We start from the raw sequence: 54,048 nt of genomic DNA, 5'->3' as shown, positions 1-54,048 counted from the left end.
AGGGCAGGCGTCCGCTGCTGACGATGCAGTCCGCCCAGGGGATGTTCCGGGTCTGGCTTCGGGTGGGACGGGTGCTGCGCTGCGTCTGCGGGTGCAGGAGGCGGCCCGAAACGGCGAATTCCGCACTTTCCGGGAGATAGGGGGCTGTGTAGCCTATCCCGAGGATCCTTCGGCCGCGCATGGGGGGCATGATGCTCTGCAGGCGGTCGTTGAGAAGCAGCGCCGTGCGCTGGCCCTGTCGGCTTTCATAGAAAGTGGCGGCATCATCGGAACGGATGCGGGCCAGGGACGTCAGCATGCAGCTACCTCATCAGCAGGACACTCCAAGGGGAACAGTCATGCCACTCGATATCAAGCCGATTCCGGTTCTCTCCGATAATTATGCCTGGCTGCTGACCGCGACGGAGGGTCAGCGCGCCGTTGTGGACCCCGGTGAAGCGGGGCCGATCATGGACGAAATCGGGGAAGGGCGGCTCGACATGATCCTGCTGACCCATCATCACGCCGATCATACAGCGGGGACTGACGCACTTAGGGAGCGCTATGGCGCGAAGGTGTATGGACCGCGGCAGAAAAGGGAATGGCTGCCCCGGCTGGACCATGACGTCGAGGACGGGGACAGCTTTTCGCTGGGCAGCGCGCAGATCCGGGTTCTGTCCACGCCGGGCCATGCGGTAGGGCATGTGTCGTATGTCGTGCCCGAGGTTCCGGCGCTGTTCTGCGGGGATGTGCTGTTCAGCCTGGGATGCGGGCGGCTGCTGGAAGGGACGGCGCAGGAGCTGTTCGACAGTCTGCATCGCTATGACAGTCTGCCGGATCAGACGCTTGTCTGTGCGGGGCATGAATATACCCGCTCCAATCTGGCTTTCGCGCTGCATGTCGATCCGGACAACGCGGCTTTGAGGGCGCGGGCCGGGGAAGTCGAGCAACTGCTGGAAGCGGGGCGGCCGACGCTCCCGGTCAGCTTGGGTGTGGAGCGTAGGACCAATCCTTTCCTGCTGGCGCCGGATGTCGCGACGTTTGCGCGGCTGCGCAGGGAAAAGGATACGTTCTGAAGGCACAAAAAAAGCCCCGCTCGAAAGAGACGGGGCTTTTTTGTGAAGGATCGTTGGGCCGTTACCAGCCGAAGATGATCTTCTTGAGCAGTTCGGCGCCGAGGCCGACGACGACAACGCCGCCGGCCCAGATCGCCACGAACCAGCCCACACGTTTCATCCAGTTCAGGAAACCCGGTTTCTGTTCGGGCTGTCCGTATTCGATCCGCATGGGCCGGCCTCCCTGTTCTCAGTGATAGTGATGTCCGGCGGACATTTTTCCGCGGAACACGTAGTACGAATAGGCCGTGTAGGAGAGGATCAGCGGTAGCAGGAACATCGTACCGACCAGCAGGAAGGTCTGGCTCTCCGGCGGAGAAGAGGCCTGCCAGATGGTGATGGTCGGGGGCACGATGTAGGGCCACACATTGATGCCAAGGCCGCTGAAGCACAGGAAGAACAGGCCCAGTGTTGCGACGAACGGCAGCAGGTGCGAGCGTGGGTTGCGCAGTCCCATGAACAGGACGCCCGTCAGCACGATGACGGCGACAGGCACCGGAGCGACTAGTGCGAACTGCGGCATGGCGAGCCAGTGCTGCATGTAGGTGGTGTGCAGCATGGGCGTCCAGATGGAGACCAGTGCGATCGTGACCAGCATCAGCCCGGCAAGAGCGAAGGAGATCCTGCGCATCGTGTCGTGCAGTTCACCCTCACAGCGCCACAGGAGCCAGGTTGCGCCGAGAAGAGCGTAACCGATGACCACGGCAAGGCCACAGAACAGGGCGAACGGGGAGAACCAGTCGAAGCTGGACCCGACGAACACGTTGTTCTCGACCTTGATGCCCTGGACGAGCGTTCCGAGGATGACGCCCTGCATGAATGCCGCCACGAAGGAGCCGCCGCAGAAGGCCGTGTCCCAGAAGAACTGGCTCATGGGCGATTCCGACTTGAAGCGGAACTCGAAGGACACGCCGCGCAGGATCAGGGCCAGCAGCATGAACAGGACCGGCAGGTAGAGCGCCGGAAGGATCGTGCCGTAGGCCACGGGGAAGACGCCGTAGAGCGCGGCGCCACCGAAGATCATCCAGGTCTCGTTGCCGTCCCAGACGGGGGCGACGGTGTTGACCATGAGGTTGCGGTGATCGTGGTCCTTTTCCTTGAGGAAGAGGATGCCGATCCCGAGGTCGAAGCCATCGAGGCAGATATAGAGGAAGATGGCGGTTGCTGCGAGCAGCGCCCAGACCACCGGGAGCCAGAAGCCGGCTGTTTCTGTCATGGTTCTTACTCCGCCATGCCAGCGTCGGGCTGGGGCTGATGGGAGACCTGTGTTGTACCCGCAGCGCGCTGGGGCTGATCTTCGGCCGGACCATGCTGATCCGGATGGGGCTCTTCGGCGAAGGTCCGCAGCAGGATGGTGATGCCGCCCGTGAACACGATGAAATAGACGATGACGAAAGCGATCATCGACGTCGCGATGTTCGGCAGGGCGATCGGGGAGACGCTGTCGGACGTCCGCAGCAGGCCATAGACCGTGAAGGGCTGACGGCCGACTTCAGTCGTGATCCAGCCGCAGAGCAGGGCCAGGAAGCCCGCAGGCGACATGAACAGCGCGATGCGATGCAGAAGCGGTGTGTCGTAGAGCTTGCCCTTCCAGCGCAGATACAGCGACCACAGTCCGATCAGCACCATCAGCATGCCGAGCGCGATCATGATGCGGAAGGAGAAGAACAGCAGCGGGGAGTAGGGACGGTCTTCCTTCGGATAGTCCTTCAGGCCCGGAACCTTGCCGTCGAGGCTGTGCGTCAGGATCAGCGAACCCAGATAGGGGATGGCGATCTTGAAATGCGTCGTCTCATTCTTCATGTCCGGAATACCGAACAGAAGCTCGGGCGCGCGGCTTTCGGACTCCCAGTCGCCTTCGAGGGCAGCGATCTTGGCCGGCTGGTATTCCAGCGTGTTCAGGCCCTGCGTATCGCCGGCCAGAACCTGGATCGGGGAGACGATGGCGGCCATCCACATGGCCATGGAGAACATCAGGCGGACCTGTTCAGATGCCTGACGACCTTCACGACGGGCTTTGAGCAGATGCCATCCGGCAACGCCCGCGACAATGAACGCCACGCACAGGAAGGCTGCGAGGCCCATGTGCACGATGCGGTACGGGAAGGAGGGGTTGAAGACGATCTGCCACCAGTCAACCGGCAGGAACCGGCCGGTGGCCTCGTCGATGCGGTAGCCGCGCGGGGTCTGCATCCAGGAATTGGACGACAGGATCCAGCTCATGGAGATCAGCGTGCCGATCGAGACCATGCAGGTGGCGGCAAAGTGCAGGCCTTTGCCGACGCGGTTGAGGCCGAACATCATGACGCCGAGGAAGCCGGCTTCAAGGAAGAACGCCGTCATGACCTCGTAGGCCAGCATCGGACCGAGGATCGGACCGGCTTTCTGTGAGAACGACGACCAGTTGGTTCCGAACTCGTAGGACATGACAAGGCCGGAGACCACGCCCATGCCGAAGACGACGGAGAAAACTTTCAGCCAGTATTTGAAAAGGTCAAGATAGGCGCTGCGACCCGTTTTGAGCCACAGGCCTTCGAGGACTGCGAGATAGGCTGCGAGACCGATCGAGAATGCCGGGAACACGATGTGAAACCCGACTGTAAACGCGAACTGGAAACGCGCCAGGAATAGAGCCGACAAGCCAAACATGTCGATTGCCTTCTGGGTAGATGGCGAAACGCAGAGACCGGCAGGAAGGATGTCGGCTCCCCGGGGGCCTCACGCACGCACAACAGGGTAACGAAGTTGTGATCTCTTCGCGTGTTGCCGTCTTTTGAACCTAATCAACGCATTTTGCCAGAAAAAGTTTGATACGCCGGACATGATTTTGACAAAAATCAATGCGGCATACGGGATTTTTCCGGGCGTTCAGGGGGTTCTGAAACCCTGGCTGACAAGTGCTGAAACCGCCTGTGCATCCGGGAGGATCTGACCATTGACGACGGGCATGGAGAGCGAAAAGGGGCGCTCCTTCATGGCCGGGATGCCGGATGCTTTCTGCAGCAGTTTTTGCAGCGCTGCCTGAAGGTCGGGAGCGAGATGCGACTCTATTTCCGGACGATCGAGGAGACGGGAAGCCAGTTCCTGCCAGTGGGTCATGGTGAGGGTGAGCGTGCCGTTCTGTTCCGGCAGGGCGAGGGCGCCTGTCAGGGTGATCCGGTTGTCCGGAGAAGCCGGGACAGGAGTGGCGGAGGCATCCTGCAGAATGAGGCGTCCGTAGGATGTGGGGTCGAGCAGCGAAAGTCCCTGCGATGACTGCGATGCTGTCAGGGCGATTGCCAGACGTGCGTTGCGCAGGTCGCTGGAGAGGCCGTAGGGCAGGGGAAAGCCGTTGACTGTGGCGGCATGCGCGATGAGGCCGAGGCGCGTGGCGTCCGGGCGGGCAGCGGGAAAACGGATAAGACGTCCGGACAGGGTCTGTGCAGAGAACTGTCTGTCCGGCCATTGGCCCGAGAAGACCAGTTGAAGCCGGGGCGCCGAAAAGACCAGGTTTTCCGGATTGCGGAAGCGGATCTGAAGGCCCGGAGCCAGCACGGTCAGAACATTCTCATTCACGACAAGGCGGGTGGCCTGATGTCCTGTCAGGGAGAGTGGAAGCCCTGCATGGAGCAGGGAGAGCCATGATCCGCCCAGACGGATTTTCTCACCGGCCCATCCCGCATCATAAGGCGACGCGGCCGAGGCGGGGTGTGTGCCGTTCAGGCGGTTGAGTTCCACCCAGGCCCCGAAGGGCCAGCCGCCCCTGTGCAGTGGAGTCGTCTCAACCCTCCAGCCATTTTCGCGCGCGGCGGTCAGGGCGGTTCGGGCTGTGGCGTCCAGCCTGTGGACTGTCCGGAGCCAGTAGACTGTATCCAGCGCCGCGGATATTGCAAGGACGGCAATCAATACCACAGCAGATCGGCCGTAACGCACAGTAAAGAATGGACGAGCCATTGAGCATGTCTTTTCAGGTGTGGCTGCGGGATTGGTCAAGTCCCATCTGTTTTATCCCCAGCCATTGAAAGAAGCTCCAAAACGTTGGAAAGCGCTCACGAACGTGTGATCTTAAGTGGAGCTTCTGGAATTATGAAATGCCGAAAATGGCAGAAAACCAAGGGATGTAGAGATTCTGTCAGAGGTGGGACGTCAGGAACACGTCGGGTCTGGAATAGTCCTGAAAGATTTCAGTTTTTTGCAGTCCGGTCATGCGTTTTCCGGGTCCACAGAGTTATCCACAGGATCGCGGGGAAGGGTATGGGTTGTGCACAGTTCATCCCACGCGCTCTCCAGAGCCTGTGTGAAGGCCTTGCGCTCCTGCTGTGGCGGCAGAGGCTGGCCGATGACGACGTGTAGGGTTCCCGGACGCTTGAGCCAGGCATTGCGGTCCCAGAACAGGCCTGAATCGGTGGCGACGGGCACGATGGGAACGTCTGTCTGTCGTGCCAGGGCGACGATGCCGGGCTGGATCGGATGGCGCTCTCCGGGAAGGGTACGGGTGCCTTCGGGGAAAATGATGATCTGGCGATCGTCGGCATGGGCCGCCTTGGTGTCCCGCATCATGTTGCGCAGGGCTTTCGAGCCGGCCTTCCGGTCGATGGCGATCATGCCGGTCAGGAGCAGCATCGGGCCGACGACGGGAATACGGGTCAGTTCGGATTTGATGATGTAATCGGGCCGGTCAACGAGGGTCATCCAGATGAAGCCGTCGAAGAAGGACTGGTGCTGCGAGGCAATCAGCAGCGGACCGGGGGGCAGGTTCTCGCGCCCCGTAACTTCGATGCGGACCGAGCAGATCCGGGTAAAGCCGGCCAGGACGGCCCGTGCCCAGAGTTTCGCGTAGGACAGGGCCAGATCCTGGTTTTTCATCAGGCGGATCGGAATGGTTCCGAGGCCCATGAACAGGGTGATCCAGAAAAGATAGAGATTGAAAAGGACGCCGCGCAGAATGCTCATCATGGTGTTCTGCACACCAGAAAAGCGGTCCGGGCACAAGGGCTGTCAGGCGCCGTCCAGTCCTTCCCGGCCATCCGGAAGGCCGGTGAGGACGCAGATTTCCGCGCCGAGGAACTTGTTATATTCGCGGAACATCAGAAACAGGGTCCGGCGGGAAAGGGGAGCCTGAAGGGCGAGAGGCACGACCGGATAGGGGACGAGAGCCAGATCCGGAGCCACGCGATGGATTTCGAGAACCGCCCGGCGGATATGATAGCCGGCCGTGACGACCAGAAGGCGGTGGAGGTGATTATCACGGGCCCACTGGGCGGTTTCGTGGGCGTTGCCGATCGTGCTGGTAGCACGGCGGCCGAGCGTGATGCGCTCGGCCAGGGGGGAGGACAGGGATTCCTGCTGGAGATGCAGGATGTGCTGTAGCGTGACATGGGGGCCGACCCCCGAGATCAGGAGCAGATGCCCGTATCCGCCCCGCAGAAGTGTGATGGCCGTATCGACGCGTTGTTCTCCGCCGGTCAGGGCGACGATGCCGTCGCAGACGGGGGCTGTGACGGAAGCCTTGCTCGCGTCCTGAATGAACCATGCGAATCCCGCCAGCCAGAGCCCGCCCAGAGCCAGACATGTCAGGAACAGTCGCTTCATGGCAGCCGCCGGAGCCAGACGAGCACGACGGTCTGCGCGGTGAGCCAGCCCAGGCAGGCGGCAATCAGAGGGAGGGCGCCGAGTTCTTCGAGAAGGAGGCGGGGCAGGACATGCAGGGTGTTCCACCAGCTGGCCAGCATGGTCTGCCATGTAGTGGCAGGCAGTGCGGTTGGCCCTGCATCATGTGAGAAGGGCGCCAGTTTTCGCGCGAGCATGGTGATGACCGGGCTCAGGAAGAACAGTCCGGCGAGGCCCCCGGCCAGGCTCAGAAGGGCGGCCCTGCCCGCAATGCGACTGGAGATCGTCACATCTCCGGCACCGAGGAAATGGACGATCTCGACAGCCTTGCGCTGGGCCATCACGGAGCGGCGGACGGTCATGCCGACTGATAGGACCGCGATGGCGGCGATAAGGCTGACCGCAAGCCAGGCGCAGGCGACGAGGCTGCTTCCCAGCCCGTTGAGCCGTTCTCCCCAGCGGCGGTCCTCTTCCACGACGGCTTCTGGCAGGGCCTCATGCACGACCTTGCCTAGATCAGGTGTTCCGGTATGGGCGACGATCAGAACGACGGGCAGGGAAAGGCCGGGGAGATGCCCGCTGTCCGAGACCTGTCCGAGCCAGGGGGCGAGAAGGGTCTGTACCTGCTGCGGGGAAAGTTCCCGGACAGTGGTGACATCGGGCGTTTTGTTGAGGGTCTGGATGAGGGCGCGGGTGCGGTCTTCAAGCTGGGGTGTGTCGGACGGGATCTCGATCGTGGTGGCGTTGCGTGCGGCGCCGGCCCAGCCTTCAGCCAGGGTTTGAACGCCTGTCAGCCCGGCGAGCGAGAGCCCGGCCAGCAGGGTCATGAGTGCGACCAGAAGCGGCAGGCTGCCGGAGCGCAGGCCGGGGGAGACAGGCGCGCTCATGCTTTGTCGCTCCGGCGTGCGGCAATTCCGTCCTGAGGATCGGCCCCCGCGAGTATGCCGTCCTGAAGGACGATGGACGCGGCCGGAGCTTCGCGGACCAGCGCTTCATTATGGGTGGCGACGATGACGGTCGTGCCCATTTCCACCAGTTCCTGAAACGTGGCCAGCAGGCGACGGGCCTGCGCGTCCTCGAGGGCGTTGGTGGGTTCGTCGGCCAGCAGGACTTCCGGACGGCCGATCAGGGCGCGGGCGATGGCAGCGCGCTGCTGTTCGCCGCCGGAAAGGGTTCCGGGGCGCTTGTCAGCGAGATGCGCGACGTCCAGCCATTCCAGAACGGCGAAGGCTTCACGTCTGGTGTCGCGTTCGGAGGCGCCGCGCAGTCTCAGCGGGAGAGCCACGTTGTCGAACACAGTCCATTCCCCGATCAGGCGATAGTCCTGGGGAACAAACCCGATCCTCCGCCGCAGGTTCCGTAGCGTGGCCCGGCTGGCCTGACTGACGGATACGCCGAGGAGGTCCATCTGACCGGCCGAGGGACGTGTTTCGAGCGTCAGGAGGCGCAGCAGACTCGATTTTCCGGCTCCGGACGGTCCGAGCAGCCAGCGGAACTCCCCCTGCGGGACGGTGAGCGTCAGATTCCGCAGAACGGGCTGTCCCACGCCGGGGGGCATCATCGAGACATTCAGGAGGCGCATCATGAGGTTTTCATTGAAAAGGCGGGCAATCTATTAACCATTTAATAACGATCATTTCGTCATAACAGGCAAGCACACGGCTCAGGCTAGGCCGGATCGGAGCCGGCTGTCGAAGGGATTGATTGAATGCGCATTGAATGCCCCCACTGTCATGCAGTCTTTGAGGTCCCGGAGGCGCTGGCAAAAGGGGTCAAGCGTCTGCGCTGCGCCAACTGTGGAGACAGCTGGGAGCTAGGGGCGCCCGCAGCTTTGAAGCCGGAAGAGGCGCCCGAGGGATCTGTCGCCGCGTCTGAAGTTTTCGAGGTCCCGGAAGAGGAGGCTGCACCTGCCGTTGCGGAGTCGCCGGTTTCCGGAACAGAAGGGACGTTCCGGGCGAGCGGGGCCATGGCCAGCCGCAGCAATGCCCGCCGTTCCGCGGTTCTGCATTCGCGCTCGGCCGGAGAGGTACAGGCGCCCACGGATACGGCTGGTCCGTCGATGATCGGGTCTACCGGAGCCTGGATTGCGGCCTGGGGCGCCAGTCTTGTTCTGGCAGGATCCGGGGTTGCCGCGCTGTGGTATTGCAAGGGCGCGGGCGTTTCAGGGTTTCTGCCTGGGGCCGGGCATTTCTCCTGACCCCGACGCATTTTACATGTTGCGGGCGGCGAGGGCCGAGACCGTGGCTCCGATCGCGGCGATGGCCATGAGCAGGATACCGTCGAAAATCAGGGAGCCCGGCGTGATAAGGTGAGAGCCGATCTGCAGATGGTTTGGAAGAGTCCCGGCGACATGGTTCATGATGTCACGGGCCTGCGGATCGGCCGTGGCGGCGCTCGTGGTGATCGCGTTGACGATATGTGGCAGGATGTACCAGCCCACTCCCAGAATCAGCAGGAGAGGCGCCAGAAGCTCGGCGATCTGCTGGGCCAGATAGAAGGCGAAATAGCAGACCGACCAGATGCCCGTCCGGATCATGGAGGACGTGGTGAGCGATGAATCGCTGCGGCTGCTGCGGCCCAGAAGGCGGTCCGTGATATGGGATGGGGGCTGCATGTCCATAGATATGGCTTCCAGTGGTCCGGCAACGGGAGTTAGTCTTCGCCCCTGAAAACGGACGAATGGTTCACCTCGGACTAGCTGCAAGAGAACGCCAATGCAAACTTTCCCGTGCTGTCATGCCTTTTCCTGAGTTCGAGATGCCTATGGTGACGTCCAACATGCCCCGGGTGGTCCTTGTGGAGCCCGATTGTGACCATGCCAGGCAGATTGCCCAGGTTCTGGTCAAGGAGGGGTTTGCCCTGACCTGCGCCACGAGTGGCGAGGAAGCGCTGGGTACGATCGAGGAGACCATGCCGGATCTGGTGGTCGCCTGTACCGAACTGCCGGGCATGAGTGGTGGCCAGTTGGCGCGGCGGCTGCGGCTGGATGCGCTGACCCGGAACATCCCGATCCTGATGCTGACGGAGGATGCCTCTCCAGGTGTGGAGCGTGAGGGGCTGGAGAGCGGCGCGGATGCCTATATTTCCAAGTCGGCCCATCCGGATCTCATGGTACTGCGGATGCGGGCTCTGCTGCGGGAAGGGCCGGAACTCCTTCAGGTCGATGAGGCATCCCGTCTGCGCCGGGCGCGGATCGTGATCGTCAATTCTCCGCGCGAGGATGAAGATGAGGAAGAAGTTGTCGAGGATGTCCCGGAGACCACTCTGGGAGAACTGCTCTGGCGTGACGGGCATACCGTCACGTCCATCGAGCGGTCCGACGATCTGATTGAGGGCGGCTGGCTTCGGGGGGCGGACAGTCCGGACTGTCTGGTGCTGGAACTGGGCAGCGGGGACGAGGATCTGAAGTTCTGTCGCCTTCTGGATGCGCGTCGGCAGGCGGTGCTGGAAGCGGGCGGGATTCCGTTCCGGACGCTGGGCATTGTGGAGGCGTCGCGTTTCCGAAGGCAGTCTTCCGGTGAGTTTTTTGAGGCCGGAATTGATGATCTCGTGCCAAGCGATATTGCGCTTGAGGCGCTGGCCATGCGGATCCGGACGCTGGCGCAGCGGAGGATGGCGCAGGACGAGTTCCGTCAGCAGGAAATCGAGCGTCAGCAGAATGCCCTGACGCTTGAAGCCGCGCGCGCCAAGGCGGAAATGGCTGAGGCGCTGGCCCAGGCCAATATGGAACTGGCGCGGACGAACGAGCGGCTTCTCCAGGCGCAGTCCAAGCTCGTGCAAACGGCGAAAATGGCGTCGCTGGGTGAGCTGGTGGCGGGCATTGCGCATGAGATCAACAACCCGCTGGCCTTTACGATCGCACATGCGGATACGGTGACGCGAACCCTCAAGCGGTTGCAGGGTGTGAATGCTTCGGACGAAGCGATGTCCCTGACGAAAAAGGGAATGTCGCGGCTGGAGTCCATGAAGCTTGGTTTGCAGCGGATCCAGAACCTTGTTCTGAGCCTGCGGCGGTTTTCACGACTGGATGAAAGCTCGTTCCAGAAGGTTGATGTACCGGCCGCGCTGGAAACCGCGCTCGCTCTTCTGGCACACAAGCTGGGGCCGGGGATCATCGTACAGAAGGATCTTCAGGCGCCGGCCGAACTGGTCTGCCAGCCGGCGTTTCTCAATCAGGTTGTCATGAACATCATTTCCAATGCGGCCGATGCGCTGGTGGACATGTCCATGGACGGAGATATCGTGCGCGGCAGGATCGTCATTGCCTCGCGTCTGGAAAACGGGCGCTACGAAATGAGTGTGAGTGACGACGGACCGGGGTTGCCGCCTGACCTGCGGACGCGGATTTTCGATCCGTTCTTCACAACCAAGCCCGTGGGAACCGGGACGGGTCTGGGGCTGGCCATTGCCTATAGCGTTATGGAGGCGCATGACGGGGTGATTGAGGTAACGGACGCCAATCTGCCGGACGGGCGCGGGATCGGAGCGTGTTTCCGGATGAGTCTGCCCGTTCGCATGACCGAGGAGGGGCCGGTGGCGACTGGTCGTGCAGCATGACTTTCTGGAGTGCCAAAGGGCCGTCGCGCCCGCTGATCCTGCTGGTTGACGATGAGGAGGAGATCCTCGTCGCCCTGACGGATCTGCTGGAAGACCAGTATGAAATCCTGTCCACTACGGACCCGTTGAAGGCGCTCGATCTGCTGCGGGCGCACAGGGATGTCGCGACCATCATTTCCGATCAGCGGATGCCAGGTCTGACTGGGGACCAGTTGCTGATGCAGGCTCGGGCGTTTTCGGATGCCCGCAGCATTCTGCTCACGGGATATGCCGATCTGGAGGCGGTCGTCTCCGCGCTGAACCAGGGGCAGGTGCAGGCCTATGTGCACAAACCCTGGGATTCGGATGCCCTGCGTTCGCTGGTTGGCGAAGTCACGCAGCACTGTCTGGCGCAGCGGGCCCTGAGAACGGAGCAGGCGCTTCTGCGGGGACTGATGGAAGCGCTGCCGATCGGGCTCGTCTTTTCGGACCGGGACGGGCGGTGCATCCGCAGCAATGTGCGGGATGAATCCGAGAGCGGGGCTGAGAACGAGCAGGCCCATTTTCCGGAAAATCTCTGGCCCGAAATCACGGCCATGCGTGAGGATGTGCGCGTTTCGGGACAGGAAGAGCGTCTGGTCGGAGAGGTTCTTACGGAAGGAGAGGGCCGTTCTGTCACGCGCTGGCATGAGCTGACGCGGCTGGTTCTTGCGTGGCCGGAAGGTGCTTCCAGGGCAGATGCCTGGCAGGTCAGCATGGACCGGGATGTGACGTCCCGTGTCGTTATGGAATCACGGCTGCGTCAGGCCGAAAAGCTTCAGTCGCTCGGGACGCTGGCTGGCGGTATTGCGCATGATTTCAATAATCTGCTGGCGGCAATTTCAGGGTCTCTCGAGCTTCTGGAGGATATCGCGGAGTTTGATGAGGCTTCTCTGGCACTGTTGCGCAATGCCGCGGATTCCGCCCAGCGCGGGGCCGTTCTGACGCGGCGGCTGCTTCAGTTCGGACGTCCGCGCGAGGCACGTCTGTCGGCTGTGTCGCTGGGGCAGTTGCTGCCGGGGCTGACGGATCTTCTGCGTCAGAGCCTCAAAAAGCGGGGTGTCCCGGCATCGGCGGCCCCATGCGCGCTGTGTGTGGAAGACGTGCCACCGGATCTGCCGCTGGTCTGGTCGGATGCGGACCAGCTTGAAATGGCGCTCCTGAACTTGTGTGTGAATGCGCGGGATGCCATGGCGGATGGCGGGACGGTGCGGATCAGTGCGCATGTCGTCGAGCAGAAGCGGACGAGTCTTCCCGCGGAGTGCTGTCCTGACCGGGCCGTGGCGCTGGAGGTCGTGGATGAAGGCGAAGGCATGCCGCCGGAGGTGGCGGCAAGGATTTTTGATCCCTTCTTTACGACCAAGGATGTCGGGCGTGGGACCGGGCTGGGTCTGTCCAGCGTGTATGGTTTTCTGAGCCGGAGTTATGGCGAAATCGTTGTTGACAGTGTCGTGGGCAGGGGGACGCGCATGACGCTGCTGCTTCCCGTGGCGCGGGGCAGTCAGGAACGGGTTGCTGTGCCGCAGCTTCAGGGTGCGAAGCTCGAACGGCGCCTGAAGGTTCTGGTGCTGGATGATGAAGCGCCGGTGCGGATGGTGACGGCGGGATTCCTGGCCCAGGATGGCCATGAGGTGACGGCTGTGGCCTCGCTGACGGATGCCCTGAAGCGTGTTGATCTGGCGTCCCCCTTCGAGCTTGCGATCATTGATATGAGGATGCCGGATCATGATGGTCTGGCCTGTGCGGAAGCATTGCTGAAGGCTGTGCCCGGATTGAGGGTGCTGTTTATCAGTGGGCACACAGATGATATGCCGGCCCCTGAAAACGGGCTTCTTCTGCCGAAGCCCTTTACGCAGGAAAGCCTGCAGAGGGCCGTTGCCGAAACCATGCGTTCTGTTGACGGTGGTGCGTCATAAGAAGCCGGTCCTGCGTCGGCTGGCGGCACTGGGCCTGTGAATTGGAGATTGTGACACGTGAGTGATGCCTATCTTGTTCCCCAGGAGGACACGGCTGCTGCGGCTATCGAGGAGATCGAGGCCGAGCTGGGTCTGTTTGATGACTGGATGGAGCGGTATCAGTACATCATCGAGATGGGACGCAAGCTGCCGCCATTTCCGGAAGAGTGGCAGGATGATGCCCATCGGGTTCCGGGCTGTCAGAGCCAGGTCTGGCTTGAAGCGGTCGAACGGGATGGAAAGCTGTTTTTCGCCGGGGCGTCGGATGCCGCGATCGTTCAGGGGCTCGTGGCGCTTCTGCTGAGGGTTTATTCCGGCCGTCCGAAATCGGAAATTCTGGAAACAAGCCCTGTGTTTCTGCATGACATGGGACTGGTCAAGGCGCTTTCGACGAACCGTGGGAACGGGGTCGAGGCCATGGCACAGGCCATTCAGAAGCGCGCGTCACATTAGAAATGAAAAACCCCCGCAGGCTCAAAGCCGGCGGGGGTTTTTCTTGCAGAGATTATAATCTTACTGCGGGTGGCTTGCCGACGGAGTGGCGCTGGTCGCAGCTGTCGTGCCGCTGGCGGTTGTCGGGCACTTCGTGAACTTCCCTTTTGCGTCCCGGCAGGGCTTCGGCTTCTGGGGAGCTTCGCATTTCGTGAACTTGCCCTTGTCGTCGCGACAGGGCTTGGCGTGGGCCATCTGGGTACCGAGCGCCAGAACGGCGAGGGCGGCAACGGAGAGGCGACGGAACGGCATGGGGTATGATCTCCAGAGCGGTGCCGGGTTACGGGGAACGCGTCCCGGCTTTCAGAAAAGAATGCAATACGTTGCGAGCGGCGTGCAAGCTGTCTTGTACCGGCAGACTAGCGGAAACCCTGCTGGTCCACGGGGTGGGTCGTGTCCCAGGTGATATTCCCCCGATACTGTGCCGTGATGGGCTGTCCGTCCTTAAGAGCCGGGTAGTATCTGGCGAGGCTGAAATAGGCGAGCGAAGCGCGTTGCAGGATGGGCGGGCCGTCACTGACGGTGCAGTCATGCGCGGCGCCCATTGGGTCGATCTGACAGAGGACGGTGATGTGACCGCCAATTCCGGCAGTGTCGGCGGCTTCGGGATAATGGGGCGGGGGCGTATGGGCCTTGTCGAGCACCGGCGTCGTCAGGTCGGGCGAGGCATGGAAGGTGTAGGTCTTCTCCCATGTGCCGGGCACGGCCACGCTGTTCTGGTAGGCGGGCAGGAAGGTCGAGTTGTAGGCCATCTGCTCGGCTGCGAGGCCGAAATCCGGTTGTGAGGCGGAAGACTGGCAGGCGGTGGCTATTCCGGCAGCGCTGATGGTGCAGCGGACATGGGCCGTTCCGCTTTTGTGAAACTCAAGTTCGGCCGGCGGGTAAATGAGAGGGCTGTGATGATGGGGATCCAGCATCGCGCCGAGAGGATGGTCTTCGGCCTGTGCGGACAGGCTGCTGCCCGCAAGAAGGAGGGTCAGGGCCAGAAGCGGGCGGATGACGGACAGTCTCATGATGTGTCTCTCATCGGGAAGTAACTTTGTTACTCTATGTAACGATTATATCTTCCGCCAGTCTGCCGGAACGAAAAAAGGGGAGATGCCTGATGGCACCTCCCCTTTTTCATGTCCCCGAGGGGCCTGTCAGATCATTTCTGATCGGGCAGGGCGTAGGCGATGATGTCGTCGCCCATGCGGGTCGGGAACGAGTTGTGTCCGCCTGCATAGGTCACGATGTACTGCTTGCCGTTGATGGCATAGGTGATCGGCGTTGCCTGAGCACCAGCCGGCAGACGGTCCTGCCACAGCACCTTGCCCGTCGTCAGGTTGTACGCACGGATGTAGTAATCCATGGACGCCGTCAGGAAGCCGAGATTGCCAGCCGTGGAGAGCGGGCCACCGAGGCTCGGGACACCGATCTTGATCGGCGGCAGCGGGATCGGCAGGGAGCTGCCATACATCGAGTCACGCAGGGTGCCGTTGCGGTGCTGCCAGACGACCTTGTTGGTCTTCAGGTCAATACCGGCGACATAGCCCCAGGGCGGCGTGCGGCACGGCATCTTGATGCCGAACGGCAGCAGCACCGGATCCAGGAACGGATGCAGGTTGACGGCATACGGGATGCCATAGTTGTGCTGCAGGCCGGTTTCACCACCCGTGCCCTTGGCATTTTCTTCAGGCCAGAGCGGGTTGCCCGGTCCGCGGGGAACAAGCTGAGAGACGAACGGCAGGGAAATCGGGTTGGCGAAAGCCACCTGACGCTGCGGATCGACGGCCAGACCACCCCATTCGAACATTCCCAGATCACCCGGGAAGATGAGCGAGCCCTTGAGCGACGGCGGCGTGAAGGGGCCTTCGTAGCGGAGGGTGTGGAAATAGATGCTGCAGAACATCTGGTCGAAGATCGTGCCGCCCCAGATATCGGAGTCGTTCAGCGGGTTCTTCGGACGCAGGGTCAGCTGCGACATCGGCTGGGTCGGGCTGGTGTGGTCACCCGGAGCAGCACCCTGGGGAACCGGGGTTTCCGGAGCCGGGACGATTTCCTTGCCGGTACGACGGTCGAGGACGAAAATGTCGCCGGTCTTGGTCGGAGCGTAGATGGCCGGAACAAGCGTGCCGTCCTTCTGTGTCACATCCACGAGGCTCGGCTGGGACGGAACGTCCATGTCCCACAGATCGTGATGAACGGTCTGGTAGAACCAGGCGAGCTTGCCCGTATCGGCGTTCAGCGCAACGATACCCGGAGCGAAACGCTCGGAATCCTTCGTGCGGTCACCGCCCCACTGGTCGGGAGTCCCCACGCCCATCGGGATGTACACGAGGTTCAGGTTGGCGTCGTAGGACGACACGATCCAGGAGTTTGGCGAGTTCGGGTGGAAGACAGGGTGGCTCTCATCCGGAAGCTGGTTCGGATCCGGGTTGGACGCATCGAACACCCAGACGCGCTTGCCGGTGTAGACGTCGAATGCCTGCGTGGCGCCCGAAGCCTGCTTGACCGAACCGTTATCGGTGATGGCGCTGTTGGCGATGATCAGCTTGTCTGTGATGACCGGCGGGGACGTCGGCTCGTACTGGCCAGGCGTCGTGTAAGGCTGGTTCGGAACGCGCAGGTCGATCTCGCCATTGTTGCCGAAGCCGGAGCAGGTCTTGCCCGTGTCGGCATCGACTTCAACCAGACGGCCATCATTGACCGGCAGGATGATGCGCTTGGCGCAGTCCGTCGGAGCAGGATTGCCATCGGAATCCATGGCATTGGCCGGCGTTTCGTGGAAGCTGACGCCACGGCAGGTCAGATGCTGGAAGCCAGGGTTGATCTGGAGCTTCGGATCGTAGACCCACTTGACGTTGCCGGTGGCACCATCAACCGCAAACAGCTTCTGATGCAGTGAGCACATATAAAGCGTGTTGTTGAACTCGATCGGCGTCGCTTCGTTCGTCGCTTCGCCCGGGTCGTTGGAGTTCATCATATCCTTGGTGTGGATATGCCATGCGACCTTGAGGTTGCTGACGTTCGTCGCATTGATCTGGTTCAGCGGGGACCAGCGGTCACCGGCCTGCGTACGACCATAAGCGTGCCACTCGCTGGCCGGAACGTTGTCCGGGTCGGCGGGGGAGGCGTTTGCGATCTGCGTCGGCAGTTCGCCGCTGATGTCATGCGGGTCGGTGAAGAGGCTGGCGAACAGGGCCAGAACCGCAACGCCAACGGCGCCGGCGAGCGGCAGGACGGTCGTCCGCGTGCCACCGATCTGGCGCGAGACGAACGGCAGCAGCAGCCAGATGCCGAGGATGATGACGATGTCCGAGCGCGGGATCAGGGCCCAGATGTCGAGACCGACAACGGTGAGTTCCCAGATGACCGTTCCGAAGACGACGACTGCGAACAGATAGAGGGCAGCCGGATTGCGCCGGAATGAGAGGAAAGCCGTGGCGAGAAGTGCCAGGCCAAGGATGACATAATAAAGAGGGCCGCCGATGGCAGCGACCCATGCGCCGCCAACGGTAAGGATCGCGCCGCAAAGCGCGAATACCGCGGCCGTTATCAGGGCCCAGAGCCCTGGCCGGGAAATTGTGCTCATGATGTTCCTGGATCTGTTGTTCTGATGCATCACGGTGACTTCCGGACAAAGCACATGGATGCAGGTCAAGGGTCAAGATGTCAGAAGGTTCATCTTGCTCACGTCACTGTGAGGACTTTCACGTCGTCGTGACTTGAGGAAAGGAAGGACTTATGATTGAGCGTTCAAGAAAATAATGCGCTTGCAGGCCACTTGGGCTTACGATAAGGACACCGCTTCCGCGCACGCGTCCGGGCCACGAGTGGCATGCCCGGCCGTGCAGAGTCTCTGCAGGATGCAGGACCAATCGTTTACGGCGAGGGAGACCGAAATGCCCAAGATGAAGACCAAGTCGTCGGTCAAGAAGCGGTTCAAGATCACCGCGACCGGCAAAGTGATGTGTGGCCCGGGCAACAAGCGCCATGGCCTTATCAACCGTCCGCAGAAGATGAAGCGCACCAACCGTGGTCCCCAGACCATGACGGACATGGATGCGAAGACAATCAAGCAGTGGGCGCCCTACGGGCTCTGAGGAGATAAGGTAAATGGCACGTGTCAAGCGGGGCGTAACGTCGCACGCCCGTCACAAGAAGGTTCTCGAGCTCGCCAAGGGCTATCGCGGCCGTTCGTCCACGAACTACCGTATTGCTCTGGAGCGCGTCGAGAAGGCGCTGCGTTATGCGTATCGTGACCGTCGCAACAAGAAGCGTGATTTCCGCGCCCTGTGGATCCAGCGTATCAACGCTGCCGTCCGCGAGCATGGTCTGACGTACAGCCGCTTCATCAATGGTCTGGACAAGGCTGGCATCGAGATCGACCGTAAGGTCCTCGCCGCCATCGCTTTTGACGATAGCGCCGCTTTCGGTGAAATCGTGAAGAAGGCCCAGGCCGCTCTCGGCTGAGCTTTTCCGGCTTGATCCCCCTGGGGGTCTGGTGACTGGCGGGCCGTCCTGTTATCAGGACGGCCCGTTTTGTTTTGTGCTGCAGGGGATGGGCGGTATGGCTGACGATCTCGATATACTCAGAAATGACACGCTGGCTGCGCTGGCCGGAGCGCAGGATCGCGCCCAGTGGGACGCGATCCGCGTCGGAACGCTGGGCAAGTCCGGTGCGCTGACCGGTCTGCTCAAACAGCTGGGCAGGCTGGAGCCGCAGGAGCGCAAAGAGCGCGGTCAGGCGCTGAACCGACTGCGTGACGAGCTGACGGCAGCTATCGAGGCCCGTGGGCGCGATATCGAGGAAGAGGCGCTTCAGGCCCGTCTGCGCTCCGAGCGCGTGGACGTGACGATGCCGGCGCCTGCGGTTGTCACGGGCACCATCCATCCCATCAGCCGGACCATTGAGGAAATGACGGCCATTTTCGGCGCGATGGGCTTCTCCGTTGCCGAAGGGCCGGATATCGAGAGCCAGTGGCATAATTTCTCGGCCCTCAATACGCCGGAGCATCATCCTGCCCGGACCGAGCACGACACGTTCTATCTGCCACCGAAGAATGAGGGCGGGGAGCCGCGGGTTCTGCGGACGCAGACCTCTGGTGTGCAGATCCGCACCATGCTCGGCTCAAAGCCACCGATCCGGATCATTGCACCGGGTCGTACCTATCGTGCCGATCATGACGCGACCCATTCGCCGATGTTCCATCAATGCGAAGGCCTCGTGGTCGATCGCAATATCACGCTTGGCCATCTCAAGGGCTGCCTGATCGAGTTCCTGCGCGTTTATTTCGACAAGCCGAACCTGCCTGTCCGTTTCCGGGCGTCCTATTTCCCGTTCACCGAGCCTTCCATGGAAGTTGATATCGGCTGGTCGAAGGCGACTGGCGAGATCGGTGGCGGCTCTGACTGGCTGGAAGTTCTGGGATCGGGGATGATCCATCCGCGGGTTCTGGCGAACTGTGGGCTTGATCCGGCCGAATGGCAGGGTTTTGCGTTCGGGATGGGGATTGAGCGTCTGGCGATGCTGAAGAATGGCATTCCTGATCTGCGGTCTTTCTACGAAAGCGATCTGCGCTGGCTGCGTCATTACGGATTTTCGGCGTTCTCGCCTGCCACGCTGACGGAGGGCGTGTGACATGAAGTTCTCTCTTTCCTGGCTGCGCGAACATCTTGATTTTACAGCTTCTGTCGAAGAGATCTGTGCCCGGCTGAATGTCATCGGGCTTGAGGTCGAAGGCGTTGAAAACCCCGCTGACCGTCTGGTGGGTTTCCGGACGGCCAAGATCGTCGAAGCGCATCGTCATCCGGATGCGGACCGGCTTCAGGTCTGCCGCGTTGCTGCGGGCGCCGGCTTTGAAGATGTGCAGGTCGTTTGCGGTGCGCCGAATGCGCGGGCCGGTCTGCATGTGATCTTTGCGACGCCGGGCACGTATGTTCCGGGGCTCGATATCACCATCAAGAAGGGCAAGATCCGCGGGCAGGACAGCGGCGGCATGCTGTGTTCGCTCCGTGAGCTCGGGATCGGTGAGGAAAGCAATGGCATTGCCGAACTTTCCGAAACAGCTCCGATCGGAGAGTCTTATGCCGCTTATGCCGAGCTGGATGATCCGGTCATCGAAATCGCCATCACGCCCAACCGTGGTGACGCACTCAGCATCCGGGGCATTGCGCGGGATCTGGCAGCTGGCGGGATCGGGCATCTGAAGCCCTGGTTGACCGAAGCGATGGAAGGGGATTTTCCGTCGCCGCTGACGTGGAAGACCGAGCATCCGGCCTGCCCGTATATCGTCGGGCGTGTGATCCGGGGTGTGAAGAACGGGCCGAGCCCGGACTGGCTGCAGCGTCGTCTGGAATCGGTCGGGGTCAAGCCGATCTCGGCGCTCGTCGATGTGACGAACTACCTCACTTATGATCTCGGCCGTCCGCTGCATGTCTTTGATGTTGCAAAACTTAAAGGCGATACGCTGACGGTGACGCATGCGGCCCGTGAGACCTTTACGGGGCTTGATGGGCGCGAATATGTGCTTGGCACCGAGGACATGGTCATTGTCGATGAAGCCGGTGTGCAGTCGCTCGCCGGGCTGATTGGTGGTGAGAGCAGCGGCGTGGATGCGAACACGACCGATGTGTTCGTGGAATCCGCCCTCTTCGATCCTGTGCGGATTGCCCTGACGGGCCGTCGTCTGGCCATTCACACCGATGCGCGGCAGCGTTTCGAGCGCGGGATTGATCCGGCGCAGGTTCTCAACGGACTTGAAGCCGCGACGGTCATGATCCGCGATCTGTGTGGCGGTGAAGTCAGCGAGATCACCGAGGCTGGCGCCCTGCCGGACTGGAAACGGACGGCGACGCTGCGGTTCGAGCGTCTGAAGACGCTGGGTGGTGTGGATATCGCGGCTGACGATGCCGTGCGCTCCCTTGAGCATCTGGGCTTTGAGGTGACGGAACGGACGGAAGACGCCGCGACGTTCCTGGTGCCGTCCTGGCGCAATGACATTGCCTCGGGACAGGTTCTGGCACAGGCCCCGACGCTGGATGAAGACGTGGCCATTCGCGCTGCCAGCCACGTTCAGGCGATGGAAGCGGAATGCGATCTGCTTGAGGAAGTGCTGCGGCTTTACGGGCTGGACAATGTTCCGGCGGTTGCGTTGCCGCAGACGACGGTTGTGCCGGCTCCGGCTGTCACGCCGCTTCAGGCGCGTGCGGCTCTGCTGCGTCGTGTCTGTGCGGCACGCGGACTGACCGAGACGGTCGGGTTCTCGTTCGTGGCGCAGGATGATGCGGCTCTGTTCGGCGATGTGCCGGAAACGCAGCATCTGCTGAATCCGATCGCGACTGATCTGGATCAGCTCCGTCCGACGCCACTAATCAATCTGGCGCGGGCCCTGTCACGCAATCTGGCCCGTGGTCTGGGCCTGTCGGGCGAGGGTGCGCTGTTCGAGGTTGGGCCGAGCTTCGATGCGACCGGACAGCATCTGCGTCTGGCGGGTCTGCGGGCTGGTCTGACGGCGCGTGAGCCGGGTGTTGCGGCGCATGAAGCGACGCTCTGGGAGGCGAAAGCGGATCTGACCGCTGCTCTGGTGGCACTGGGAGTGCCGGAAGCGGCGCTGTCGGTCACGGCTGATGCCCCTGGATTCTATCATCCGGGCCGGTCGGGCCAGGTGCGGCAGGGGCCGAAGATGGTTCTGGGGACGTTTGGTGAACTGCATCCGCGTGTAGCGCGGGCGCTGGGACTGAGCGGAACCGTGGTGGCGTTTGAGGTCTATCTGGATCAGGTGCCGCTGCCGAAGGCCAAGCGCAAAGCCGCGCCTGTCCTGTCGCCGTTGCAGCCTGTCCGTCGTGACTTCGCTTTCGTTGCGGGACCGGATGTGGAAATCCAGGCGGTTCTGAAGGCCGCACGGATGGCGGATCGCAATCTGGTGCAGGATGTCCGGCTGTTTGACGTGTTCGAGGGCGGCAGTCTGCCGGAAGGGCATCGTTCGCTCGGCGTGGAAGTGGTCTTGCAGCCACAGAGCGAGAGTCTTACGGATACGCAGCTTGAAGCGGTTTCCAAATCGGTGGAAGCTGCGGTTCTCAAGGCAACAGGGGCTGTGCTGCGTCGATGAACTCTCTTCCAGAATCCGGATCTGACGGACAGTCCTCGGCGGACCCTTCCCAAAAGGCCACGCCCTTGCCCCGTTACGGGCGGGTGATCTGGATTCTGGCGGGTGAGGCCAGTGGGGACGTGATCGGTGCGCGTCTCATGCAGGCACTCCATGCGCAGGACCCGTCGCTGGTGTTTGCCGGTGTCGGGGGCGGGCGTATGGAAGCGCTCGGCCTGCATAGCCTGTTTCCCATGAGCGATCTCGCGGTTATGGGACTGGTCGAGGTCGTGCCCCGTCTGCGCCAGCTCTCTCAGCGTCTGCTCGAAGCCGTGCAGGATATCGAGCTGCGCAAGCCGGATCTGGTCGTGACGATCGATAGCCCCGGCTTTACTCTGCGTCTGCTTCAGAAAATTGAGCGCTCAGGTATCAAGCGCGTGCATTATGTCGCGCCGCAGGTCTGGGCCTGGCGCGAAAACCGGGTCAAGGAGTTTCCGGGGCTCTGGGACAGGCTGCTTTGTCTTCTGCCGTTTGAGCCGGACTGGTTTGCGCAGCGTGGGCTGGAAGGGCGGTTTGTCGGGCATCCGGTGCTTCAGTCCGGTGTGCGGCAGGGGAATGCCCAGCGTTTCCGGCTGCGGCACAATATTCCGGCTCATGCGCCGGTCGTGATCCTGATGCCGGGCAGCCGGCGTTCGGAAGCGCCCCGGCTTTTGCCGGTGTTCCGCAAAATGCTGGATATCCTGCGGGTGCAGTATCCGGATATCTGTCCGGTCATTCCGGTGGCGCCCGTGATTGCGCCGACGATCCGCCAGTTGATCCGCAAATGGCCGATCCAGCCGCATATCGTCACTGACATTCATGACAAGCATGATGCGTTTGCGGCGGCACAGTGCGCACTGACCAAGTCAGGGACGTCCACGCTTGAGCTTGCGATGGGTAATGTGCCGATGGCGGTGACGTATCGCGTCAACCCGGTGACGGCGACGATTGCGCGGCGTCTGATCAAGGTGCCGCATGTGGCGATGGTCAATCTGCTGGCAGGGCGGGAAGTGGTGCCTGAACTGCTTCAGGAAAACTGCACGCCAAAGAAGCTGGCCGAGACGGTTTCGAAGCTGCTGAGCGATCCGCAGATGGTGGAAAAGCAGCGCATGGCATTTGCCGATGTGCTCGATAGGCTCTCGCCGCCTGTGGGGACACCTGCGGATGCTGCGGCGGCCGAGATTATGGATCTTCTGAACGAACCGGTTTCCCGGTCGTCCAGAAGCTGAAATCCTAGCGCAGGAAGCCGACGAGACGTTCGGCTTCCCGGACGATCGGTTCGGAAATGCTGTTGGCGCGTTCGGCGCCGGCGCGCAGGACCGACAGAAGATGCGCCTCGTCCTGAAGCAGGCGCTGTGTTTCGCTGGCAACTGGGGCCAGACGCTCGATCAGAAGGTCAGCGAGGGCGTTCTTGAACGGGCCGAAGCCCTGACCGCTGAAACGGCCGAGGACAGCGGCCGGCGTTTCATCCGACATCGCAGCATAGATCGAGACGAGATTGCGGGCTTCCGGACGCTCGCTCAGGCCTTCCATTTCGCTGGGAAGCGGTTCGGAATCGGTCTTGGCGCGGCGGATTTTCAGGGCAATGTCGTCCGCCGTGTCCGTCAGGACGATCCGGCTCTGCTCGGACGGGTCGGATTTGGACATCTTCTTGCTGCCGTCGCGCAGGCTCATGACGCGGGCTGCGGCAGGGGGAATGAATGCCTCGACCTGCGGGAAGAACTCCACGCCCATGTCGTGATTGAATTTCTGGGCGATATCGTTGGTGAGCTCGATATGCTGACGCTGGTCTTCGCCCACGGGCACGCGGGTCGCGTGGAAAGCAAGAATGTCGGCGGCCATCAGGTTCGGATAGACATACAGGCCAGCCGAGTGGTTCTCGCGGTTCTTGCCAGCCTTGTCCTTGAACTGCGTCATGCGGTTGAGCCAGCCGAGGCGGGAGACGCAGTTGAATATCCAGCCGAGGCGGGCATGAGCGCTGACAGCGGACTGGTTGTACAGGCGCGTGGGCTCGATACCCGCTGCGAGCAGGCAGGCTGTTGAGCCCAGCGTCTGCTCGCGCAGGGTCTGCGGGTCCCAGGGCATGGTGATGGAATGCAGGTCCACCAGACAGAAGACGCAGTCATGATCTGCCTGCAGCGTAACCCAGTTGCGGATCGCTCCGAGATAGTTGCCCAGATGGGGGATGCCGGTTGGCTGGATGCCGGAAAATACGCGCTGCATGAATTCAGTCTTCAGTTTCTGAAAAAATCAGGGAAGGGGGGATGCGTTTCATCGAACGGGCGTCTGCAGGTCCAGCTTCTGGCGTTCCTGCAGAACCTCGGATGCAGACATCGGATGTGTGCGGGCGGCGGCAATGTCCGCAGCAGTGAAGGTTGGAGCACTGCCGGACATTTCCTGACTCGCGACGAAGGTCAGGATACGGGCGATCTCGTCGTCAGGCAGACGCTGGAAAGACGGCATGGCACCGTTGTAGTGGCCACCGCCAGCCGTGATGGAGCCGTCCAGTCCGTAAAGCAGGACATCGACGAGATAGTGATGACCGGCAGGCGTTTGTGCAATCGGGCCGACGCGTCCGAAAATGGGGGCGATTTCAGAGACCTGACCATGGCCGCCGTGATGGCAGATGCTGCACTCATTGGAGTATTCGCGCGGGGCCTGGATACGGTTTTCCCACGCATGGCCGATCACGAAGACAATCACCATGGAAATGGCGAGAAACAGGGGAAGCCGGATAGCGGGGTCAATTCTGATCACACTGTCGTTGTGGCATTTTCAGAGGCGTTTCAGCAAGGCCGGGCTTGGCAAAACGGTCGGAATAGGGCTCATGGCGCTATCGGAAGGAGCAATCATGACCGTCAGGGGACGTCTTGTACTGTATGTGGGGCCCATGTTTGCGGGCAAATCCGCGCATCTGATTGCCGCGGCAAAGCGGCAGACGGATGTTCTGGCGCTCAAGCCCGGGTTTGATACGCGCGATGGTTCGGAGCTGGTGAGTCGGGACGGGTCGCATCTTGCGGCTGTTTCCGCGAATGCCTGGCCCGGGGATGCGGACCGCTACAGTCATATCGTTCTGGATGAGGGGCAGTTCTGGGTGGCGCCGCATTACCATGGCGATATCGTTGAGGATATCCGGGCTGCGCGTGCGCGGGGTGCGGATGTGACGGTCGGGGGGCTGGATACCGATTACCGGCGTGTGCCGTTCGACGTCATGACACGCCTGATGGATGAAGCGGATGAGGTCATTGCCCTGACGGCGCGCTGCCATGTCTGTGGAGCTCCCGCAGCGTGGACTGCGAAGACCCACGAGACCGGGCATCTGCTGGAGACGGGCGATCAGGAACTTTACGAGGCGCGCTGTGATGCGCACTGGACCCTTCCGGACAGACCCTGAGGCCTGATCCGGAAGGGGGCGACTGTTACTGCTGGCCGCCGTTATTGACGCCCAGGAGACGGATCTTGAAGATCAGCGGGCTGTTGGGCGGGATGATGCCCATGGAGCGCTTGCCGTAGCCGAGATTCGGCGGAAGGTAGAGCATCCATTCGTCACCGACATGCATCATGGGCAGCGCTTCAAGCCAGCCCTGCACGAGGCCGTCGAGCGGCATTTCCATATAGGCGCCGCTGCCATGCTGGTCAGAGCTGTCGAAGATGCCGCCATCGGGGAGGCGGCCTTCGTAGATGACCATGATGGTGGAGCCGTGACGGGGGCTTTCACCATCCTTGGGACCCGACTGGAGAACCTTGTAGGACAGGCCGTCCGGCAGGGTCTTGACACCGGGTTCAGCATGGATTTTCGCCATGAACTGCGCGGGTGTCAGGTCGGAATCATCCACCTGCTTGTGGCCACCTGCGCACCCTGTCAGGGCGAGGGCGCCACACAGGGCGAAAGCGGATGTGAGACGGATCAGACTGGTCATGGTCCCCCAGGGAGTCAGTTGAGAAATCAGAGCGTGCCGCCGCGACGGCCAATCTGGCCGCCAAGCCGCAGACGCAGGGCGTTGAGCTTGATGAAGCCCTGGGCATCCTGCTGATTATAGGCGCCTTCGTCGTCCTCGAAAGTCACGACGCGGGTATCATACAGGCTGTGCGGGCTTTCACGACCCACGCAGGTCACATTGCCCTTGTACAGGCGCATGCGGACACGGCCGGTCACGGAATGCTGGCTGGTGTCGATGAGGGCCTGAAGCATCCGGCGCTCGGGCGAGAACCAGAAGCCGTTATAGATGATCTCGGCATAGCGCGGCATGATGCTGTCCTTGAGATGGGCAGCTTCGCGGTCGAGCGTAATGCTTTCGATGGAGCGGTGGGCCGCCAGCAGGATCGTGCCGCCCGGCGTCTCGTAGATGCCGCGGGACTTCATGCCCACGAAGCGGTTTTCCACGATGTCGAGACGGCCAATGCCGTTGTCACGGCCCAGCTCGTTGAGACGGGTCAGCAGGGTTGCCGGTGTCATTTCGACGCCGTTGATGGCAACCGGGTCACCACTGACGAAATCGATGGCGATTTCGGTTGCGACGTCGGGGGCGGCTTCCGGCGAGATGGTGCGCTGGAAGACGATTTCCTCGGCGGCGATCGACGGATCTTCAAGCAGCTTGCCCTCGGAGGAAGAGTGCAGAAGATTCGCGTCCACGGAGAAGGGCGCTTCGCCGCGCTTGTCCTTCGTGACGGGGATCTGGTTCTCTTCGGCGAAGGCGAGAAGCTTCGTGCGGGACGTCAGATCCCACTCGCGCCAGGGGGCGATGACTTTTACGTCCGGCTTGAGGGAGTAATAGCCAAGCTCGAAGCGGACCTGATCGTTGCCCTTGCCGGTTGCACCATGAGCCACTGCATCGGCGCCGACGGCTTCGGCGATCTCGATCTGGCGCTGTGCGATCAGCGGGCGGGCGATGGAGGTGCCCAGCAGGTACTGGCCTTCATAGAGCGTGTTGGCCCGGAACATCGGGAACACGAAATCCTTGACGAAGGTTTCGCGCAGATCCTCGACGAAGATCTCCTTGACGCCGAACATCTCAGCCTTTTTGCGGGCGGGTTCGAGCTCTTCGCCCTGGCCGAGATCGGCGGTGAAGGTGACCACCTCGCAATTATAGGTCTTCTGGAGCCAGCGGAGGATAACCGAAGTGTCCAGGCCGCCAGAATAGGCGAGCACAACTTTCTTGACGTCCTGGTGGGCGCTCATAACTGCGTGGTCCTTGGTGTGTTTCGTTTGAGAAGCGTTTCTAGCATCTCGGGGGGAAGAGGGAAACCGGGCGAATGTCAGGCGTCGGGGGTGGTGGACCGGCGCTGGCGCTCGCGCTCGCTTTCGGTCTTCAGCTGACCGCAGGCCGCAAGGATGTCCTGACCGCGTGGGGTGCGGATGGGAGAGGCGAAGCCGGCGTCCATCACGATGTTGGCGAATTTCGTGAGCTGCTGACGGGTCGAAGGCTGGAAATCCGAGCCCGGCCAGGGATTGAACGGGATCAGGTTCACCTTGGCCGGCAGGTCACGGATCAGACGCACAAGTTCGCGGGCATCGGCTTCGCTGTCATTTACGCCACGGAGCATGATGTACTCGAAAGTGATGCGGCGGGAGTTGGACGCGGCCGGATAGCGGCGGCAGGCGGCAATCAGCTCTTCGATCGGGTATTTGCGGTTGAGCGGTACGATCTGGTCGCGCAGTTCGTTGGTCACGGCGTGCAGGGAGATGGCGAGGTTGATGCCAAGCTCATCGCCGCAACGGTCCATCATCGGGACCACGCCGGACGTCGAGAGCGTGATGCGGCGGCGGGACAGGGCGATGCCTTCGCCGTCCATGATGATCCGCATGGCTTTGGCGACATTTTCGTAATTGTACAGCGGTTCGCCCATGCCCATCAGGACGATGGTGGACAGGTAGCGCGGCATGTCTGCGCTCGGGCTGGGCCACTCGCCGTAGCTGTCGCGGGCTGCCATGAACTGGCCGACGATCTCGGCGGGACCGAGGTTACGGACGAGTTTCTGTGTGCCGGTGTGGCAGAAGGTGCAGGACAGGGTGCAGCCGACCTGTGAGGAAATGCAGACGGCACCGCGGTCTTCCCGACGATCCGGGATGTAGACGGTTTCGGCTTCCTGACCGTCGCGGAAGCGGAAGAGGAACTTGCGCGTCTCGTCCACAGAGGTCTGTTCGGTTGCGGTCGTGGGGCGGCTGACGACGAAATGCTGGGCCAGTTTGGCCTGCATGGGCTTGGCGATGGTCGTCATTGCCGAGAAGTCGGTCGCGCCCTGATGGTAGATCCAGTGCCAGAGCTGCTTGGCGCGGAAGGGCTTTTCGCCGATTTCCGTCATCAGCGCGGCCAGTTCTTCGCGTGACAGGCCCACCAGATCGCGCCGCCCGTCCGAAAGGCGTGCCTCGGGCGGCGCGAACAGGGCGGATTTCGCATGGATGCGCTCGCGCTCGGCAGCGTTCAGGTCGTCAGAGGCGACGGAATTGATTCGGGGGCGGATATCGGGATGGATTACGGCTGTCATGGCGGCGGAGCCATAGCACGGGGAAGACCCGCAGTTCCAAAGGAAAAGCGCGGTCTTCCCCGTAAAACTATTCCGCGGCGGCTTGTGTCGTACCGGTTTTGCGGGCTGCGATCAGGAACTCGCGATTGCCTTCGGGGCCGGTAATGGGGCTGGCCTCGATCCCGAGGACTTCCCAGCCGGGGAGGGCTGCGAACCATTCCCGGATTTCTTCGCAGACACGGTCGTGGACGGCCGGGTCCCGGACGACGCCTTTTGCGCCGACTTCCCCGCGGCCTGCTTCGAACTGGGGCTTGATGAGCGCGATGGCCCAGGCATCCGGCGTCGTGAGTTCAAGAGCAGCAGGCAGGACGGTGCGCAGGCCGATGAAGCTGGCGTCGCAGACCACGATCCCGGCGGGCTCGGGGATCTGCTCGGACGTCAGGGCGCGGGCGTTCGTCTTTTCCAGGACGACGACGCGTTCGTCCGAGCGGATTTTCCATGCCAACTGGCCATGTCCGACATCCACGGCATAGACCTTTTCGGCTCCATGGGTCAGCAGGACGTCCGTGAAGCCGCCTGTCGAGGCGCCGACGTCGATTGCGATGCGGCCTTTCGGGTCCAGCCCGAAATGTTCGATGGCGTGGATCAGCTTGAGGCCGCCACGCGACACCCAGGGGTGATCCTGCCCCTTGAGGGCGAGGGGCGCGTCTTCGTGGAGCTGGTCGCCGGCCTTCGCGATCCGGCGGTCACTCGTATAGACGAGGCCCGCCATGATCAGGGCCTGCGCCCGTGTCCGGCTTTCGACCAGCCCCCGGTCAACGAGGAGCTGGTCGGCGCGGCGTTTGGCCATCAGTCGTTCAGGCGGACTGCTGGGCGACTTCGACGCCGAGGGCGTCCGCCGCAGTGCGGATGATATGCGGTGCGCTCAGGCCCGCATCCTCGTACTGGGCATCCTGCGTGTTGTGATCGATGTAGCGATCCGGCAGGGCCATCGGACGGAACTTCACCTTGTCCAGCAGGCCGGTCTCGGCAAGGTGCTGAACGACGAGGCTGCTGAAGCCGCCAATGGCGCCTTCTTCAATCGTGATGAAGACTTCGTGCTGGCGCGCGAGATCCTCGATGAGTGCCTTGTCGATCGGCTTGGCGAAGCGGGCATCGGCGACCGTGACAGGGACGCCCTGTGCAGCGAGCTGATCAGCGGCGCGCAGGGAGTCGTGCATGCGGGGGCCAAGCGACAGGATGGCGACGCCACCGCGGGCATTCGGTGCCCGGCGTGCTTCGCGCACGATGCGGCCCTTGCCGATTTCCAGAACTTCGCCCTTTTCCGGGAGATCGAGGCCGATACCGTTACCGCGCGGATAGCGGAAAGCGATCGGGCCGGCATCGTATTCGCAGGCCGTGGCTGTGGCGTGGAGCAGTTCGACTTCGTCGGACGGCGCCATGACCACCATGTTCGGCAGGCAGCACAGATAGTTCAGGTCAAAGGCACCGGCATGGGTGGCGCCATCGGCGCCGACCAGACCAGCGCGGTCAATGGCGAAGCGGACCGGCAGGTTCTGCAGGGCGACGTCATGGACGACCTGATCGTAAGCACGCTGCAGGAAGGTCGAATAGATCGCGCAGAACGGGCGCAGACCTTCGGATGCGATACCGGCAGCGAAGGTGACGGCGTGCTGTTCGGCAATGCCGACGTCAAAGAAGCGGTCCGGATAGGCCTTGGCAAAGGCGTTCAGGCCGGTGCCGGACGGCATGGCGGCCGTGATCGTGATCAGCTTGTCGTCGGTCTTGGCGCGACGCATCAGTTCACGGCTGAAGATGGACGTGTAGCTCGGCGGACCGGCCGGTGCCTTCTTCTGCTCGCCCGTAACCACGTTGAACTTGCTGACGGCATGGTACTTGTCACCAGCGGCTTCAGCGGGTTTGTAGCCGCGGCCCTTCTCGGTGATGATGTGCAGCAGGATCGGGCCCTGATCGTCGGCGTCGCGCAGGTTTCGCAGGATCGGCACGAGCTGGCTCATGTCGTGGCCGTTGACCGGGCCGACATAATAGAAACCGAGTTCCTCGAACAGCGTACCGCCCGTGATCATGCCGCGGGCATATTCTTCGGCGCGCTTGGCGGTGCGCTCGATCTTGCCCGGAAGGCGCTTGGCGACCTTGCCGGCGAGATCGCGCAGGCTGAAGAACTGGCGCGAGGACATGAGGCGGGACAGGTAGTCCGACATCGAGCCGACGGGCGGGGCGATCGACATTTCGTTGTCGTTCAGCACCACGATCAGGCGGTTCGCGCCGGGGCCTGCGACAGCGGCGTTGTTCATGGCTTCATAGGCCATGCCAGCCGAAATCGAGCCATCGCCGATCACCGCAATCACGTTGCGCTCGTGATAGCTCGGGTCTTCTTCCGCGCGCAGGTGATGCGCGACAGCCATGCCGAGTCCGGCCGAAATCGACGTGGAGGAATGAGCCGCGCCGAACGGGTCGTATTCGCTTTCCGCGCGGCGGGTAAAGCCAGACAGGCCTTCGGGCTGGCGCAGGGTGCGGATGCGGTCGCGGCGGCCCGTCAGGATCTTGTGCGGATAGGCCTGGTGTCCGACGTCCCAGATGATGCGGTCGTCCGGCGTGTTAAAGACGGCGTGCAGGGCGACGGTCAACTCGACCACGCCGAGAGACGCGCCGAGATGGCCACCCGTGGTGGAGACGGCATCAACGGTTTCAGAGCGCAGTTCATCGGCAAGCTGCTTGAGCTGGTCGACGGACAGGTTCCGCATGTCGGCAGGGAAGCGGACGCGATCCAGCTCCGGATAGCGGCCATAGGTGGGAATCGTGGAGGTCTTCTTGCTCATGGGATCAGTTCCTGCGCTCGACGACATAATCTGCCAGAGCCCTGAGGGCGTCGGCCTGTGCACCGAAAGATGAAAGGGCCTCCCGGGCCCGGTCGCTCAGGCGACGGGCTTCGGCGCGGGCACCGTCAATGCCAAGCAGGGAGACATAGGTTGATTTGCCGCTGGCTTCGTCCTTGCCTGCGGTTTTGCCGAGTTCCTCGGCGGTTGCTGTAGAATCCAGAACGTCGTCCGCAACCTGGAAGGCGGTACCGAGATCGCGGCCATAGGCGACGATGGCGGCGCGGCGGGCGTCGTCCACATCGGCGAGGATGGCACCGGACTCGGCGGCATAGCGGATGAGGGCACCGGTCTTCAGGGCGTGCAGACGACGGACCTGGTCCAGCGGGAGGGCGCGGCCTTCGCCGCGGATGTCGATGACCTGACCGCCGACCATGCCAGCCGATCCGGAAGCCTGTGCTAGCGCAAGGGCCAGATTGGCGCGGACGGTCGCGTTGGGGCTGGTTTCAGGCTCGACGAGAATTTCAAACGCGCGGGTCTGAAGAGCGTCACCGGCCAGAATGGCGATGGCTTCGTCAAACTGCTTGTGCGTGGACGGCCGGCCGCGTCGCAGGTCGTCATCGTCCATGGACGGCAGATCGTCATGCACCAGCGAATAGGCGTGCAGCAGTTCAACCGATGCGGCGACACGCAGGGCGGCCTTGCGGTCTGCGCCGAAGAGTGTTGCCACTTCGACAGCCAGGAAGCCACGCAGCCGCTTGCCGCCGCCGAGGGCCGCATAGCGCATGGCATCGAGGAGAACAGACTCGTCACCTGGCACCATGGGTAGCAGGGTATCGATCGTGTTTTCGATCTCGGAACAGGCGCGGGCGAGCGCGTCCTTCAGGGAAACAGACGTGGTAGGGGCATTCATCGGCCGGACTCTCCGGTATCGGCAAGAGGCTCCGTGCCTGTCGTGCCGTCATCGTTCTGCACGATGGCGCGGACACGCATCTCGGCCTCTCCCAGCTTCGCATCACAGTGCCTGCGCAGGGCAGCACCGCGTTCATAGGCGGAAATAGCGTCCTCGAGCTTCATCTGGCCGCCTTCAAGGCCGCGGACGATCCGCTCCAGTTCGGAGAGGGCATCCTCGAAAGACATGGCATCAATGGGTTCGGGCATGAAAAGCCTCAAGGCACACTTTGGAACAAGGTAGCGAGGGGATTACAGGCAGAAGACAGGTTTTGCCAGCCCCGAGCATGGGAACGCTGGAGTTTCTTCAGGACGGTGACGTTTCTGCACGTCGCCGGATCATGAAGGAAAGAACGCCTGCGGTGTCCGTAAACGCAATGAGCGCATGGCCGGTTTCGCGACAGTAGGACTGGAAATCGGCCACGGATGCGCGGTCCGTCGCCAGGATGCGCAGTTTTGCACCGGGCGGCATGTCGCGAAGGGCGCGGTTGGCCTTGAGAACAGGCATCGGACAGGCCAGGCCACGCAGATCAAGGAGTGTTTCTGTCGGGGAAGCGTTCATGGGGTATTATTATGCGCCTATCCGCCAAGAGGGCCAAGGCGGGTTTTCCTGTGCCAGATGGTGGTTTTCAGGTTTTCGTTGATAAACGGTGTGTTTGTTTCTACATTAATGGCTTAATGCCACAAAAGCGTTCCCCTCGGGGAGCGCTTTTTTTATTTGGGGGACGGCATGTCGGACAGGGAAGGCCTGACAATCAGTCTGGCTGATGGGAATGAGAGACGCGCTTATACGCTTCGGATGCTTGAGGACCGGGTTCTGCGGCTGGAGACGATCGCAGGCGGGCTGTCGGACCGGTACGAGGACCTGCGGACCGAGATGCGGCAGGAAATCTCGTCTCTGCGGGATCAGATGAAGCTGCTGGAAGCGAAGGTTGACGAGGGGAATCGTGTCGTCAACGGCAAGCTGGATCGCCTGATCGGGGGGCGGGCGGTCATTACCGGGATCATCACGCTGGCAACATCCATTCTGGGGACGGGCATGGTGCATTTTGCCCTGTCCCTGAGCACGAAATGAGAGGGCGGCATGAGCGGAATTGATGCGGGCCAGCTCAAGCATCTGGTGGTTGCTCCGGCGCTGGCGGCGCTGGGACTTGATGGGGAGGTCGCGGTCAATCTGGTGACGGGAACGGCTCTGGCGGAGAGCCGGGGGACTTATGTCAGGCAGATCGGTGGGGGGCCGGCCCTGGGACTGTGGCAGATGGAGCCTGCGACGCATGACGACTGCTGGGTCAATTTTCTGTGTTATCCGGTTGGAAAGCGGTTTGAGCGGATTCTGCAGGGGATGCTTTCGCAGGATCTGCCGAGGAGCGCGCAACTGGTTTCAAACCTGAGATATGCGTCCGCGATGGCGCGTATCCGGTATTACCGGGTTTCGGCACCCTTGCCGTCGACGAGTGATCCGGCCGCTCTCAGCCGTTTTCACAAGCAGTATTACAATACGGCTGCGGGTGCGGCGGATCCGCTCAGTAATATTCCGTATTTCCGGCAGGCGGTCATGGTCTGAATATGGGGGAGCGGTGTCGGGGAATGTATGCATCACGCTCCCGACACCGCATGAGTGCTTAAACCGTTTCAATATGACCGAATAGTGGCAAGTGGCGTCGGAAATCGGATCGGGTCAGGTTGGGAATCAGGAAAGGGGCAGGGTCCGGATGGCCAGGTCACCTTTGAATGTCGTGCTGCCGGTATGTGTCAGGGAAAGGCCGCGGTGCAGCGAGACGCTTCCACCCATTGCGATCCAGCGGCGGCAGAACGCGAAATCTTCGGAAAGATAGGTGCGGGTTTCGGGATCGATCAGGCAGTCGAAAAGGGCGTAGGCGTCTGAGGACGGGGCGTCCGGACTGCTGCCTTCGGTTCTGGCGTCAATGCGACTGTAACGCGTTTCCGGATAATGGGCGATCATGTCGCGCACCATCTGGCGCGTCATGAGCATGAAGCCGGTCCCTATATAAGAGACGGTTGCGATCTCGCCGGGTGCGGTTCCGTCATGAAGCGCTGTGCAGTCTCCGACATAACGCAGGCTGGCCGTGGCTGCGGGTTCTCCGGCGGCGATAAAACGGTCTGTATCCCGGTCCCAGTAATGGGATTTCAGGGGGTAAGTCCCGCCGATCAGGGGGCGATCTGCATCCAGAAGGGCGAGAATATCGGTAATGGAAAATCCGATGTCGCTGTCGATGAAGAGAAGATGGGACGCATCGGTCATGGTCACGAACTGCTGCAGCAGCGTGTTCCGTGCCCGTGTGATGAGGGCATCGCTTCCGATGGTCGAGAGCGTCAGTTGCAGGTTATGGACCGGGGCTGCGGCCATGCAGCCGATGAGGGACTGCATATAGCTCAGTGTGACGGTGCCACCGAAGCAGGGTGTGGCAATGAAGACGTGGCGGGGTGTGGCGGGGCAGGAAATCATGACAGACAGCCTGCCCGGAAGTCATGAAAAAAGGATTAAAACTGCGTCTGGAAAGTGATCATGCGCCCATGTGGGCCTGGAGGATCATGTAAAAGACGAAGGCGGCATCCAGGCCGAGAACGATGGGCGTCAGGCGCTGGAACTGGCGCATGGCGATGGCGAGCGCGGTGTAGATCAGCAGGCCGCACGACAGGCTCAGCATGAAATTGCCCGTCACACCTGCGATGAGCAGCATGGTTAGAGGCGGAATGGCTTCTGCGGGCGTTTCGGCGACCCGGCTGAGGCTGCCGAGCATGTTCAGACCCACGAGAATGAGCACGGGGGCGGTGGCGATGGCCGGAATGGCGGTGATGAGCGGCCAGAACACCGAAGACAGTGCGAACAGGACGGCGACGACCAGCGCGCTCAGTCCTGTGCGACCACCGGCTTCAACACCTGCAAGGCTCTCGACATAGGCGGAGACGGTGCAGGTTCCGAGCGACGCTCCGATGATGCTCGCGGCACCGTCGGAGCCGAAGGCACGATGATCGAGAGCGGGTTTCTCGACCGTTCCGTCCAGACCGGCGCGGTGGGCGACGCTCATCATGGTCGCGGTTGCGTCGAAGAAATCACTCAGCAGGAAATACAGGGTGATGGGGACGAGCAGGCCGAGATGGGAGAAATATTCGTGGAAATCGAAGGGCAGGAACAGGTTGGTCGGGTAGTGCGGCCAGTCCAGAAGCTGCGCGGGCAGATGCGTGATCGGGCCGGAAGGTGTCTGGATGAAGAGGCCGGCCATGGTGATGGCCAGAATGGCGATGAGCAGACCTGCCGGGACACGCAGCACCACGAGGATGGCGCTCAGGACGACACCTGCCATGCTGAGTAGAACGGACGGGTTGCTCAGGGATCCAAACGTCAGACCTTCGGATGAGGGGACGGCGATCCCGCCTGTTGTCAGCCCGATCCGGGCAATGAAGGCACCCAGGGCGATCTGGATACCGAGGACGATCGAGGGCGGAAAACCGCGGATGATGCGCTGGCGGATCTGGCTGAGGGAAAGAGCCGTAAAGCACAGGCCGCTGAACAGAACGACCGTGAAGGCCGTGCGCGGGCTGACATGAGCCTGCTGGACGACAACCTGCGCGAACAGGACGTTGCTGCTCATGGCCGGGGCAAGGGCAATCGGGAGCTTGGCCCAGAGTGCCATCAGGAGCGTGCCGGCGACTGCACCGGCGATGGTCGTCATGACCATGTCATGGCGGTCCAGACCCGCCGCCGAGAGAATGGCGGGATTGACGGCCACGATATAGGCCATGGCCCCGAAAACCGTCAGTCCGGCAATGATCTCACGCGGGATCGTTGAACCGCGGGCCGTGATATGGAACCAGCGGTCGAGTCTGGATAGCAGCAAGCGGATGCTCCGGGGGCAGGGAATGGCTGGGCCAAGCTATAGTCAAAAAAGCCGTTCCTGCCATGGGCCGGATCATATCTTTTCATTTCGGGTTCGATTTTTTCTCCCAGGCCTTGCGGACTTCAGCCGGTGACAGGCGGCGGTGCGGGGTTTTTGTAGCTTTTCCAGCAGGCTGGGTTCCACTCCGTGCCTGTGCGGGGTGCGGAACGCTGCTGGGGCCAGCACCTGTGGTTTTGCCGGGAGCAATACCGGCGGCCGGATGCTCGTTGGCTTCCAGAATGGCTTTTTCGCAGGCGGAGCCTTTGCCGACGCCAAGCTGGATCGTTGGGATCAGGGCTGCTGGCGGGAAGACGATCCCTAGGCCCACGGAGGCGGCGACGCGGCCGAGCAGTTCCGCGCCGGGCAGGATCGTCGGGCTTTTCATGGAGCCAAAGATATGAACGGCGCCGGGCAGGGACAGGATCTGAGGTCCGATCGAGCGTGTCGTGACCGCGTAGTCCAACGCGTCCTTGTGGAAATTGACGGTTCCCGTGCCCATCGTCCGGGTGGTGCCGGTCTGCAGGAGCATGGAGTTGGTGTGCACGATTCCGTCTTTCAACGGCAGATCGGCCACGAGGCATTCCAGCTTGGAGCGGTCCGGGATGCCGAGGGCGGAAAGGACAGCAGAACCCAGTTTGAGACCCAGAAGGTCTGGCAGCAGTGCCGTAACATCGCCGCCGCGATCGAGAACGAGGGTCGTGCCGCCGTCGCCGTTTTCGACAAGCGTTGCGACCGAATTGCCGGTTGAGGTCAGGGTCACGTGACCGCCGATGGTGCCCTCGCCCTGGAACATGTCCTTCGACGTCATGATGCGGGACAGTGGCAGGCGTGAGACATCGAGGCGGAAGCGGGTGTGGAACTGTTCGTTTTTCGTCGGCTCCAGCGTGGCATTCGCGGAGATGGTGCCCGTTCCGGTTGCGAAGGTCAGGTGTTTGAGGTCAATGGCGCCGTCGCGAACGTTCAGCTCCGCGTCAATATTGTCCAGCGGCCAGTTTTTGTTGCGGATGTGATCGCCGTGATAGGTCAGATGGACGTTGGCAGCATTGAGTTTGGGGACATTGATCTTCTTGTCAGGCAGGACGCGGGCGCTGGCCGGTTCGGCTTTCTTTGCCTCGCCGGGCTGGGCGCCGATGAAGCCGCCCAGATCCGCCAGATCGACCGAGTGTGAATGAAGTGCGGCTTCCACGAAGATCGGCTTCTGATGTGGGTCGACGTTGATGTCTCCGCCGATATCCGAAGAGCCCATGTGCCCTTCGAATTTCTGGAAACGGATTGCGCGGTCGGAATAGGCTAGATTGCCGGTCACGCTGTAGGCCGGGGTCTGCGGGATGGGGACGCCCGTCAGCGGGTAGAGGAGCGCCATGTCCGGGCCGGCAAAATGCAGTGCCAGATTGGTGCCCTGGAAATGGATCGGATCGTCGACCGTGCCGCGCAGCGTGACATAGGTCGGGCCATTGGCCAGGCGTCCGTCGATCGGATAGGGGTGTTTTGCATCCGTCAGGCCGAGCAGGGCGCCACCGACGATATGGCCTGTGATCGGGGCTTGCGCGTACCGGCCCTTGAGGTCGATGACGAGATGCCCGTCATCACCGTTTTTCGGCTCTTCGGTATGGATGAAGACATGCATGTCCGTCTTGAGCTTCGCCAGAGCCAGGCGGATATCGCCGTCATTGATTTCGATCTTGCCGAGCTTCGGCAGGGTCGTGGTGGACGATGAGGATGTCTGCGACGACGGATCGGAAGAGGATACGAAACTGTAGTTGTTCGTGCCGTTGAGCAGCGAGACGATATCGCCTTTGGGGATGTCGGCGCGGATCAGGGGCAGGGAGAGACCCCCACCCGTCAGATAGCGCCAGACATCGACGGTGACGGTAATGGCCCTGGCGGAGGCGAAATCGTCCTTCTCTTTCTCGAAACCTTCCGGCTGACCGATTTTCAGGTCATCGACGGTGACAGTGGTTTTGAAACCAAGGCCGACATGCAGATGCGCGATGCTGACGGGACGGTGCAGGGCTGCGGTGCCCTTGCGATCGATATAGGGAACGAACCAGTCCCACTGCCAGACCAGGATCAGGATGACGATGGCAGCCACCAGTGTTCCCAGTACCCCCCCGACGGTTTTCAGGATCAGATGTCGCTTTCCCGGGCGGGTGGCGTGGTCGTCTGAAGGAAACGCGGGTTGGGGCGGGGTGCTGCTCAACGGGTTATTCTCCGAAATCCGGGGGCGTGTCAGACAGAATCTGGTCGTCGCAAGTCACTCTAATTACGGACAGAACCGGAAACGGTTTCACAGCGCATGGAAAGATCAGCACGAATGGAGACAGTTGGAGGCGCCGATGAGCAGAAGAACTCTGGTCTGGCGGAACTGCGGCGTGTCAGCCGGGAGGCCCATGAGGCGGTCGATGAGGCTTTTTCCCGTTTCGGGCTTGCGGATCCGCAATCCTATGGGGACTTTCTGACGGCTCATGCGCGCGTGCTTGGGGCTGCGGAGGCGTATCTCAGCCGACATGCGGCGTCACTGCCGGTCTGGCGTCCGCGGGCGGAGCTTCTGAAGGATGATCTGCGTCAGATGGGACTGGCGGTTCCGGCCGTGCAGGCGAACTATTTCCCGGAAAGTGACGGCACGGCGATGGGTGTTCTGTATGTGCTGGAAGGCTCGCGGCTTGGGGGGCGTGTTCTGTCCGCGCGCGTGGCAGAAGGGCTGCCCCGGGCCTATCTGTCGGCGTTTCACCAGAAGGGAGAATGGCCGGTATTTCTGGAGCGGCTCGGGCAGTATCTGGATGAAAGTGATGCGGGGCGCCGGCAGGCCGTGATGGAGGGGGCGGTCGCGACGTTTGCGCTGTTCCGCAAGAGTGCCGAACGTCAGGACTGAGGGGGACGCACCGGCATGAGGCTTCGCGGGATCAGGCCGGGGAAGGTCTGCGCGAGGCGTTCTGCGTCTTCGGGGTCAAGCATCGCAATGGCACAGCCCAGTGCGCTGGCGTCTGGCGCCGGCAGCCGGTCGATCCCCCGCAGGAGATCGGCAAGACCATGGCCTTCCGCCGTCAGCACCATGAATGATGTCATCCGCGTGTAGAGTGCCGAAGTGGCGTCGATCTTGGTCAGGGCATGGTCGGGAATGGAAATCCGGATTTCTTCGCCACTGACAGGCGACAGGACCGTATTTTCCGCGATCATGACATGAAGCGGCACCATCGGCAGAAGTGTGGGAGAACCGGGAAGAGATAGGTAGCGCCCGGGGAGCGGGTGTTCCGTGAAGAGGCAGGCGTTCCAGATATCTCCGTCCGATACTTCGAGAGCCATGACCAGGGGATTGTAGCGGCCGAAGTTCACGTCTCCCGCGCCGACAGGCACAAGGGATCCCGTCTGCATGTCTCTCATCAACTGCTTCGTCTGGCCGAGCATGCAGAAATGGAACTGCGGAGGTGTCCGACGGGATGACGGCGCGGAAAGCTGTGCCGGTGTCAGGCTGAGATCCTGCAGAACGGCCCGGTCTGCATGAGTGACGGTGGCCTTGAGGCGCCAGTATAGATCCGTCAGCGAGGCCTGAACGATGGAAGAGGCAATCCGGCGGCTTTCCGGTAGCCAGCGGCTTGCGCCCGTATATTCGGCGTCGTTGCGATCGAAGTTCTGCCAGGCTTTGTCCGGCGTGGCGCTGGAGTTGCGCCGCAGGAAGCTTTCATGATCGCCGGCGGCGAAATGAAGGACACGGCTGTCGGACCAGGTCGCGTTTCTCTCAAGCGCGGAAAATGGATCGGGCAGCGTGTTGCCGATCTGGCGAGGCTGAACGAGATGGCGGACGATGCGATGATCCGGCAGGCTCAGCAGGCCGTGCCGCGTAAAGATCTCAACCGGGGAGAAGGGAGACGGAACCGTGCGGCCTGACGAGCCAAACAGGCACCAGTTTACCGGGAGCATGGCGGCAGAGGCGGCGGCAGTGAACTCGGCGACGGACCGGGCGGTTTCAAAATGTAGATATTCATCCGCCGCCAGAATCATCATCCAGTCGAATTCGTTCCTGCCCTGCTCCAGGGCCATTTCGTGGAAGCGGGTCTGGCGGTCCAGCCGTTTGGTCAGGGTCGTATCGGAAGAGTGGACGCGGATGTCGTAAAGCGTGGCCGCGTTGGACAGAATCGCGGCTGTTCCGTCGGTCGAATGGTCATCACAGACGATCAGCGTTGAAAAACCGATGGTCGCATGATGCGCGAGCCACCATCCGATCGTGTCGACTTCATTGTGAACGAACAGAATGGCGGCGCTTTTCGACATAAGGCAGGGATCAGTCCATCTTCAGGGCAGCGAGGAAGGCGCTCTGGGGGATTTCGACCTTGCCGAACTGCCGCATGCGCTTCTTGCCTTCCTTCTGTTTGTCCAGAAGCTTGCGCTTGCGGGAGATATCACCACCGTAACACTTGGCGGTCACGTCCTTGGACAGCGCGCCGATCGTTTCACGGGCGATGACCTTGGAGCCGATGGCCGCCTGAATGGCGATCTTGAACAGCTGCTTGGGGATCAGGTCCTTGAGCTTCGCGCAGATCGAGCGGCCGCGCTGTTCGGCGACGGTGCGGTGCGAAATGAAGGACAGCGCATCCACCGGCTCGTGGTTCACGAGGATGGAAATACGGACGAGATCGCTCTCTTCGTAGCCATCCATCTGGTAGTCGAACGAGGCATAGCCGCGGCTGATGGATTTCAGGCGGTCGTAGAAATCGAACACCACTTCATTGAGCGGCAGGCGGTAGACGGCCATGGCACGGTTGCCGACATAGGTCAGATCCACCTGTACGCCACGGCGTTCGGAGCAGAGTGTCAGGACCGGGCCGAGATATTCGTCCTGAACCATGATGGTCGCCTTGATCCAGGGCTCTTCGATGGTTTCGATCTTGCTGAGTTCCGGCATGTCGGCCGGGTTGTGCAGATCTTCGGACGTGCCGTCCGTCATGTGCATCTTGTAGACCACGGACGGGGCGGTCGCGATCAGGTCCAGATTGAACTCGCGGGACAGACGTTCCTGAATGATTTCCAGATGCAGCAGGCCGAGGAAGCCGCAGCGGAAACCGAAGCCCAGGGCCGCCGATGTCTCGGCCTCGAAATGGAACGAGGCGTCGTTCAGGCGTAGCTTGCCCAGGCTGTCGCGCAGCTTTTCGAAGTCGTCGGCATCGATCGGGAAAAGACCACACCAGACCACCGGAATGGAAGGCTTGAAGCCCGGCAGGGCTTTGGGGGCAGGACGCTTGTCGAGCGTGACGGTGTCACCGACATTGCAGTCTGCGACGGTCTTGATGGCGGCGTTGATGTATCCCATCTCGCCCGGGCCGAGGCTTTCGACTGACTGCATTTTGGGCAGGAATACGCCGACCTGATCGACATGATAGGTCGCGCCGGTCTGCATCATGCGGATGCGGTCACCGCGCTTGAGGCGGCCGTCCTTGATGCGGACGAGAATGATGACACCGAGATAGGCATCGTACCAGCTGTCCACCAGCAACGCCTGAAGTGGGGCTTCGGCATCACCCGTGGGGGCAGGAAGACGCTGGACAAGGGCTTCGAGCACGCCTTCGATATTGATGCCGGTCTTGGCGCTGATCTCGACGGCGTCATCGGCCGGGATACCGACCACTTCTTCGATCTGGGCACGGACGCGCTCGGGTTCGGCGGCCGGCAGATCGATCTTGTTCAGGACCGGGACGATCTCGTGATTGGCATCAAGCGCCTGATAGACGTTCGCCAGCGTCTGGGCTTCCACGCCCTGGGAGGCGTCCACGACCAGCAGCGAGCCTTCACAGGCCGCGAGCGAGCGGCTGACTTCATAGGCGAAGTCGACATGGCCCGGTGTGTCCATGAGGTTCAGCGTGTAAACCTTGCCGTCCTTGGCCGGATAGGTCAGGCGGACGGTCTGCGCCTTGATGGTGATCCCGCGCTCCTGCTCGAGCTCCATCGAATCGAGAACCTGGTTTTTCATCTCACGCGCGGTCAGCGCGCCACAGGCCTGGATCAGGCGATCGGCCAGCGTCGATTTGCCGTGATCGATATGAGCGATGATCGAGAAATTGCGGATAAGGGAGAGCGGGGTATCGGTCATGGCTGCTACATAAGGGATTATCGCAGAAATGTCAGTAGATCTGCGCAAAAGCCTGCCTTTGTGAAAAGGCAGGCGGAAGAAGGATCAGCGGTCCGTCAGACGGAACTCGATCCTGCGGTTTCTGGCATAGGCCGCCGGTGTGCTGGCGGCGTCCAGAGGCTGGTAGTCGGCAAAGCCTGTCGCGGCCAGATGGTGCGGGTCAACACCTTCGGCAATGAGCAGCTTGACCACGGTGATGGCACGTTCGGATGACAGCTCCCAGTTGCTGGGAAAGGCGCTGTGGATGGGCTGGCGATCGGCGTGGCCATCCACACGTAGGATCCAGGGCAGATCCGTTGGGATCGTTGAGGCGACCTGTTTGAAAGTATGAGCAAGGGTCGTGATTTCCTTGCGGCCTTCAGGCGTCAGATCGGCACTCCCCTGCGGGAACAGGATTTCCGACTGGAAGACGAAACGGTCTCCGACGACATTCACGCCCTTCTGGTCTTTCAGCAGGTCGCGCAGGCGCCCGAAGAACTCCGAACGGTAGCGCTTGAGCTGATTGACCTTGTCCGCCAGTGCCAGATTGAGCTTGCTGCCAAGATCTGCGATCTGCGCGTCCTTGCCCTGCTCAGCCTTCTTTTCAATATCGAGGGCGTTGCTGATCGCCTGAAGTTGGCGGGTCAGTTCCTCGATCTGGGCCTGAAGGTCAGAGATCTTGTTGTTCTGCTGCTTGCTCGTGTCATCAGCCGAGGCCAGGGCCTGATCCTTCGACTGAAGCTGCCCCGTCAGGGCGGCGATCTGGGTCGAAAGGGTCTGGAGCTGGACCTGATTGTGCTGCTTCTCATCCGACAGCGTGGCGACGGTCGAGGACAGGCTTTTGTTCTTGTCCTCCGTCATCGACAGCATGTGCGACAGCTCGGCCAGCTGTTTCTGAAGGGCGTCGAGTGTGTGCTCGCGCCGTGACAGCGAGACCGAAAGGAACTGCTGCCCTACCACGAAGACGAGCAGAACGAAGGTGACGACCATCAGCAGGGTGGACAGGGCGTCCACATAACCGGGCCAGGCATCGAGGGCGTTGTGTGATCCGCGTCTGCGCCGGGCCATGGATCAGCCCTGCCTGCTGGGAGGGGGCGTCGTATTGCCGGACGCTGCCGCGATCGTGCGGGCCAGAACGCGGAGATCGTTGCGAAGCTCTCCGATCGTCTGGGCGCGCCCTTCGTGCAGTTCCTGGATCAGGCGGCTGAGATGCGTCTCGATCCGCAGGAGCGCCGTGCCCTGAGACCCCGGACCCTCATCACCCATCTGCCGCAGAAGGGCGGTCTGGGTTTCGGCCGTGCGGGTCATAAGCTGCTGGTTGGCGGCGAGCAGATCCGTCATGCCGCGCAGGCGTTCCTGCAGGCTGTCGAGCATATGCAGTTCGCGGACACGGTTTTCTTCGCTGCGGGAGACGGCGTTCTGAAGCGTTTCCAGATTTTCGGCCGTCTGTTCGAGCAGGGCCTGAACATAGGCAGGGACGGGCGCGCCGTCGCTGTCGATGGACGTGCTGCCGCTGACACGCGTGACGCCAGCCAGCCATTCTTCCAGTTCATTGAAGAAACGGGTCTGGGCCTGTCCGGCCGTCAGATCCAGAAAGCCGAGGACGAGGGCGCCGGCCAGACCGAACATCGAGCCTGAGAATGCCGTTGACATGCCAGCCAGCGGTCCGGCAAGGCCCGTTTTGAGCTGGTTGAACATGACGTCCATGTCGCCGCCGCCTGCGGACATGTTGCCGATGACACCGGCAATCGAGCTGACCGTCAGCAAAAGGCCGTAGAACGTGCCCAGCAGTCCCAGAAAGATCAGGAGCTGCGTCATGTAACGGGAGATTTCCCGGCTTTCATCCAGACGCGAGGACAGGCTGTCGAGCATGGCCTGTGTCGTCTGGGTCGAGAGCGTCAGGCGGTCCGTGCGGTTGCGGGCTGCCAGCATGCTGGCCATGGGAGCGAGCAGGCGCGGTGCCTTGGGTGCGGCCAGACCGGCGCGGGGCTGACGCAGGAGCTCAACCCACTGTACTTCCGGCATCAGGCGCTGGACGACATGAAGGTTCCACAGGATCCCCAGCAGGAGCACGCCGAGGATGATGGCGTCGAGTTTGGGGTTCGCGTTGAAAGCATGGAGCAGGGTCGTGCCCATTGTCGCGGCCAGAAGGCCGACCGCGACAAGGAAAACGGCCATTCGCAGCAGGTAGGTCGTAGGACGTGTCACGGCGTGTCTTTCCTGATTTTATTATGGCATGCCGTTTGCGGAAGAGGCGGGGGTGTCGGTGGGATTTGTCTCGATGACAACATCCAGCCGGTCAGCAGGTGCGGTGTCTCCTGTCGCCGGACGCCCCAGCGCGCGGGGGTAGAGGCGGGTCGTGGCGACACCTGTGTGAATGAAGATCGAGCGGACAGCGAGCGCTCGTGCCAGCGCGATGCGGCGCGGCATGGACACGTCATCGCCGGGCAGGGCTGCGTACGCCATCAGCACGACGCGCTGCTCGGGATGGTGGGAAAGCCCGGTTCCGTAGTCCTGAAGCGCCTTGAGGCTGTCTGCGTTCAGCGCTTCGCTTCCGTTCGGGAACAGGACCCGCATTCCGCCCTCAGGGAGCGGCGCCGTGTGGCTGGCCGCGTCGGCAACGGTCGTGACTTCGGCGGGCGGGACGGGAGGATGAATCTGGACGGGGACGAAAGGCGGGGGCAGGACGACCGGCGGCGGCGGAGCAGGGGGAACGCCGGGAATGGTCGTGTGCGTCGGCGTGCTCCGGACGGGCTCTGCCGTGGAGGATGCTCCCGCTGCGGGCGGTGCTGCCACGGGGGCCGGGGCCTTTGCCGCGGGTTTCTGGACGGCGTGTCCTGCCGGATGCGTCGTCGGGGCTGGTTTTTTCGCGGAGGGGGCTGTCTTGGCCTGAGGCAGATCATCCAGATTGCTGGTGACCTGCGCCTGAGCGGCGGACAGCGGAAGGCAGGCCAGAAAGGCCGCCAGAGGAAGGGAGAAGGGGATCGGCCTGTACATGTCAGGCCGATCCTAGACGAGGCCTCACGACTCCCGCAATGGGAAGTGAGGGCAGTTTCGTCAGCTCCGGTTCAGGGCCTCGTGCACAAGGGCGCGCAGGGGGCCGTGAAGGTTGGTGTTTCCGGCAACGACATTGACGTCGTCGGGAAGGTCATGGAGTTCGGTTCCGTCCGGGTCGGTCGCATAACCACCAGCCTCGCGGACCAGAAGCAGGCCGGCTGCGCAATCCCAGGGCTTGATGCCGAATTCCCAGTAACCGTCGTAACGGCCGGCTGCGACCCAGGCGAGATCCAGGGCTGCGGCGCCGAAGCGGCGAATCCCGGCAACCTGAGGCATCAGGGCGCCGAGGACGCGCGCGAACGGCAGACGGCTGCTGCTCGGCACCTTCGCAAACGGAATCCCGGTGGCGAACAGGGCTTCGTGCATGTTGCGGCGACCGGAGACACGAAGGCGGCGTTCGTTGAGGAACGCGCCCACGCCCTTTTCGGCCCAGAACATTTCGTTGGCGGCCGGGTTGTAGACAACCGCGGCTGCCATTTCGATCGTTCCGTCCGGCAGCTTGCGCTGAAGGCCGATGGAAATGGCCCAGTGCGGGATGCCGTGCAGGAAGTTCGTCGTGCCGTCCAGCGGATCGACGATCCAGCGCCAGGTCCAGTTGTCCCCGCCCGAAGCGCCGCTTTCTTCCATCAGGAAGGCGTAGCCGGGACGGGCACGGCTCAGTTCCTCGCGGAGGATGGCCTCTGCGCGCAGGTCGGCCTGGGAGACGAAATCTCCCGGGCCCTTGATGCTGACCTGAAGCTGTTCGACCTCGGCAAAGTCACGGAGCAGGCGGCGCGAGGCCTTCTGCGCCGCGCCCTGCATGACGGCAATGTGCGGGGAAAGACGCATGTTGGATCAGTCCTTCGCGCGTTCGACGTAGGATCCGTCTTCCGTGCGGACAACGATGCGCTCACCGGCTTCGATGAACGGCGGGACCAGCGTCTTCACGCCATTGGACAGCATGGCGGGCTTGTAAGAGGAGCTGGCCGTCTGGCCCTTGACCACCGGGTCGGCTTCCGTGACTTCCAGCGTCACATGCGGGGGCAGTTCCACACCCACCGGGTCGCCTTCGACCAGCTTGACGTTCAGCGGCATGTTGTCCTGCAGGAAGGCGAACTGGTCGCCGAAGATGTCTTTGGCAAGGACGAGTTGCTCGAACGTTTCCGGATCCATCAGGACGACATTGTCACCGTCCATGTAGGAATAGGTGTAGTCCTTGTCTTCCGTCATCAGACGCTCGACGGAATCCGCCGTTCTCCAGCGCTCGTTGGTCTTGTTGCCCGTCTTGAGGTCGCGCATTTCGACCTGGATGAAGGCGCCACCCTTGCCCGGGGTGATGATCTGCTGCTTGAGAACCGTCCAGCGGCGGCCATCGTGCTCGATGACCTGGCCGGCCCGGATAAGGTTGGCTTGCTGTTTCATGCTTGTGTCCTGATGACCCTTGGGGAGGGATTTTCTGTCACGTCTTGTGGGCTTCTAGCGCCGCACGGGGGCTGGAAGCAAGGCCAAGGGGCGCGTGACGGTTTGTGGCTTCAGGAAACTGTGAAGGGCAGGGGGCTTGGGGCATGGCGGCGGACAGGTCATGTCAGAGTGTGTGTCTGTCCTGAAGGTCAGGGCGAAACGCAAGGAGAAGCCGCATGTACGATATGAAGAACCTCTCGCGCATTTCCCATCTTGAAGCCAATGCCTCCAAGGGCATGGATGCCTTCTGGCAGTTCGACCGTGCCGCATTCGAGGAAGGCGAAGTCAGCGCCCTGACCAAGCAGCTTGCCGCTGTGGCTGTCGCACTGACGACGCAGTGTCCTTACTGTATTGAACTTCATGTGAAGGCCGCGCGCGAAGCCGGCGCAACGGATGCTCAGCTTTCCGAGATCGCCCTTGTGGCCGCCGCCATTCGTGCGGGCGGCGCCATCACCCATGCCACTCACATGTTCGACGCCAAATAAGGCTGCTTCAGTTTTATGAGGCGTGTCAGGTGAAGCTGCACGCCTCTCCGTCGGGCGTTGAGACCGTGCCCGGAGACGCGAGGTCCAGATATTCCGGCCCGATCGGCACCTTGCCTCGTCCCCCCGGAATGTCGAGAACATAGGTCGGCCAGGCCAGGCCCGTGACGCGCCCGCGAAGCTGCCTCAGCAGGGCCTGACCTTCCGGGACAGGGACGTGGAAATGTCCCGTTCCGGCGGCGGCGTCCAGATGGTGCAGGTAATAGGGTTTGACCCGCGCCTTGATGAAGGCCCGCAGCAGGGCTTCCAGACTTTCCACCGTATCATTGACCCCGCGCAGCAGAACGGATTGTGACAGGACCGGAATAGCCCGGGCCAGAACGGCGCGGATGGTCTTGGTGGCCTGCGGGGTCAGCTCGCTGGCATGGTTGGCGTGCACGACCAGCCACATGGAGCGGTCCGTTTCCATCGCATCGAGCAGTTCTTCCGTCATGCGGACCGGGTCGGCGACCGGGACGCGGGAATGGATGCGGATGGTCTCGATATGCGGGATGTCGGACAGGGACTGCACGATATGCTTCAGACGGCGCGGGGCCAGCATGAGTGGATCGCCACCTGTCAGGATGATTTCGCGGATATCCGGATGCTGCCGCACCCAGTTGAGCGCGGTTTCAAGCTGCGCATCGCTGAGCAGTCCACCGCCCGGACCGACATGCTCGCGTCTGAAACAGAACCGACAGTAAAGCGGGCAGACCAGCAACGGCTTGAGCAGGGCACGATCTGCATAGCGGTGCACGATGCCGGGGACGGGCGAGAGAGCATCATCGCCGATCGGGTCGGGGTCTTCGTGGGGCAGGGTCACGAGTTCGCGGGCGTCGGGGATGACCTGTCGGGCGATGGGGTCGTCCGGATGTGTGATCAGGTCCCGGAAGGCGGGGGGAATGGCCATCGTGAAGCGCTCGCCCACCGCTTCGAGCGTTGCGCGGTCGGCTTCCGTCGCCAGTCCTGCGTCGATCAGGTCGGACGGTGTACGAAGCGTGTGACGTTTTGCAGAACGTTCCGCGGAATGTTGCGGGGCTGTCTTGACCATATCATCCATGTGATGCCTCTAGCGGTGCGGGTCCCGGTTTTGCAACAGGAGCGAGAGACGTCATGACCGTATTGTCTGCTGATCCGGGCCGGATCGCCGAGCGCCTGCCCCTGCTTGAGCGGCGTACGCAGATGGTCAGATCGGTCCGGACCTTCTTTGAAGAGCGCGGATATCTGGAAGTGGAAACGCCGTTCGCGGTTCCTGTTCCGGGTGAGGAAGTCCATCTGCGCTGTTTCAGGACGGAACTTGAGCGGCCGGATGGCTCGCGTGAGGCGCGTTTTCTGCATACGAGTCCGGAATTCGCGATGAAGCGGATTGTCGCGGCGACGGGGCGGCCGGTGTTCCAGATGGCGCGTGTCTGGCGCAATGGTGAGGCCAGCAATACGCATGCCCCGGAGTTCACGATGCTCGAATGGTATCGTCCGGGCGCGGATCTGTCGTCGCTCATGGATGAAACCGAAGCCTTCCTGCGCGCGCTTCTGCCGCCCGTGGTGCATCGGGGGATGGATGTCATTGATCTGTCACTACCTTTCGAGCGGCTGACGATGCAGGCTGCATTCGCCCGTTATGTGGGGGCGGATCTGCTGGGGACGGCGGGAGATGCCGAAGCCCTCGCCAGGCAGGCGCATGTTGGCCTGCGCAACGGGGAGAGCTGGGAGGACCTGTTTTTCCGGCTTCTTCTGGAGCGTGTCGAGCCCGTGATCGGGCGTGAGCGTCCCACATTCCTGACGCACTGGCCGGCGGAACAGGCGGCACTCGCACGCCGGGACCCGGAAGACGGGCGCGCGGCGCTGCGGTTCGAACTTTATGTGGGTGGGCTGGAGCTGGCGAACGCCTTTGAAGAACTCACCGATCCGGTGGAACAACGCGAGCGTTTTGCAACGGATCGTAAGCGTCGTATGGAACTGTCGCCGGATCAGGACTGGGCAGTGGACGAGGCGTTTCTGGCGGCTTTGCCGGATCTGCCGCCCTGTTCAGGAATTGCGCTCGGGTTTGACCGGCTGGTCATGCTGGCAACCGGGGCGCCGCGGATCAGTGACATTTTGTGGTTGGCCTGATCTTTTCGGAACTTGCAGGAGTTTTAATCCTTCTTTTGCGTCAGAAGGGCTAGAACGTGTCGAAAGAGGAACATGACCGCATTGCCGCGGCACAGTCGGGGAAGATGATGATGAAAAAAGTTGGATTGCTGTCTGTCCTGGCGCTGCTGGGCCTGTCTGCCTGCGAAGTCCCCACCCTTCAGCAGCGCAAGGTTCTGGATTCCATGGTTGGCAAGTCCGAAGTGGACGTGCTGCGTCAGTTCGGTGTTCCGACCCGTAACTACGATGCCCAGGGCCATACGTTCCTCGCCTATATCGATAACGAAACGCAGTATTCTCCCGGCGGTGGCTGGGGTTGGGATGGCTGGGGCGGCGGTATGGGCGGCTGGGGCGGCGGCTGGGGTGGTATGGGCGGCTGGGGTGGCGGCTGGGGCGGCATGGGTGGATGGGGTGGCGGTTTCCCGTCGACCTATTACAACACCAGCTGTCAGACGACATTCGAGCTGGTCAGCGGCAAGGTCGTCGGATGGACCATGCGCGGGGACGGGTGCTGATTCGGCCAACCTGCTCTATGGTCGTTTCTCCCGCTCACAGGATGGTGCGATCAGGCATGGATGTGCGACTCGATGTTTTCTCTTCAGGACGGTTTCCGCGCTGGGGGAAGGGACTGAAACTCGGCGTGGGGCTTTTTCTGGGAGCCTCGCTCTCCGCCTGTGGCGATCCTGACTGGCAGGGCACCGACTGGACGAAGAACTACCAGGACAACTTCGAGACCCAGATCAGCGCCCGCGCAGCCCTCATGCCTGGAAGCACCGACCAGGCCTATCAGCCCAGCCCGGACGGCACGCCCAACAGTCCGGTGGCCTATCATGCGCCGCCGATGCTGTCTTACGAAGACCATCCGCTCAATGAAAACATTGCGGGATCGCTGGAACTCTCCGATTACGTCAAGGCCATTCAGGTTGCGAAACTGGATCCCTGGATCAGCGGTCCGGGTCCCTACACACTCTTTGCCATTCCCAATGTCGCCATGGAGCGCCTGAGCGCCCGTTGGCCGGGTGGACTGCTTGCTCCGGCCAATCGCGGGCAGCTCACTCATATTCTGGGCTACACGATTGCATACGGGAAATGGGATGAGGCGGCTCTGCGCAAGGCCATCCAGCGCAATCATGGTCGCGCCATCGGGCTGAAGACCCTGTGCGGGGATCTGCTGGGTGTACAGCTTTCCCCGCAAACGGGCGAACTGATCCTTGAGAATACGGCGGGTCAGACCAATCGTCTGGGGAGCAGGTCTTTCCCCCAGTCCAACGGCGTTCTCTACTTCACGCAGGATACGCTTCTGCCCGTGCCGGCGCTGAAACTGGCGTCAGCCGGCAGCAAGAACAGCCATCGCTGAAAACCGCTCCGCATCCTTGCCATCGAACTGAAGTGGGATGGCAAGGAAGTCGGCTCCTGCCGTGATGGCGGACGAGGCGTCTTCCGTGTTCCGGATATTCTCGGCGACCCCTGGCAGTTCCATGACGGAACTCCACCATTTCACCAGTTCCAGATCGCCGGGCGGAAACGCGACGTAATCGGCTCCCGATTCGCCAGACTTCATGGCGTCGTCGCGGTTGGTGCACAGACAGCCGACCGGCATGTCGCTTCCAACCGTCTTGCGCAGGCTTACGAGGTCCTCGACGTTGGCCGCGTGAAGTCCGTCACAGATCCCCAGAAGGGATTTCGGCGTGTCGGCCAGCGATCCCGCGACTTCCAGGATCATGGCGACACCATTGGCATGCAGCAGGTCCACGAGCTGTGAAAGCTGCGTTGCCTCCGGCGTCCATCCGGCGGGGATGCGAAGAGCCGTTATTTCGGGCAGCACGAGGAGGTCACGGAGCACCTCGAGGGCAGCGTCCGTCTTAAAACCGGCAGGCAGAACGGGGTAGAGATCACAGGCTGTCATGGGGACGTTCTCGCAGATTGTGGCGGCGGGAGCTAGGCGGGCGGAGAGTCAGGACACGTCCGCGATAATCTTTATATGTTTCCAGGGCGCGGAACTGGGCAGGGCTGGTGCGGCAGATGGCCCAGCCGATCCCGGCGTCCAGCGCCTGCCGGGCGATTGCGGGCGATGCACCGCAGTCCAGAATGGATCGCCCGGCCCGGGATCCCACGACTTCGAGCCACCAAGGGATGCCGAACGCGTTTCCCGCACTTTCGGCGGAGAGGGCAAGAAACGGTTTATCCAGCGACAGAAGCAGCTGATCCATCTCCTCACGGGACGGAACCATAAAAACAGGGTAGTGAACGGGCAGGGATGTCCTTGACCCCATGCCGGGATCGGGTCTTTCCTGATGGTCTTGCCGGAGCGGGTCTGTATTGGGCATTTTAATCGGGCATTTACTGGCAGAATGAGTGCATGAACGGAAAGATCGTGGCGGTAAACGAGACAGGTAATGGGCAGGACGATAAGGCGGTTGAACGTCTTGAGGAAGCGATGATGCGGATTGCTGCTGCGTCCGAGCGTCATCTGCTGGCGAAGGAAGCCTGCGAGCGTGCGCTCCATTCCGCTCCTGATCTTTCGGAATTCGCGGCCAATATCGACGCGCTGTGCGCCCGCATTCAGGGCGTGCTTGACAGGAAGGAGGGCTGACCGATGGGACAGGTATCCATTCGTCTCAATGGTTACGTCTACAATGTCGGGTGTCAGGATGGGGAAGAGGCCCATCTCTATGACATGGCCCGTCATGTGGAAGGCTGGCTCCAGCGGGCGCGGACCCTGGGAGGGGCCGCGAGCGAATCCAAGACGCTCATGATGGCCGCCCTGCTGATGGCCGATGAGATTTTCGAGCTGAAACGCCGGCAGATCTCACCCCAGGCCGAAACGCAGATCCAGCAGGCCGAGCAGCTCCTTCGGCTTGAGGGGGCACGGCAGGACCGTCTGGCACGTCTGGCGGGGCAGGCTGAGCTTCTGGCTGCGGAACTCGAACGCGCATCCTGATTCTACAACGTTTACATTGAACATCGGGCCGGACAGTCTAATATAGGTCGTGGAGCTGCCTGGTGCGTCAGGCAAATCATCCCCCGGGCCGATAAGCATTCCTTAGGGAACTGGCTCTGTCGTGGCCCTGGTCACGTTAACCGGTGCCCACCTGCACTTGCAGGTCTAGGAGGGCTGAAAAGACCAACGGCTTTGGCGGCTCCACAGATTTCCGACCTCGACCTCCTGAAAAAAGACCTGCGCCTGAAAATGGCCCAGCTGCGGCAGGCCGCTTCTCCTGATGACGAGACGGCGTTGCGAAAATTTCTCCTGAAAGAAATTCTGGCACGACCCGCTCACAGGATCGCGGCGGTCTGGCCACTGGCCGGAGAAGTGGATCTCCGCCCCCTCTGCCATGCTCTTTCGGCGTCCGGACGGCAGGTTCTGCTGCCGGAAACCACGCCCAAAGGCTCTCCCCTGATCTTCCGGCGATGGGCGCCTGCCAGCATCATGACGGTCGGCCGCTTTGGAACCTCGCATCCCGAGGGTGAAATCGATATTCCGGATCTGGTTCTCGTGCCGTTTCTGGCCTTCGATGCTTCCGGCTATCGGCTCGGATATGGCGGCGGCTATTACGATCGTACTCTGGCCATGCTGGATGTGCCGGCAATCGGTTTCGGCTTTGCTGGACAGCGGGTCGAGCGTGTTCCCAGAGGTCCTTACGATATTCCGATCCCGGCGATCGTGACTGAGCGCGGGATCATCAGGACCGATCCTTCCAAAATCACTATGAAAGACTGACTGTTGAGACTGCTGTTTCTTGGCGACATTATCGGGCGTAGCGGGCGTGAAGCCATAATCCGGAACCTGGCCGACTGGCGCCAGAAACTCTCGCTGGATCTGGTGGTCGCCAACGGAGAGAACGCGTCACACGGATATGGCCTGTCTCCCGATATTGCCAAGAACCTGCACAATGCCGGTGTCGATGTGATTACGCTGGGCAACCATGCCTGGGACCGGCGGGACATGATCGGCTACATCAATCAGGCCCCTCACATCGTCAGACCCGCCAATTATCCTGCCGGAACGCCGGGGCAGGGAAGTCATATCGTCGAAATCAGTCGTGGGCGCCGGGCGCTGGTCATCAATGTGATGGGCCGCATCTTCATGGATCCGCTGGATGACCCATTTCGCGTCGTTAGCGAAATTCTCTCCCGCCACCGTCTGGGGGTGACGGTCCACGCGATCCTGATCGACGTTCATGCAGAAGCCACCAGCGAGAAAATGGGCTTCGGTGCCTATTTCGACGGAAAAGCCTCTGTCGTGGTGGGAACGCATACCCATGTCCCGACAGCGGATCATCGTATTCTTCCTGCAGGCACGGCCTATCAGACGGATGCGGGCATGTGTGGCGATTACGACAGCGTTATCGGGATGGGAAAGCCTGCCGCATTGCACAAACTGGTCCGGAAGATTCCCGGGGATCGGCCGCAGCCAGCAGAAGGGGAGGCTACGGTTTGTGGGCTGATGGTGGAGACGGATGACGCAACCGGGCTGGCCCGAAAGGTGGCTCCGCTGCGAATGGGGGGGCACCTGGCTCCCAACTGGCCGGACTTCTGAGAAGAGCAGAAAAATTGAGAAAAATCTGCCTTTTTTCGAGTGCGATTCGCAATGAATAACGGGGGTTAGTCTTTTTTGTCGCAGAAAACCGGTGTTTTCCCTGTTGATAAGTGCCTTGTGAATTCTGTTTGACACTCTGCTGAGGTCCCCGTATAAGCCCGTTCACCGACGCGGCGGGGCCCACTTCGAGGGGTTCTGGAGCGGCGGGGATGGTGGTCTTTGAAAATTGAATATGGAATTGGAAGGGATATGTTGGCGGCGTTTTGGTGCTGGTGATCTGGGGTTAAGTTCCTGGGTC

The 54,048-nt window shown here is 61.9% G+C and carries 58 protein-coding genes and 1 other RNA gene (1 of these 59 only partly in view); 23 read left to right on the top strand and 36 right to left on the bottom strand.

All coding sequences use genetic code 11. The features are described from left to right. Positions 1–298, bottom strand: partial view of a methyltransferase gene (locus tag HKD27_RS07475; RefSeq protein WP_194689062.1) — the 5' portion only. 443 nt of this gene lie to the left of the window's left edge; only the first 298 of its 741 coding nucleotides appear in the window; the start codon lies at positions 296–298; the stop codon falls past the left edge of the window. A gap of 40 nt (positions 299–338) precedes the next feature. Between HKD27_RS07475 and gloB the strand changes: the two genes are divergently transcribed. Continuing rightward, positions 339–1,055 carry a hydroxyacylglutathione hydrolase gene (gene gloB, locus HKD27_RS07470; RefSeq protein ID WP_194689061.1) on the top strand — a complete coding sequence of 239 codons (717 nt, stop codon included), beginning with the start codon at positions 339–341 and terminating at the stop codon, positions 1,053–1,055. Positions 1,056–1,116: 61 nt separating this feature from the next. Here the strand turns inward: gloB and HKD27_RS07465 are convergent, their stop codons facing one another. The 8 genes from HKD27_RS07465 to HKD27_RS07430 form a co-directional block, all read right to left on the bottom strand. Continuing rightward, positions 1,117–1,266, bottom strand: coding sequence for a DUF2474 domain-containing protein (locus HKD27_RS07465; RefSeq protein WP_098049509.1), 150 nt, complete (start codon positions 1,264–1,266; stop codon positions 1,117–1,119). Positions 1,267–1,284: 18 nt separating this feature from the next. Next, complete coding sequence (gene cydB, locus HKD27_RS07460; RefSeq protein WP_062494850.1) at positions 1,285–2,310, bottom strand: cytochrome d ubiquinol oxidase subunit II; 1,026 nt, start codon at positions 2,308–2,310, stop codon at positions 1,285–1,287. Between the two features lie 5 nt (positions 2,311–2,315). Then, positions 2,316–3,743 carry a cytochrome ubiquinol oxidase subunit I gene (locus tag HKD27_RS07455; RefSeq protein WP_194689060.1) on the bottom strand — a complete coding sequence of 476 codons (1,428 nt, stop codon included), beginning with the start codon at positions 3,741–3,743 and terminating at the stop codon, positions 2,316–2,318. 219 nt (positions 3,744–3,962) lie between these two features. Then, positions 3,963–5,027 (bottom strand): DUF2125 domain-containing protein, encoded by a 1,065-nt coding sequence (locus tag HKD27_RS07450; protein WP_194689059.1) that lies wholly within the window; start codon positions 5,025–5,027, stop codon positions 3,963–3,965. 249 nt (positions 5,028–5,276) lie between these two features. Continuing rightward, positions 5,277–6,026: a 1-acyl-sn-glycerol-3-phosphate acyltransferase gene (locus tag HKD27_RS07445; RefSeq protein WP_024717215.1), complete on the bottom strand. Its 750-nt coding sequence runs from the start codon at positions 6,024–6,026 to the stop codon at positions 5,277–5,279. A 45-nt stretch (positions 6,027–6,071) separates the two neighbouring features. Further along, positions 6,072–6,665, bottom strand: a complete 594-nt coding sequence (locus HKD27_RS07440; RefSeq protein ID WP_062494845.1) for a YdcF family protein — start codon at positions 6,663–6,665, stop codon at positions 6,072–6,074. Then, positions 6,662–7,570 carry an ABC transporter permease gene (locus HKD27_RS07435; protein ID WP_194689058.1) on the bottom strand — a complete coding sequence of 303 codons (909 nt, stop codon included), beginning with the start codon at positions 7,568–7,570 and terminating at the stop codon, positions 6,662–6,664. Before HKD27_RS07435 ends, HKD27_RS07440 begins: the two co-directional genes overlap by 4 nt. Then, a complete protein-coding gene (locus HKD27_RS07430; RefSeq protein ID WP_194689057.1) occupies positions 7,567–8,268 on the bottom strand; it encodes a cell division ATP-binding protein FtsE in 702 nt (233 codons plus the stop codon). Before HKD27_RS07430 ends, HKD27_RS07435 begins: the two co-directional genes overlap by 4 nt. A 123-nt stretch (positions 8,269–8,391) precedes the next feature. Between HKD27_RS07430 and HKD27_RS07425 the strand changes: the two genes are divergently transcribed. Then, on the top strand, positions 8,392–8,880 hold the full coding sequence (locus HKD27_RS07425) for a zinc-ribbon domain-containing protein (RefSeq protein WP_194689056.1): 489 nt from the start codon (positions 8,392–8,394) through the stop codon (positions 8,878–8,880). 12 nt (positions 8,881–8,892) lie between these two features. On the opposite strand, the gene HKD27_RS07420 is transcribed toward HKD27_RS07425, so the two are convergent. After that, a complete protein-coding gene (locus HKD27_RS07420) occupies positions 8,893–9,303 on the bottom strand; it encodes a hypothetical protein (protein ID WP_011251857.1) in 411 nt (136 codons plus the stop codon). A gap of 158 nt (positions 9,304–9,461) precedes the next feature. On the opposite strand from HKD27_RS07420, the gene HKD27_RS07415 reads away from it, so the two are divergent. From HKD27_RS07415 to HKD27_RS07405, 3 genes are read left to right on the top strand one after another with little or no spacing between them, the layout of a single operon-like run. Continuing rightward, positions 9,462–11,240 carry an ATP-binding protein gene (locus HKD27_RS07415; RefSeq protein WP_194689055.1) on the top strand — a complete coding sequence of 593 codons (1,779 nt, stop codon included), beginning with the start codon at positions 9,462–9,464 and terminating at the stop codon, positions 11,238–11,240. Next, positions 11,237–13,174, top strand: coding sequence for a response regulator (locus HKD27_RS07410; protein ID WP_194689054.1), 1,938 nt, complete (start codon positions 11,237–11,239; stop codon positions 13,172–13,174). Before HKD27_RS07415 ends, HKD27_RS07410 begins: the two co-directional genes overlap by 4 nt. A gap of 57 nt (positions 13,175–13,231) precedes the next feature. Then, positions 13,232–13,666 carry a SufE family protein gene (locus tag HKD27_RS07405; RefSeq protein WP_062501917.1) on the top strand — a complete coding sequence of 145 codons (435 nt, stop codon included), beginning with the start codon at positions 13,232–13,234 and terminating at the stop codon, positions 13,664–13,666. Between the two features lie 60 nt (positions 13,667–13,726). Here the strand turns inward: HKD27_RS07405 and HKD27_RS07400 are convergent, their stop codons facing one another. The 3 genes from HKD27_RS07400 to HKD27_RS07390 form a co-directional block, all read right to left on the bottom strand. Beyond that, positions 13,727–13,957, bottom strand: a complete 231-nt coding sequence (locus tag HKD27_RS07400) for a hypothetical protein (RefSeq protein WP_011251853.1) — start codon at positions 13,955–13,957, stop codon at positions 13,727–13,729. A 107-nt stretch (positions 13,958–14,064) separates the two neighbouring features. After that, the gene (locus tag HKD27_RS07395) at positions 14,065–14,718 is read right to left on the bottom strand and encodes an energy transducer TonB (protein WP_194689053.1); all 654 of its coding nucleotides are present in this window, start codon (positions 14,716–14,718) and stop codon (positions 14,065–14,067) included. A gap of 134 nt (positions 14,719–14,852) precedes the next feature. Then, a complete protein-coding gene (locus tag HKD27_RS07390; RefSeq protein WP_194689052.1) occupies positions 14,853–17,279 on the bottom strand; it encodes a glucose/quinate/shikimate family membrane-bound PQQ-dependent dehydrogenase in 2,427 nt (808 codons plus the stop codon). A 310-nt stretch (positions 17,280–17,589) separates the two neighbouring features. Between HKD27_RS07390 and rpmI the strand changes: the two genes are divergently transcribed. The 5 genes from rpmI (at position 17,590) to lpxB (ending at position 23,042) form a co-directional block, all read left to right on the top strand. Further along, positions 17,590–17,790, top strand: a complete 201-nt coding sequence (gene rpmI, locus HKD27_RS07385; protein WP_046901279.1) for a 50S ribosomal protein L35 — start codon at positions 17,590–17,592, stop codon at positions 17,788–17,790. 13 nt (positions 17,791–17,803) lie between these two features. Continuing rightward, positions 17,804–18,160 (top strand): 50S ribosomal protein L20, encoded by a 357-nt coding sequence (rplT, locus tag HKD27_RS07380; RefSeq protein WP_011251849.1) that lies wholly within the window; start codon positions 17,804–17,806, stop codon positions 18,158–18,160. A gap of 97 nt (positions 18,161–18,257) precedes the next feature. Continuing rightward, a complete protein-coding gene (gene pheS, locus HKD27_RS07375) occupies positions 18,258–19,328 on the top strand; it encodes a phenylalanine--tRNA ligase subunit alpha (RefSeq protein ID WP_194689051.1) in 1,071 nt (356 codons plus the stop codon). Position 19,329: 1 nt separating this feature from the next. Further along, positions 19,330–21,798, top strand: coding sequence for a phenylalanine--tRNA ligase subunit beta (gene pheT / locus HKD27_RS07370; RefSeq protein WP_194689050.1), 2,469 nt, complete (start codon positions 19,330–19,332; stop codon positions 21,796–21,798). Further along, positions 21,795–23,042 (top strand): lipid-A-disaccharide synthase, encoded by a 1,248-nt coding sequence (lpxB, locus tag HKD27_RS07365; protein ID WP_194689049.1) that lies wholly within the window; start codon positions 21,795–21,797, stop codon positions 23,040–23,042. The genes pheT and lpxB overlap by 4 nt, the downstream gene beginning before the upstream one ends. A gap of 4 nt (positions 23,043–23,046) precedes the next feature. Here lpxB and trpS read toward each other — a convergent pair whose 3' ends face one another. Both trpS and HKD27_RS07355 read right to left on the bottom strand, forming a co-directional pair. After that, the gene (gene trpS / locus HKD27_RS07360; protein WP_194689048.1) at positions 23,047–24,036 is read right to left on the bottom strand and encodes a tryptophan--tRNA ligase; all 990 of its coding nucleotides are present in this window, start codon (positions 24,034–24,036) and stop codon (positions 23,047–23,049) included. A gap of 48 nt (positions 24,037–24,084) precedes the next feature. After that, the gene (locus tag HKD27_RS07355; protein ID WP_370544253.1) at positions 24,085–24,570 is read right to left on the bottom strand and encodes a cytochrome c; all 486 of its coding nucleotides are present in this window, start codon (positions 24,568–24,570) and stop codon (positions 24,085–24,087) included. A gap of 94 nt (positions 24,571–24,664) precedes the next feature. Between HKD27_RS07355 and HKD27_RS07350 the strand changes: the two genes are divergently transcribed. Beyond that, positions 24,665–25,207: a thymidine kinase gene (locus tag HKD27_RS07350; protein ID WP_062269827.1), complete on the top strand. Its 543-nt coding sequence runs from the start codon at positions 24,665–24,667 to the stop codon at positions 25,205–25,207. A 25-nt stretch (positions 25,208–25,232) separates the two neighbouring features. Here the strand turns inward: HKD27_RS07350 and HKD27_RS07345 are convergent, their stop codons facing one another. From HKD27_RS07345 to HKD27_RS07310, 8 genes are all read right to left on the bottom strand, one after another. Further along, positions 25,233–25,733: an FKBP-type peptidyl-prolyl cis-trans isomerase gene (locus tag HKD27_RS07345; RefSeq protein ID WP_194689047.1), complete on the bottom strand. Its 501-nt coding sequence runs from the start codon at positions 25,731–25,733 to the stop codon at positions 25,233–25,235. 26 nt (positions 25,734–25,759) lie between these two features. After that, positions 25,760–26,992, bottom strand: coding sequence for an argininosuccinate synthase (locus HKD27_RS07340; protein WP_062033017.1), 1,233 nt, complete (start codon positions 26,990–26,992; stop codon positions 25,760–25,762). 77 nt (positions 26,993–27,069) lie between these two features. Then, positions 27,070–28,299: a 23S rRNA (adenine(2503)-C(2))-methyltransferase RlmN gene (rlmN, locus tag HKD27_RS07335; RefSeq protein ID WP_194689046.1), complete on the bottom strand. Its 1,230-nt coding sequence runs from the start codon at positions 28,297–28,299 to the stop codon at positions 27,070–27,072. A 67-nt stretch (positions 28,300–28,366) separates the two neighbouring features. Further along, complete coding sequence (locus HKD27_RS07330; RefSeq protein WP_194689045.1) at positions 28,367–29,128, bottom strand: TlyA family RNA methyltransferase; 762 nt, start codon at positions 29,126–29,128, stop codon at positions 28,367–28,369. 7 nt (positions 29,129–29,135) lie between these two features. After that, on the bottom strand, positions 29,136–31,118 hold the full coding sequence (gene dxs, locus HKD27_RS07325) for a 1-deoxy-D-xylulose-5-phosphate synthase (RefSeq protein WP_194689044.1): 1,983 nt from the start codon (positions 31,116–31,118) through the stop codon (positions 29,136–29,138). A gap of 4 nt (positions 31,119–31,122) precedes the next feature. Next, positions 31,123–32,028, bottom strand: a complete 906-nt coding sequence (locus tag HKD27_RS07320; RefSeq protein WP_062494812.1) for a polyprenyl synthetase family protein — start codon at positions 32,026–32,028, stop codon at positions 31,123–31,125. Next, complete coding sequence (locus tag HKD27_RS07315; RefSeq protein ID WP_011251836.1) at positions 32,025–32,276, bottom strand: exodeoxyribonuclease VII small subunit; 252 nt, start codon at positions 32,274–32,276, stop codon at positions 32,025–32,027. The genes HKD27_RS07320 and HKD27_RS07315 overlap by 4 nt, the downstream gene beginning before the upstream one ends. Before the next feature lie 97 nt (positions 32,277–32,373). Continuing rightward, positions 32,374–32,628 carry a sulfurtransferase TusA family protein gene (locus HKD27_RS07310; RefSeq protein ID WP_062494810.1) on the bottom strand — a complete coding sequence of 85 codons (255 nt, stop codon included), beginning with the start codon at positions 32,626–32,628 and terminating at the stop codon, positions 32,374–32,376. A 168-nt stretch (positions 32,629–32,796) separates the two neighbouring features. On the opposite strand from HKD27_RS07310, the gene HKD27_RS07305 reads away from it, so the two are divergent. Together HKD27_RS07305 and HKD27_RS07300 are read left to right on the top strand one after the other, a co-directional pair. Beyond that, positions 32,797–33,141, top strand: coding sequence for a hypothetical protein (locus HKD27_RS07305; protein WP_062494808.1), 345 nt, complete (start codon positions 32,797–32,799; stop codon positions 33,139–33,141). A 9-nt stretch (positions 33,142–33,150) separates the two neighbouring features. Then, the gene (locus HKD27_RS07300; RefSeq protein WP_062494805.1) at positions 33,151–33,630 is read left to right on the top strand and encodes a hypothetical protein; all 480 of its coding nucleotides are present in this window, start codon (positions 33,151–33,153) and stop codon (positions 33,628–33,630) included. A gap of 126 nt (positions 33,631–33,756) precedes the next feature. Here HKD27_RS07300 and HKD27_RS07295 read toward each other — a convergent pair whose 3' ends face one another. The 3 genes from HKD27_RS07295 to HKD27_RS07285 form a co-directional block, all read right to left on the bottom strand. After that, positions 33,757–34,533, bottom strand: coding sequence for a hypothetical protein (locus HKD27_RS07295; RefSeq protein WP_194689043.1), 777 nt, complete (start codon positions 34,531–34,533; stop codon positions 33,757–33,759). Between the two features lie 58 nt (positions 34,534–34,591). Continuing rightward, positions 34,592–35,923 carry an NCS2 family permease gene (locus tag HKD27_RS07290; protein ID WP_194689192.1) on the bottom strand — a complete coding sequence of 444 codons (1,332 nt, stop codon included), beginning with the start codon at positions 35,921–35,923 and terminating at the stop codon, positions 34,592–34,594. A gap of 85 nt (positions 35,924–36,008) precedes the next feature. Then, positions 36,009–38,165, bottom strand: a complete 2,157-nt coding sequence (locus tag HKD27_RS07285; RefSeq protein ID WP_194689042.1) for an AsmA family protein — start codon at positions 38,163–38,165, stop codon at positions 36,009–36,011. A gap of 114 nt (positions 38,166–38,279) precedes the next feature. Here HKD27_RS07285 and HKD27_RS07280 point away from each other — a divergent pair, with 114 nt between their 5' ends. Beyond that, positions 38,280–38,837: a biliverdin-producing heme oxygenase gene (locus HKD27_RS07280; protein WP_194689041.1), complete on the top strand. Its 558-nt coding sequence runs from the start codon at positions 38,280–38,282 to the stop codon at positions 38,835–38,837. On the opposite strand, the gene HKD27_RS07275 is transcribed toward HKD27_RS07280, so the two are convergent. The 7 genes from HKD27_RS07275 to efp all read right to left on the bottom strand — a co-directional run bounded on the left by HKD27_RS07275 (position 38,828) and on the right by efp (position 46,523). Further along, on the bottom strand, positions 38,828–40,234 hold the full coding sequence (locus tag HKD27_RS07275) for a glycosyltransferase family 2 protein (RefSeq protein WP_194689040.1): 1,407 nt from the start codon (positions 40,232–40,234) through the stop codon (positions 38,828–38,830). The genes HKD27_RS07280 and HKD27_RS07275 overlap by 10 nt on opposite strands. 10 nt (positions 40,235–40,244) lie before the next feature. Continuing rightward, entirely contained in the window at positions 40,245–42,047 is a 1,803-nt protein-coding gene (gene lepA / locus HKD27_RS07270) for a translation elongation factor 4 (protein WP_194689039.1), read from the bottom strand. An 84-nt stretch (positions 42,048–42,131) separates the two neighbouring features. Further along, complete coding sequence (locus tag HKD27_RS07265) at positions 42,132–43,133, bottom strand: peptidoglycan -binding protein (RefSeq protein ID WP_194689038.1); 1,002 nt, start codon at positions 43,131–43,133, stop codon at positions 42,132–42,134. 3 nt (positions 43,134–43,136) lie between these two features. Then, on the bottom strand, positions 43,137–44,273 hold the full coding sequence (locus HKD27_RS07260; RefSeq protein WP_194689037.1) for a flagellar motor protein MotA: 1,137 nt from the start codon (positions 44,271–44,273) through the stop codon (positions 43,137–43,139). Between the two features lie 21 nt (positions 44,274–44,294). Then, positions 44,295–45,062: an OmpA family protein gene (locus tag HKD27_RS07255; RefSeq protein ID WP_194689036.1), complete on the bottom strand. Its 768-nt coding sequence runs from the start codon at positions 45,060–45,062 to the stop codon at positions 44,295–44,297. A gap of 60 nt (positions 45,063–45,122) precedes the next feature. Then, the gene (locus tag HKD27_RS07250) at positions 45,123–45,950 is read right to left on the bottom strand and encodes an inositol monophosphatase family protein (protein WP_062493542.1); all 828 of its coding nucleotides are present in this window, start codon (positions 45,948–45,950) and stop codon (positions 45,123–45,125) included. A 6-nt stretch (positions 45,951–45,956) separates the two neighbouring features. Next, complete coding sequence (gene efp, locus HKD27_RS07245; protein WP_062493545.1) at positions 45,957–46,523, bottom strand: elongation factor P; 567 nt, start codon at positions 46,521–46,523, stop codon at positions 45,957–45,959. A 215-nt stretch (positions 46,524–46,738) separates the two neighbouring features. Here efp and HKD27_RS07240 point away from each other — a divergent pair, with 215 nt between their 5' ends. Further along, entirely contained in the window at positions 46,739–47,047 is a 309-nt protein-coding gene (locus HKD27_RS07240; protein WP_011251821.1) for a carboxymuconolactone decarboxylase family protein, read from the top strand. 25 nt (positions 47,048–47,072) lie between these two features. Here HKD27_RS07240 and HKD27_RS07235 read toward each other — a convergent pair whose 3' ends face one another. After that, positions 47,073–48,143: a lysine-2,3-aminomutase-like protein gene (locus tag HKD27_RS07235; protein ID WP_194689035.1), complete on the bottom strand. Its 1,071-nt coding sequence runs from the start codon at positions 48,141–48,143 to the stop codon at positions 47,073–47,075. Positions 48,144–48,196: 53 nt separating this feature from the next. On the opposite strand from HKD27_RS07235, the gene epmA reads away from it, so the two are divergent. The 3 genes from epmA (at position 48,197) to HKD27_RS07220 (ending at position 50,567) form a co-directional block, all read left to right on the top strand. Next, positions 48,197–49,192 carry an EF-P lysine aminoacylase EpmA gene (epmA, locus tag HKD27_RS07230; protein ID WP_194689034.1) on the top strand — a complete coding sequence of 332 codons (996 nt, stop codon included), beginning with the start codon at positions 48,197–48,199 and terminating at the stop codon, positions 49,190–49,192. 104 nt (positions 49,193–49,296) lie between these two features. Beyond that, positions 49,297–49,725, top strand: coding sequence for a hypothetical protein (locus HKD27_RS07225; RefSeq protein ID WP_024717203.1), 429 nt, complete (start codon positions 49,297–49,299; stop codon positions 49,723–49,725). A 56-nt stretch (positions 49,726–49,781) separates the two neighbouring features. Continuing rightward, the gene (locus HKD27_RS07220; RefSeq protein WP_194689033.1) at positions 49,782–50,567 is read left to right on the top strand and encodes a fasciclin domain-containing protein; all 786 of its coding nucleotides are present in this window, start codon (positions 49,782–49,784) and stop codon (positions 50,565–50,567) included. Here HKD27_RS07220 and HKD27_RS07215 read toward each other — a convergent pair. Continuing rightward, positions 50,538–51,116: a thiamine phosphate synthase gene (locus HKD27_RS07215; protein ID WP_194689032.1), complete on the bottom strand. Its 579-nt coding sequence runs from the start codon at positions 51,114–51,116 to the stop codon at positions 50,538–50,540. The genes HKD27_RS07220 and HKD27_RS07215 overlap by 30 nt on opposite strands. Next, positions 51,103–51,420 carry a hypothetical protein gene (locus tag HKD27_RS07210; protein ID WP_194689031.1) on the bottom strand — a complete coding sequence of 106 codons (318 nt, stop codon included), beginning with the start codon at positions 51,418–51,420 and terminating at the stop codon, positions 51,103–51,105. The genes HKD27_RS07215 and HKD27_RS07210 overlap by 14 nt, the downstream gene beginning before the upstream one ends. A gap of 149 nt (positions 51,421–51,569) precedes the next feature. Between HKD27_RS07210 and HKD27_RS07205 the strand changes: the two genes are divergently transcribed. From HKD27_RS07205 to HKD27_RS07185, 5 genes are all read left to right on the top strand, one after another. After that, positions 51,570–51,803, top strand: coding sequence for a hypothetical protein (locus HKD27_RS07205; protein WP_049750714.1), 234 nt, complete (start codon positions 51,570–51,572; stop codon positions 51,801–51,803). Positions 51,804–51,806: 3 nt separating this feature from the next. Beyond that, positions 51,807–52,151: a cell division protein ZapA gene (locus HKD27_RS07200; protein ID WP_011251813.1), complete on the top strand. Its 345-nt coding sequence runs from the start codon at positions 51,807–51,809 to the stop codon at positions 52,149–52,151. Between the two features lie 49 nt (positions 52,152–52,200). Then, positions 52,201–52,357, top strand: a non-coding RNA gene (gene ssrS / locus HKD27_RS07195) — 6S RNA. Beyond that, positions 52,344–52,931, top strand: coding sequence for a 5-formyltetrahydrofolate cyclo-ligase (locus HKD27_RS07190; RefSeq protein ID WP_194689030.1), 588 nt, complete (start codon positions 52,344–52,346; stop codon positions 52,929–52,931). Before ssrS ends, HKD27_RS07190 begins: the two co-directional genes overlap by 14 nt. 3 nt (positions 52,932–52,934) lie before the next feature. Next, positions 52,935–53,750, top strand: a complete 816-nt coding sequence (locus tag HKD27_RS07185; protein ID WP_062493497.1) for a TIGR00282 family metallophosphoesterase — start codon at positions 52,935–52,937, stop codon at positions 53,748–53,750. Positions 53,751–54,048: the final 298 nt, after the last annotated feature.

The sequence above is a fragment of the Gluconobacter sp. R75690 genome (assembly GCF_015244525.1).
GTDB lineage: Bacteria > Pseudomonadota > Alphaproteobacteria > Acetobacterales > Acetobacteraceae > Gluconobacter > Gluconobacter potus.
Note: the sequence above shows the minus strand (reverse complement) of the source record. Positions and strands in the feature narration are given on the sequence as shown.

Excerpts from the sequence above, each read along its gene's own strand:
- HKD27_RS07395 (WP_194689053.1), bottom strand. The coding sequence starts at position 14,718 with ATGAGACTGTCCGTCATCCGCCCGCTTCTGGCCCTGACCCTCCTTCTT.
- HKD27_RS07410 (WP_194689054.1), top strand. The coding sequence starts at position 11,237 with ATGACTTTCTGGAGTGCCAAAGGGCCGTCGCGCCCGCTGATCCTGCTG.
- HKD27_RS07465 (WP_098049509.1), bottom strand. The coding sequence starts at position 1,266 with ATGCGGATCGAATACGGACAGCCCGAACAGAAACCGGGTTTCCTGAAC.
- HKD27_RS07390 (WP_194689052.1), bottom strand. The coding sequence starts at position 17,279 with ATGAGCACAATTTCCCGGCCAGGGCTCTGGGCCCTGATAACGGCCGCG.
- HKD27_RS07300 (WP_062494805.1), top strand. The coding sequence starts at position 33,151 with ATGAGCGGAATTGATGCGGGCCAGCTCAAGCATCTGGTGGTTGCTCCG.
- HKD27_RS07250 (WP_062493542.1), bottom strand. The coding sequence starts at position 45,950 with ATGCGTCTTTCCCCGCACATTGCCGTCATGCAGGGCGCGGCGCAGAAG.
- HKD27_RS07225 (WP_024717203.1), top strand. The coding sequence starts at position 49,297 with ATGATGATGAAAAAAGTTGGATTGCTGTCTGTCCTGGCGCTGCTGGGC.
- dxs (WP_194689044.1), bottom strand. The coding sequence starts at position 31,118 with ATGAGCAAGAAGACCTCCACGATTCCCACCTATGGCCGCTATCCGGAG.
- HKD27_RS07255 (WP_194689036.1), bottom strand. The coding sequence starts at position 45,062 with ATGTACAGGCCGATCCCCTTCTCCCTTCCTCTGGCGGCCTTTCTGGCC.
- HKD27_RS07430 (WP_194689057.1), bottom strand. The coding sequence starts at position 8,268 with ATGATGCGCCTCCTGAATGTCTCGATGATGCCCCCCGGCGTGGGACAG.
- HKD27_RS07435 (WP_194689058.1), bottom strand. The coding sequence starts at position 7,570 with ATGAGCGCGCCTGTCTCCCCCGGCCTGCGCTCCGGCAGCCTGCCGCTT.
- lepA (WP_194689039.1), bottom strand. The coding sequence starts at position 42,047 with ATGACCGATACCCCGCTCTCCCTTATCCGCAATTTCTCGATCATCGCT.
- rlmN (WP_194689046.1), bottom strand. The coding sequence starts at position 28,299 with ATGACAGCCGTAATCCATCCCGATATCCGCCCCCGAATCAATTCCGTC.
- rpmI (WP_046901279.1), top strand. The coding sequence starts at position 17,590 with ATGCCCAAGATGAAGACCAAGTCGTCGGTCAAGAAGCGGTTCAAGATC.
- pheT (WP_194689050.1), top strand. The coding sequence starts at position 19,330 with ATGAAGTTCTCTCTTTCCTGGCTGCGCGAACATCTTGATTTTACAGCT.
- HKD27_RS07330 (WP_194689045.1), bottom strand. The coding sequence starts at position 29,128 with ATGGCCAAACGCCGCGCCGACCAGCTCCTCGTTGACCGGGGGCTGGTC.
- HKD27_RS07310 (WP_062494810.1), bottom strand. The coding sequence starts at position 32,628 with ATGAACGCTTCCCCGACAGAAACACTCCTTGATCTGCGTGGCCTGGCC.
- HKD27_RS07280 (WP_194689041.1), top strand. The coding sequence starts at position 38,280 with ATGGAGACAGTTGGAGGCGCCGATGAGCAGAAGAACTCTGGTCTGGCG.
- HKD27_RS07215 (WP_194689032.1), bottom strand. The coding sequence starts at position 51,116 with ATGACAGCCTGTGATCTCTACCCCGTTCTGCCTGCCGGTTTTAAGACG.
- HKD27_RS07240 (WP_011251821.1), top strand. The coding sequence starts at position 46,739 with ATGTACGATATGAAGAACCTCTCGCGCATTTCCCATCTTGAAGCCAAT.
- HKD27_RS07320 (WP_062494812.1), bottom strand. The coding sequence starts at position 32,028 with ATGAATGCCCCTACCACGTCTGTTTCCCTGAAGGACGCGCTCGCCCGC.
- HKD27_RS07205 (WP_049750714.1), top strand. The coding sequence starts at position 51,570 with ATGAACGGAAAGATCGTGGCGGTAAACGAGACAGGTAATGGGCAGGAC.
- HKD27_RS07450 (WP_194689059.1), bottom strand. The coding sequence starts at position 5,027 with ATGGCTCGTCCATTCTTTACTGTGCGTTACGGCCGATCTGCTGTGGTA.
- HKD27_RS07315 (WP_011251836.1), bottom strand. The coding sequence starts at position 32,276 with ATGCCCGAACCCATTGATGCCATGTCTTTCGAGGATGCCCTCTCCGAA.
- HKD27_RS07440 (WP_062494845.1), bottom strand. The coding sequence starts at position 6,665 with ATGAAGCGACTGTTCCTGACATGTCTGGCTCTGGGCGGGCTCTGGCTG.
- HKD27_RS07350 (WP_062269827.1), top strand. The coding sequence starts at position 24,665 with ATGACCGTCAGGGGACGTCTTGTACTGTATGTGGGGCCCATGTTTGCG.
- HKD27_RS07345 (WP_194689047.1), bottom strand. The coding sequence starts at position 25,733 with ATGACCAGTCTGATCCGTCTCACATCCGCTTTCGCCCTGTGTGGCGCC.
- HKD27_RS07275 (WP_194689040.1), bottom strand. The coding sequence starts at position 40,234 with ATGTCGAAAAGCGCCGCCATTCTGTTCGTTCACAATGAAGTCGACACG.
- lpxB (WP_194689049.1), top strand. The coding sequence starts at position 21,795 with ATGAACTCTCTTCCAGAATCCGGATCTGACGGACAGTCCTCGGCGGAC.
- HKD27_RS07445 (WP_024717215.1), bottom strand. The coding sequence starts at position 6,026 with ATGAGCATTCTGCGCGGCGTCCTTTTCAATCTCTATCTTTTCTGGATC.
- pheS (WP_194689051.1), top strand. The coding sequence starts at position 18,258 with ATGGCTGACGATCTCGATATACTCAGAAATGACACGCTGGCTGCGCTG.
- HKD27_RS07305 (WP_062494808.1), top strand. The coding sequence starts at position 32,797 with ATGTCGGACAGGGAAGGCCTGACAATCAGTCTGGCTGATGGGAATGAG.
- HKD27_RS07400 (WP_011251853.1), bottom strand. The coding sequence starts at position 13,957 with ATGCCGTTCCGTCGCCTCTCCGTTGCCGCCCTCGCCGTTCTGGCGCTC.
- HKD27_RS07200 (WP_011251813.1), top strand. The coding sequence starts at position 51,807 with ATGGGACAGGTATCCATTCGTCTCAATGGTTACGTCTACAATGTCGGG.
- HKD27_RS07420 (WP_011251857.1), bottom strand. The coding sequence starts at position 9,303 with ATGGACATGCAGCCCCCATCCCATATCACGGACCGCCTTCTGGGCCGC.
- HKD27_RS07210 (WP_194689031.1), bottom strand. The coding sequence starts at position 51,420 with ATGGATCAGCTGCTTCTGTCGCTGGATAAACCGTTTCTTGCCCTCTCC.
- rplT (WP_011251849.1), top strand. The coding sequence starts at position 17,804 with ATGGCACGTGTCAAGCGGGGCGTAACGTCGCACGCCCGTCACAAGAAG.
- efp (WP_062493545.1), bottom strand. The coding sequence starts at position 46,523 with ATGAAACAGCAAGCCAACCTTATCCGGGCCGGCCAGGTCATCGAGCAC.
- HKD27_RS07220 (WP_194689033.1), top strand. The coding sequence starts at position 49,782 with ATGGATGTGCGACTCGATGTTTTCTCTTCAGGACGGTTTCCGCGCTGG.
- gloB (WP_194689061.1), top strand. The coding sequence starts at position 339 with ATGCCACTCGATATCAAGCCGATTCCGGTTCTCTCCGATAATTATGCC.
- HKD27_RS07265 (WP_194689038.1), bottom strand. The coding sequence starts at position 43,133 with ATGGCCCGGCGCAGACGCGGATCACACAACGCCCTCGATGCCTGGCCC.
- HKD27_RS07455 (WP_194689060.1), bottom strand. The coding sequence starts at position 3,743 with ATGTTTGGCTTGTCGGCTCTATTCCTGGCGCGTTTCCAGTTCGCGTTT.
- HKD27_RS07340 (WP_062033017.1), bottom strand. The coding sequence starts at position 26,992 with ATGAGCGCCCACCAGGACGTCAAGAAAGTTGTGCTCGCCTATTCTGGC.
- HKD27_RS07415 (WP_194689055.1), top strand. The coding sequence starts at position 9,462 with ATGCCCCGGGTGGTCCTTGTGGAGCCCGATTGTGACCATGCCAGGCAG.
- HKD27_RS07295 (WP_194689043.1), bottom strand. The coding sequence starts at position 34,533 with ATGATTTCCTGCCCCGCCACACCCCGCCACGTCTTCATTGCCACACCC.
- HKD27_RS07425 (WP_194689056.1), top strand. The coding sequence starts at position 8,392 with ATGCGCATTGAATGCCCCCACTGTCATGCAGTCTTTGAGGTCCCGGAG.
- cydB (WP_062494850.1), bottom strand. The coding sequence starts at position 2,310 with ATGACAGAAACAGCCGGCTTCTGGCTCCCGGTGGTCTGGGCGCTGCTC.
- trpS (WP_194689048.1), bottom strand. The coding sequence starts at position 24,036 with ATGCAGCGCGTATTTTCCGGCATCCAGCCAACCGGCATCCCCCATCTG.
- epmA (WP_194689034.1), top strand. The coding sequence starts at position 48,197 with ATGACCGTATTGTCTGCTGATCCGGGCCGGATCGCCGAGCGCCTGCCC.
- HKD27_RS07235 (WP_194689035.1), bottom strand. The coding sequence starts at position 48,143 with ATGGATGATATGGTCAAGACAGCCCCGCAACATTCCGCGGAACGTTCT.